At 69.0% G+C, this 57,671-nt stretch carries 47 protein-coding genes (1 of these 47 running past the window's edge); 32 read left to right on the top strand and 15 right to left on the bottom strand.

What is annotated here, in order from left to right:
• The 6 genes from OV208_RS07715 to OV208_RS07740 all read left to right on the top strand — a co-directional run.
• A partial coding sequence (locus tag OV208_RS07715; RefSeq protein WP_267573181.1) for a type I polyketide synthase occupies nt 1-4,861 on the top strand: 4,861 nt, incomplete at its 5' end.
• Nucleotides 4,858-11,310, top strand: coding sequence for a non-ribosomal peptide synthetase (locus OV208_RS07720; RefSeq protein ID WP_267573182.1), 6,453 nt, complete (start codon nt 4,858-4,860; stop codon nt 11,308-11,310). The genes OV208_RS07715 and OV208_RS07720, both read left to right, overlap by 4 nt.
• A gap of 34 nt (nt 11,311-11,344) precedes the next feature.
• A complete protein-coding gene (locus OV208_RS07725) occupies nt 11,345-12,127 on the top strand; it encodes an alpha/beta fold hydrolase (protein WP_267573183.1) in 783 nt (260 codons plus the stop codon).
• The gene (locus OV208_RS07730) at nt 12,127-12,966 is read left to right on the top strand and encodes an alpha/beta fold hydrolase (RefSeq protein WP_267573184.1); all 840 of its coding nucleotides are present in this window, start codon (nt 12,127-12,129) and stop codon (nt 12,964-12,966) included. The genes OV208_RS07725 and OV208_RS07730 overlap by 1 nt, the downstream gene beginning before the upstream one ends.
• A 125-nt stretch (nt 12,967-13,091) precedes the next feature.
• The gene (locus OV208_RS07735) at nt 13,092-13,535 is read left to right on the top strand and encodes a hypothetical protein (protein ID WP_267573185.1); all 444 of its coding nucleotides are present in this window, start codon (nt 13,092-13,094) and stop codon (nt 13,533-13,535) included.
• A gap of 130 nt (nt 13,536-13,665) precedes the next feature.
• On the top strand, nt 13,666-14,748 hold the full coding sequence (locus OV208_RS07740) for a helix-turn-helix transcriptional regulator (RefSeq protein ID WP_267573186.1): 1,083 nt from the start codon (nt 13,666-13,668) through the stop codon (nt 14,746-14,748).
• A 67-nt stretch (nt 14,749-14,815) separates the two neighbouring features.
• Here OV208_RS07740 and OV208_RS07745 read toward each other — a convergent pair whose 3' ends face one another.
• The 3 genes from OV208_RS07745 to OV208_RS07755 all read right to left on the bottom strand — a co-directional run bounded on the left by OV208_RS07745 (nt 14,816) and on the right by OV208_RS07755 (nt 17,105).
• On the bottom strand, nt 14,816-15,427 hold the full coding sequence (locus OV208_RS07745; protein ID WP_267573187.1) for a hypothetical protein: 612 nt from the start codon (nt 15,425-15,427) through the stop codon (nt 14,816-14,818).
• A 107-nt stretch (nt 15,428-15,534) separates the two neighbouring features.
• A complete protein-coding gene (locus OV208_RS07750) occupies nt 15,535-16,224 on the bottom strand; it encodes an iron-containing redox enzyme family protein (RefSeq protein ID WP_267573188.1) in 690 nt (229 codons plus the stop codon).
• An 86-nt stretch (nt 16,225-16,310) separates the two neighbouring features.
• Nucleotides 16,311-17,105, bottom strand: coding sequence for a GNAT family N-acyltransferase (locus tag OV208_RS07755; RefSeq protein WP_267573189.1), 795 nt, complete (start codon nt 17,103-17,105; stop codon nt 16,311-16,313).
• 228 nt (nt 17,106-17,333) lie between these two features.
• On the opposite strand from OV208_RS07755, the gene aspD reads away from it, so the two are divergent.
• From aspD to OV208_RS07795, 8 genes are all read left to right on the top strand, one after another.
• On the top strand, nt 17,334-19,016 hold the full coding sequence (aspD, locus tag OV208_RS07760; RefSeq protein WP_267573190.1) for an aspartate 4-decarboxylase: 1,683 nt from the start codon (nt 17,334-17,336) through the stop codon (nt 19,014-19,016).
• 16 nt (nt 19,017-19,032) lie between these two features.
• Nucleotides 19,033-20,136, top strand: a complete 1,104-nt coding sequence (locus OV208_RS07765) for a type II asparaginase (RefSeq protein ID WP_267573191.1) — start codon at nt 19,033-19,035, stop codon at nt 20,134-20,136.
• Nucleotides 20,137-20,406: 270 nt separating this feature from the next.
• Nucleotides 20,407-21,006 carry a hypothetical protein gene (locus OV208_RS07770; RefSeq protein ID WP_267573192.1) on the top strand — a complete coding sequence of 200 codons (600 nt, stop codon included), beginning with the start codon at nt 20,407-20,409 and terminating at the stop codon, nt 21,004-21,006.
• On the top strand, nt 20,993-21,370 hold the full coding sequence (locus OV208_RS07775; protein WP_267573193.1) for a hypothetical protein: 378 nt from the start codon (nt 20,993-20,995) through the stop codon (nt 21,368-21,370). The genes OV208_RS07770 and OV208_RS07775 overlap by 14 nt, the downstream gene beginning before the upstream one ends.
• A complete protein-coding gene (locus OV208_RS07780; RefSeq protein WP_267573194.1) occupies nt 21,367-22,104 on the top strand; it encodes an ImmA/IrrE family metallo-endopeptidase in 738 nt (245 codons plus the stop codon). The genes OV208_RS07775 and OV208_RS07780 overlap by 4 nt, the downstream gene beginning before the upstream one ends.
• A 2-nt stretch (nt 22,105-22,106) precedes the next feature.
• Nucleotides 22,107-23,294: a hypothetical protein gene (locus OV208_RS07785; RefSeq protein WP_267573195.1), complete on the top strand. Its 1,188-nt coding sequence runs from the start codon at nt 22,107-22,109 to the stop codon at nt 23,292-23,294.
• A gap of 395 nt (nt 23,295-23,689) precedes the next feature.
• A complete protein-coding gene (locus OV208_RS07790) occupies nt 23,690-25,528 on the top strand; it encodes an ATP-binding protein (protein WP_420714990.1) in 1,839 nt (612 codons plus the stop codon).
• A gap of 56 nt (nt 25,529-25,584) precedes the next feature.
• A complete protein-coding gene (locus OV208_RS07795; protein ID WP_267573197.1) occupies nt 25,585-26,952 on the top strand; it encodes a hypothetical protein in 1,368 nt (455 codons plus the stop codon).
• Between the two features lie 10 nt (nt 26,953-26,962).
• Here the strand turns inward: OV208_RS07795 and OV208_RS07800 are convergent, their stop codons facing one another.
• Together OV208_RS07800 and OV208_RS07805 are read right to left on the bottom strand one after the other, a co-directional pair.
• Nucleotides 26,963-27,286, bottom strand: coding sequence for a hypothetical protein (locus OV208_RS07800; RefSeq protein ID WP_267573198.1), 324 nt, complete (start codon nt 27,284-27,286; stop codon nt 26,963-26,965).
• Between the two features lie 135 nt (nt 27,287-27,421).
• Entirely contained in the window at nt 27,422-28,609 is a 1,188-nt protein-coding gene (locus OV208_RS07805) for a cyclic nucleotide-binding domain-containing protein (protein WP_267573199.1), read from the bottom strand.
• A gap of 148 nt (nt 28,610-28,757) precedes the next feature.
• Here OV208_RS07805 and OV208_RS07810 point away from each other — a divergent pair, with 148 nt between their 5' ends.
• The 4 genes from OV208_RS07810 (at nt 28,758) to OV208_RS07825 (ending at nt 33,623) form a co-directional block, all read left to right on the top strand.
• Nucleotides 28,758-29,744 carry a Rieske 2Fe-2S domain-containing protein gene (locus OV208_RS07810; RefSeq protein WP_267573200.1) on the top strand — a complete coding sequence of 329 codons (987 nt, stop codon included), beginning with the start codon at nt 28,758-28,760 and terminating at the stop codon, nt 29,742-29,744.
• Nucleotides 29,731-30,645 carry a fatty acid desaturase family protein gene (locus OV208_RS07815; protein ID WP_267573201.1) on the top strand — a complete coding sequence of 305 codons (915 nt, stop codon included), beginning with the start codon at nt 29,731-29,733 and terminating at the stop codon, nt 30,643-30,645. Before OV208_RS07810 ends, OV208_RS07815 begins: the two co-directional genes overlap by 14 nt.
• Nucleotides 30,638-32,149, top strand: a complete 1,512-nt coding sequence (locus OV208_RS07820; protein WP_267573202.1) for a phosphatase PAP2 family protein — start codon at nt 30,638-30,640, stop codon at nt 32,147-32,149. The genes OV208_RS07815 and OV208_RS07820 overlap by 8 nt, the downstream gene beginning before the upstream one ends.
• 157 nt (nt 32,150-32,306) lie before the next feature.
• On the top strand, nt 32,307-33,623 hold the full coding sequence (locus OV208_RS07825) for a DUF418 domain-containing protein (RefSeq protein WP_267573203.1): 1,317 nt from the start codon (nt 32,307-32,309) through the stop codon (nt 33,621-33,623).
• Nucleotides 33,624-33,638: 15 nt separating this feature from the next.
• Here OV208_RS07825 and OV208_RS07830 read toward each other — a convergent pair whose 3' ends face one another.
• From OV208_RS07830 to OV208_RS07845, 4 genes are all read right to left on the bottom strand, one after another.
• Entirely contained in the window at nt 33,639-34,190 is a 552-nt protein-coding gene (locus OV208_RS07830; RefSeq protein ID WP_267573204.1) for an SgcJ/EcaC family oxidoreductase, read from the bottom strand.
• Nucleotides 34,159-34,839, bottom strand: a complete 681-nt coding sequence (locus OV208_RS07835) for an alcohol dehydrogenase catalytic domain-containing protein (RefSeq protein ID WP_267573205.1) — start codon at nt 34,837-34,839, stop codon at nt 34,159-34,161. The genes OV208_RS07830 and OV208_RS07835 overlap by 32 nt, the downstream gene beginning before the upstream one ends.
• 46 nt (nt 34,840-34,885) lie before the next feature.
• The gene (locus OV208_RS07840; RefSeq protein ID WP_267573206.1) at nt 34,886-35,968 is read right to left on the bottom strand and encodes an alpha/beta hydrolase; all 1,083 of its coding nucleotides are present in this window, start codon (nt 35,966-35,968) and stop codon (nt 34,886-34,888) included.
• Between the two features lie 127 nt (nt 35,969-36,095).
• Entirely contained in the window at nt 36,096-37,328 is a 1,233-nt protein-coding gene (locus OV208_RS07845; RefSeq protein ID WP_267573207.1) for an MFS transporter, read from the bottom strand.
• A 261-nt stretch (nt 37,329-37,589) separates the two neighbouring features.
• Here OV208_RS07845 and OV208_RS07850 point away from each other — a divergent pair, with 261 nt between their 5' ends.
• The gene (locus OV208_RS07850; protein ID WP_267573208.1) at nt 37,590-38,495 is read left to right on the top strand and encodes a LysR family transcriptional regulator; all 906 of its coding nucleotides are present in this window, start codon (nt 37,590-37,592) and stop codon (nt 38,493-38,495) included.
• A gap of 293 nt (nt 38,496-38,788) precedes the next feature.
• A complete protein-coding gene (locus tag OV208_RS07855) occupies nt 38,789-40,027 on the top strand; it encodes a type I restriction enzyme HsdR N-terminal domain-containing protein (protein WP_267573209.1) in 1,239 nt (412 codons plus the stop codon).
• A gap of 70 nt (nt 40,028-40,097) precedes the next feature.
• Here OV208_RS07855 and OV208_RS07860 read toward each other — a convergent pair whose 3' ends face one another.
• Together OV208_RS07860 and coaA are read right to left on the bottom strand one after the other, a co-directional pair.
• The gene (locus OV208_RS07860) at nt 40,098-41,090 is read right to left on the bottom strand and encodes a cysteine synthase A (RefSeq protein ID WP_267573210.1); all 993 of its coding nucleotides are present in this window, start codon (nt 41,088-41,090) and stop codon (nt 40,098-40,100) included.
• A 21-nt stretch (nt 41,091-41,111) separates the two neighbouring features.
• Nucleotides 41,112-42,065 carry a type I pantothenate kinase gene (gene coaA, locus OV208_RS07865; RefSeq protein ID WP_267573211.1) on the bottom strand — a complete coding sequence of 318 codons (954 nt, stop codon included), beginning with the start codon at nt 42,063-42,065 and terminating at the stop codon, nt 41,112-41,114.
• A 142-nt stretch (nt 42,066-42,207) separates the two neighbouring features.
• Here coaA and OV208_RS07870 point away from each other — a divergent pair, with 142 nt between their 5' ends.
• Complete coding sequence (locus tag OV208_RS07870; RefSeq protein ID WP_267573212.1) at nt 42,208-43,497, top strand: OprO/OprP family phosphate-selective porin; 1,290 nt, start codon at nt 42,208-42,210, stop codon at nt 43,495-43,497.
• 207 nt (nt 43,498-43,704) lie between these two features.
• Entirely contained in the window at nt 43,705-44,664 is a 960-nt protein-coding gene (locus OV208_RS07875; RefSeq protein ID WP_267573213.1) for a hypothetical protein, read from the top strand.
• A gap of 3 nt (nt 44,665-44,667) precedes the next feature.
• On the opposite strand, the gene OV208_RS07880 is transcribed toward OV208_RS07875, so the two are convergent.
• Nucleotides 44,668-45,963: an ATP-binding protein gene (locus OV208_RS07880; RefSeq protein ID WP_267573214.1), complete on the bottom strand. Its 1,296-nt coding sequence runs from the start codon at nt 45,961-45,963 to the stop codon at nt 44,668-44,670.
• Entirely contained in the window at nt 45,960-46,661 is a 702-nt protein-coding gene (locus OV208_RS07885) for a glutamine amidotransferase-related protein (RefSeq protein ID WP_267573215.1), read from the bottom strand. The genes OV208_RS07880 and OV208_RS07885 overlap by 4 nt, the downstream gene beginning before the upstream one ends.
• A gap of 228 nt (nt 46,662-46,889) precedes the next feature.
• On the opposite strand from OV208_RS07885, the gene OV208_RS07890 reads away from it, so the two are divergent.
• The 7 genes from OV208_RS07890 (at nt 46,890) to OV208_RS07920 (ending at nt 53,881) form a co-directional block, all read left to right on the top strand.
• On the top strand, nt 46,890-47,972 hold the full coding sequence (locus tag OV208_RS07890; protein WP_267573216.1) for a M35 family metallo-endopeptidase: 1,083 nt from the start codon (nt 46,890-46,892) through the stop codon (nt 47,970-47,972).
• A gap of 91 nt (nt 47,973-48,063) precedes the next feature.
• The gene (locus tag OV208_RS07895; RefSeq protein WP_267573217.1) at nt 48,064-48,666 is read left to right on the top strand and encodes a protease; all 603 of its coding nucleotides are present in this window, start codon (nt 48,064-48,066) and stop codon (nt 48,664-48,666) included.
• 103 nt (nt 48,667-48,769) lie between these two features.
• The gene (locus OV208_RS07900) at nt 48,770-49,876 is read left to right on the top strand and encodes an isopenicillin N synthase family dioxygenase (RefSeq protein WP_267573218.1); all 1,107 of its coding nucleotides are present in this window, start codon (nt 48,770-48,772) and stop codon (nt 49,874-49,876) included.
• Between the two features lie 81 nt (nt 49,877-49,957).
• Complete coding sequence (locus tag OV208_RS07905; protein ID WP_267573219.1) at nt 49,958-51,238, top strand: MFS transporter; 1,281 nt, start codon at nt 49,958-49,960, stop codon at nt 51,236-51,238.
• A 187-nt stretch (nt 51,239-51,425) separates the two neighbouring features.
• Entirely contained in the window at nt 51,426-51,587 is a 162-nt protein-coding gene (locus OV208_RS07910; protein ID WP_267573220.1) for a hypothetical protein, read from the top strand.
• Nucleotides 51,588-51,626: 39 nt separating this feature from the next.
• Nucleotides 51,627-52,190, top strand: coding sequence for a methyltransferase (locus OV208_RS07915; protein ID WP_267573221.1), 564 nt, complete (start codon nt 51,627-51,629; stop codon nt 52,188-52,190).
• A gap of 56 nt (nt 52,191-52,246) precedes the next feature.
• Nucleotides 52,247-53,881, top strand: a complete 1,635-nt coding sequence (locus OV208_RS07920) for a fumarate hydratase (RefSeq protein ID WP_267573222.1) — start codon at nt 52,247-52,249, stop codon at nt 53,879-53,881.
• A gap of 30 nt (nt 53,882-53,911) precedes the next feature.
• On the opposite strand, the gene OV208_RS07925 is transcribed toward OV208_RS07920, so the two are convergent.
• Nucleotides 53,912-55,000 carry a type IV pilus twitching motility protein PilT gene (locus OV208_RS07925; protein WP_267573223.1) on the bottom strand — a complete coding sequence of 363 codons (1,089 nt, stop codon included), beginning with the start codon at nt 54,998-55,000 and terminating at the stop codon, nt 53,912-53,914.
• A 224-nt stretch (nt 55,001-55,224) separates the two neighbouring features.
• Between OV208_RS07925 and OV208_RS07930 the strand changes: the two genes are divergently transcribed.
• Nucleotides 55,225-55,518, top strand: coding sequence for a FruA-associating protein, FapA (locus OV208_RS07930; protein WP_267573224.1), 294 nt, complete (start codon nt 55,225-55,227; stop codon nt 55,516-55,518).
• A gap of 141 nt (nt 55,519-55,659) precedes the next feature.
• On the opposite strand, the gene OV208_RS07935 is transcribed toward OV208_RS07930, so the two are convergent.
• Nucleotides 55,660-56,088 carry a MarR family winged helix-turn-helix transcriptional regulator gene (locus tag OV208_RS07935; protein WP_267573225.1) on the bottom strand — a complete coding sequence of 143 codons (429 nt, stop codon included), beginning with the start codon at nt 56,086-56,088 and terminating at the stop codon, nt 55,660-55,662.
• 153 nt (nt 56,089-56,241) lie between these two features.
• On the opposite strand from OV208_RS07935, the gene OV208_RS07940 reads away from it, so the two are divergent.
• Both OV208_RS07940 and OV208_RS07945 read left to right on the top strand, forming a co-directional pair.
• Complete coding sequence (locus OV208_RS07940) at nt 56,242-57,663, top strand: TolC family protein (protein WP_324291356.1); 1,422 nt, start codon at nt 56,242-56,244, stop codon at nt 57,661-57,663.
• A protein-coding gene (locus OV208_RS07945) for an efflux RND transporter periplasmic adaptor subunit (protein ID WP_267573227.1) crosses the window boundary here: on the top strand, nt 57,651-57,671 show its start. Its footprint extends 1,197 nt past the window's final position; 21 of the gene's 1,218 nt are visible here — the first part of the coding sequence; the start codon lies at nt 57,651-57,653; the stop codon falls past the right edge of the window. Before OV208_RS07940 ends, OV208_RS07945 begins: the two co-directional genes overlap by 13 nt.

Genomic DNA, 57,671 nt, shown 5'->3' on the forward strand with positions numbered 1-57,671 from the left:
GGAGCCGGTGGCCATCATCGGCATGGCGGGCCGCTTCCCGGGCGCTCCCGACGTGGAGACGTTCTGGAAGAACCTCGTCGGCGGGGTGGAATCCGTCACGACCTTCACGCGTGAGCAGGTGGACCCATCCGTGGCCGCCACGGAACGTGACGCGCCCGAGTACGTGCGCGCGCGCGGCATCCTGGAGGGCGTGGAGCTGTTCGACGCGGGCTTCTTCGGCATCATGCCGAAGGAGGCGCAGGTGATGGATCCGCAGCAGCGCCTCTTCCTGGAGACGGCCTGGTCCGCGCTGGAGTCCGCCGGCTGCGTGCCGGAGACGTACCCGGGCCTCATCGGCGTCTTCGCGGGCACGCACAACAACAGCTACCAGCCGCTGCACGTCCAGCCCCGGCAGGACATCGTGGGCCGGGTGGGCGCCTTCCAGGCGATGGTGGCCAACGAGAAGGACTACGTGGCCACGCGCGTCGCGCACAAGCTGGACCTGCGCGGACCCGCCCTGTCACTCAACACCGCGTGCTCCACGTCGCTCGTCGCGGTGGCGCAGGCGTTCTGGGCCTTGCAGACGCACCAGTGCGACGTGGCGCTGGCAGGCGGCGCGGCGGTGACGGTGCCGCAGTTGTCCGGCCACCTGTACCAGGAGGGCGGCATGCTCTCCCAGGACGGGCACTGCCGGCCCTTCGACGCGAGCGCCACCGGAACGCTCTTCAGCGACGGCGTGGGCGCGGTGGTGCTCAAGCGCCTGTCGGACGCGCAGGCGGACGGCGACGTCATCCACGCGGTGCTGCGCGGCGTGGCCGTCAACAACGACGGCGCGGCCAAGATGAGCTTCGCGGCGCCGGGCGTGGAGGGACAGGCCACCGTCATCGCGACAGCGCATGCGAACGCGGGCGTGGATCCTCGCACCATCCGCTACGTGGAGGCGCACGGCACCGCGACGCCGCTGGGTGACCCCATCGAAGTGGAGGCGCTGTCGCAGGCCTTCCGCGCGCACACCGCCGACACCGGCTTCTGCGCCATTGGTTCGGTGAAGAGCAACTTCGGCCACCTCACCGCCGCGGCGGGCGTGGCGGGCCTGCTCAAGACGGTGCTCGCGCTGAAGCACCGCGAGCTGCCTCCGACGCTGCACTTCCAGACGCCCAACCCGAAGATCGACTTCGGCAAGAGCCCCTTCTTCGTCCAGGCGAAGCGCTCCGCGTGGCCCGAAGGCACGGAGCCCCTGCGCGCGGGCGTCAGCTCCTTCGGCGTGGGCGGCACCAACGCGCACGTCGTGGTGGAGGAGGCTCCCGCGAGGCCTGACTCCGGCCCGTCGAAGCCCGTCCAACTGCTCCTGCTGTCCGCGAAGACGCCCGCGGCCGTGACGCAGGCGGCGCAGCGGCTGGCCGCGCACCTCCAGGCGAACCCGGAGCTTCCGCTCGCGGACGTGGCGCACACGCTCTCCACCGGCCGTCGCGCGTTCCCCTTCCGCAAGGCCGTGGTCGCGGGCAGTGCCGAGGAGGCCGTGAAGGCGCTGACAGCGGCCGGGGCAGAGGCCACCGCGCTGGAGTCCACCCCGCCCCTCGCGTTCCTCTTCCCCGGCCAGGGCTCGCAGCACCCGGACATGGCGCACGGGTTGTACCGCCACGCGCCCGCCTTCCGCGCCACGGTGGATGCGTGCGCGGAGGTGCTGAAGCCGCTGCTCGGGCGCGACCTGCGCGAGGTGCTCTTCCCGAAGGACCCGGAGTCCCCCGAAGCCGCCGAGGCGCTGCGCCAGACGTCCTTCGCGCAGGCGGCCCTCTTCACCGTGGAGTACGCGCTCGCGCAGTTGTGGTGGAGCTGGGGCGTGCGGCCGAGCGCGCTCGTGGGTCACAGCGTGGGCGAGTTCGTCGCCGCGTGCCTCGCGGGTGTGTTCACGCTGGAGGACGCGCTGCACCTGGTCGCGAAGCGCGGCCAGCTCATGCAGGCGCAGGCGCCGGGCAGCATGCTGTCGGTGCGCCTGTCCGCCGAAGCGGTGGCGCCCCGGCTGACGGATGGGATGGCCATCGCGTCGGACAACGGGCCGCGCCTGTGCGTCGTCTCCGGTCCCACGGACGCGGTGCTGCGGCTCCAGGCCACGCTGGAAGCGGAAGGCGCGGCCAGCCGGCTGCTCCAGACGTCGCACGCGTTCCACTCGCCGATGATGGACGCCGCGGTGGCGCCCTTCCTCGAAACGGTGAAGGGCATGCGCCTGTCGGAGCCGCGCATCCCCATCGTCTCCACGGCGACGGGCACGTGGCTCACGCCCGCCGAGGCGACGTCCCCCGACTACTGGGCGCGGCACCTGCGCGACACGGTCCGCTTCGCGCCCGCGCTGCGCACGCTCTGGGAGAAGGGCGACCACCTGATGCTGGAGGTGGGCCCGCGCGTGACGCTCGCCACGCTGGCGCGGCAGCAGGCCACCGCCGAACAGCGCGCCCGGGTGTTCACCTCCCTGGGCGAGTCCAGTGGCGACACGGCCGACTGGAGCGCCCTCTTGAATGCCGCGGGCCAGCTCTGGCGCCGGGGCGTTCCCCTGGACCAGGCAGCGTTCCATGCCGACGAGCAGCGCCAGCGCGTCACCCTTCCCACATATCCTTTCCAGCGGCAGCGCCACTGGATCGAACTCGAGCGGGCGCCCGTGCCCGCCCCCACACCCTCCACCGGAGTCGCCGTGAGCACCGCCCCTGCCCCCCGCGCTGAACGTCTCATCCCCACCCTGCGCAACCTGTTCGAGGAGCTCAGCGGCCTGGAGCTCGGCGATGCCGACGCGGGCGCGAGCTTCCTGGAGCTGGGGCTCGACTCGCTGGTGCTCACGCAGGCGGCGCTCGCGGTGCAGAAGCAGTTCGGCGTGAAGGTCACCTTCCGGCAACTCCTGGAAGAGGTGCCGTCGCTGGGCGACCTCGCCGCGTTCCTCGACGGCCGGATGCCCCCGGAGGCCGCGCCCGCCCCTGCTCCCGTGGCCGCCGCGCCGAGCGCCCCCGCGCAGCTCGCCGCGAACATCCTCGCGCAGCAGCAGGTCGCCGCCGCGCCCATCGCCAGCGCCCCCGTGTTCCAGGTCCAGGCGCAGGGTCCGTCCGCGCCCGCTGGCACGCTCCAGGCCGTCATCGAGCAGCAACTGCGCCTGATGACCCAGCAGCTCGCCATCCTGTCCGGCCAGCCCGCTGGCGTGGTCGCGACCGCGCCCGTGCAGCTCCAGTCCGCGCCCGTGCAGGCCCAGCCCGCGCCGGTGGCCGTGGCTCCCGCGGCCCCCGCGCCCGTCGCCGCCCCGGCGGACGATGCCGAAATGAAGGGGCCGGTGAAGTACGACGTGAAGAAGGCCTTCGGCGCCATCGCGCGCATCAGCCTCGCGCCGAAGGACGCGCTCACGCCCCGGCAGCAGACGTTCCTGGAGGACTTCACCCGCCGCTACAACGCGAAGACGCAGGGCTCCAAGCGCGCGGCCCAGGAGAACCGGAGCCAGTTGTCCGACCCGCGCGTGGTGACGGGCTTCCGGCCGCTGCTCAAGGAGCTCATCTACCCGCTGGCCGTGAACCGCTCCAAGGGCTCGCAGCTCTGGGACGTGGACGGCAACCAGTACCTGGACGCGCTCAACGGCTTCGGCTCCGTGATGTTCGGCCACGCGCCGGACTTCATCACCCAGGCGGTGCACAAGCAGGTGGACGACGGCTACGAACTGGGGCCCATGCACCCGCTCGCGGGTGAGGTGGCGAAGCTCGTCTGTGAGTTCACCGGCGCGGACCGCGCGGCCCTCTGCAACACCGGCTCCGAGGCGGTGATGGGGGCGCTGCGCATCGCGCGCACCGTCACCGGCCGCAGCACGGTGGCCATCTTCGCCGGCAGCTACCACGGCATCTTCGACGAGGTGCTGGTGCGCGGCACCAAGAGCCTGCGCACCGTGCCGGCCGCCCCGGGCATCATGGCGGGCGCGGTGCAGGACGTGCTGGTGCTGGACTACGGCACGCCGGAGACGCTCGAAATCCTGCGTCAGCGCGCGGACTCGCTGGCCGCCATCATGGTGGAGCCGGTGCAGAGCCGGCGTCCCGACTTCCAGCCGCGCGAGTTCCTGCACCAGCTGCGCGACCTCACCCAGAAGTCCGGCTCCGTCTACATCTTCGACGAGGTCATCACCGGCTTCCGCATGCACCCGGGCGGCGCCCAGGCGGTGTTCGGCGTGCAGGCGGACGTGGCGACCTACGGCAAGGTCGTGGGCGGCGGGATGCCCATTGGCGTCATCGCGGGCAAGCGCCCCTTCATGGACGCGCTGGACGGCGGCCAGTGGCAGTTCGGCGACGACTCGGTGCCCACGGTGGGCGTGACGTACTTCGCCGGCACCTTCGTGCGCCACCCGCTGGCGCTCGCCGCCGCGAAGGCCGCGCTGGAGCACATGAAGGCCGCGGGCCCGGAGCTGCAGCGCAGCGTGAGCGCGAAGGCGGACAAGCTGGCCAGCACGCTCAACGCGTTCTTCGACGAGGTGGGCGCGCCCCTGCGCATCAAGCACTTCGGGTCGCTGTGGAAGACGTTCGTCACGGCGGACATCTCCCACGGGGACCTGCTGTTCTGCCTGCTGCGTGACAAGGGCATCCACATCTGGGACGGCTTTCCCTGCTTCTTCACCACCGCCCACACGGACGCGGACCTCCAGCGCCTCATCAACGCGTTCCAGGACAGCGTCACGGAGCTGCAGGACGCGGGCTTCCTGCCCGGCACGGCCCGTCAGACGCAGGCCCCCGCGGCCGTGGCCTTTGACGCCAATCAGCCTCCGGTACCCGGCGCGCGCCTGGGACGTGATCCGCAGGGCAACCCCGCCTGGTTCGTCCCGCATCCGTCGCAGCCCGGCAAGTTCGTCAAGTTGAGCGAGACCCGATGAAGACCCCGAATCCCTCCACGCCCGAGACGCAGGACCTTCCCGACGACTTTGATCCGTTCGCCGGGCCTGCCCTTCAGCTCACCGTCCCGTCCACCGAGCCGCAGCGCGAGGTGTGGACCGGCGTGCAGATGGGCCCCGACGCGTCGTGCGCCTTCAACGAGTCCATGTCCCTGCGGCTCCAGGGCCCGCTGAACGTCGAGAGCCTGCGCGCGGCGCTCCAGGACATGGTGGAGCAGCACGAAGCGCTGCGCAGCACCTTCAGCGCGGATGGCCTCACGTTGTGCGTGGCGCGCACCACGCCCGTCATGATGGACGTGGTGGAGCTGGACGCGCTGCCCTCCTCCGAGCGCGAGGCCCGGGTCCGCGAGCTGGTGTCCCACGAGGTGGAGACGCCGCTGCCCCTGGAGGCTGGTCCCCTGCTGCGCCCGAGGCTCGTGCGGCTCGCCGAGGATCAGCACCTGTTGACGCTGACGGCACACCACATCGTGTGCGACGGCTGGTCCATGGCGGTGATGTTGCGCGACCTGGCGACGTTCTACTCGGCGCAGGTGCGTCGGGTGCAGCCGGACATCACCCCCGCGCCCCTGTTCAGCGACTACGCCCTCGCGCAGCAGCAGTTGGCCACGACGGCGGAGTACGCGGAGCACGAGCGCTACTGGCTCCAGAAGTTCTCCGGCACGCTGCCGGTGCTGGAGCTGCCGCTGGACAAGCGTCGGCCGCCTTCGAAGACGTACAGCTCCCGGCGCGAGGACTACGTCCTGGAGCCGGCGCTTATTGAACAGCTCAAGCGCGTGGGCGCGCGCCATGGCGGCAGCTTCTTCACCACGCTGCTGGCGAGCTTCAAGGCGCTCCTGCACCGGCTCACCGGGCTGGAGGACGTGGTGGTCGCCATCCCCGCCGCGGGTCAGTCCGTGGCCGGGCTGAAGAATCTGGTCGGCCACTGCGTGAACGCGCTGCCCCTGCGCAGCAACGTGTCAGGAGAGGCGCCCTTCACGCAGGTGCTCAAGCAACTGCGCACCACGATGCTCGATGCCTACGAGCACCAGGAGTACACGTTCGGCACGCTGCTCAAGCAGCTCGCGCTGCCGAGAGACCCGAGCCGCCTGCCGCTGGTCAACGTGCTGTTCAACGTGGATCAGGCCGTCACGGGTGAGCAGCTCTCGTTCCAGGGCCTCACCTGCACCCTGGCGAGCAACCCGCGCCACTTCGAGAACTTCGACCTCTTCATCAACGCGGCCGAGGCCCACGGCCGCGTGGTGCTGGAGTGCCAGTACAACACCGACCTCTTCGAGGGCTCCACGGTTCGCCGCTGGATGTCATGTTACGAAGAATTGCTGCGGGGCGTGATCGCCGACGCGGAGACCCCGGTCGCGCGCCTGCCGCTGCTGCCGGAAGCGGAGAAGCAGCGCGTGCTGGTGGACTGGAACGCCACCACCCAGCCCTTCAACCGCGAAGCCTTCGTCCACACCCTCGTCGCCGCACAGGCCGAGGCCACCCCCGACGCCGTCGCCCTGCGCTCCGGCGCCGTGACGCTCACCTACCGACAGCTCGTCCAGCGCGGCCATCAGGTGGCGCACGCGCTCAAGCAGGCCGGTGTCACGCCCGGAAGCCTCGTCGGGCTCTTCACCGAGCGCGGCCCGGACATGGTCGTCGGCCTGCTGGGCATCCTCCAGGCCGGTGCCGGCTACGTCCCGCTGGATCCGGGCTTCCCGCCCGAGCGCCTCTCCTTCATGGTCGAGGATGCGAAGCTCTCCACCATCCTCACGCAGCAGTCGTTGGTGGCGGCCCTGCCCTCCACCACCGTGAAGCCGCTCCTGCTGGAGGACACGGCCTCGCAGCCCGAGTCCGTGCCCCCGTCACCCTCCGTCTCTCCGGAGGAAGTGGCGTACGTCATCTACACGTCGGGTTCGACGGGCAAGCCCAAGGGCGTGCGCGTGCCCCACCGCGCGGTGGTGAACTTCCTCGCCACCATGCAGGAAGCCCCGGGCCTCACCGCCCAGGACGTCCTGCTCGCTGTCACCACGCTCTCCTTCGACATCGCCGTCCTGGAGCTCTTCCTCCCGCTCACCACCGGAGCCCAGGTCGTCCTCGCCTCGCGTGAGACCGCTTCCGACGGCGCGCTCCTCAAGGCCGCGCTGGAGTCGCAAGGCGTCACCGTCATGCAGGCCACGCCCTCCACCTGGCGTCTGCTGCTGGAGGCCGGCTGGCAGCCCCGCCCGGGCTTCAAGGCCCTCTGCGGCGGCGAGGCCCTGCCCCGCGAACTCGCCGAGGCCCTCCTCGCCCGCGTCGGCAGCCTCTGGAACATGTACGGCCCCACCGAGACCACCGTCTGGTCCACCACCTGGCGCGTGCAGCCTCCCCTCTCCTCCATCCGCATCGGCCGCCCCATCGCCAACACCCAGCTCTACCTCCTCGACGCCCACCTGGCCCCCGTGCCCGTCGGCGTCGCAGGTGAGCTCTACATCGGCGGCGATGGCGTCACCCTGGGCTACCTCCACCGTCCAGAATTGACGCAGGAGCGCTTCCTGCCCAACCCCTTCCGCCAGGGCGAGCGCATGTACCGCACCGGCGACCTCGCTCGCTGGCTCGCCGACGGCACCGTCGAGTACCTGGGACGCAATGACTCGCAGGTGAAGCTGCGCGGCTTCCGCATCGAGCTGGGCGAAGTCGAAGCGGCGCTCGCTTCGCACCCCTCCCTCGCCCAGGCCGTCGCCCTCGTGCGCGAGGACCGGCCCGGCGACCGTCGCCTCGTCGCCTACCTCATCGCGCGGCCCGGCCAGACGACGCCTCCGGGCGAGGCCCTCCGCGCGCACCTCAAGCAGGGGCTGCCGGAGTACATGGTGCCGCAGCACTTCGTGGCGCTGCCCGCGCTGCCGCTCACGCCGAACGGCAAGGTGGACCGCAAGGCGCTGCCGTCGCCGCAGGTGGGCATCCACGAGGACGCGTACGTCGCGCCCCGCGATGAGACGGAGCAGAAGCTGGCGGACATCTTCGCCGACGTGCTGGGCCTGCGTCGGGTGAGCGTCACGGCCGACTTCTTCCGGCTGGGCGGACACTCCCTGCTGGCCTCGCAGGCCCTCACGCGCGCGAGCCGCGCCCTGGACGTCAGCCTCACGCTGCGCCGGATGTTCGAAGCGCCCACCGTGGAGAAGCTGGCCCGGCTGGTGCGCGGTGACGACGGGGCCACGAGCCCCGCGCAGCGCATCACGCCGCGCGCGGGCACGGCGCCCGCACCGCTGTCACTGATGCAGCAGCGGCTGTGGTTCCTGGAGCAACTCAATCAGGGCACCGCCGTCTACAACCTGCCCGCGGCGTTCCGCATCCACGGGGAGCTGGACGTGGGCGCGCTGCGCGGCAGCTTCGACAGGTTGCTTGCGCGTCACTCCGCCCTGCGCACCTTCGTCCGCTGGGATGAAGGCACGCCGGTGCAGCACATCGCGCCGTCGCTGACGGTGGAGCTGGAGCCGGTGGACCTGGAGCCGGTGCCCGCGAACCTGCGCGAGGAGGACCTGCTGCGCCGCCTCCAGGCGCTGGCGGACGAGTCCATCCCCATCACCGCGCCGCCGCTGTTCCGGCTCACCCTGTTCCGCATGGGGGCCCACGAGCACGTCCTCTTCTTCATGCCCCATCACCTCATCTGGGATGGGTGGTCGTTCGACGTGTTCCTGCGCGACCTGGACGTGTTCTACGCCGCGCTCACGTTGGGCAAGGAGCCCAAGCTCCCCGCCCTGCCCATCCAGTACGCGGACTTCACCGAGTGGCACCGCAACTGGCTCCAGGGTGAGGAGCTGGAGCGCCAGGCCCTCTACTGGCGGCAGAAGCTCTCCGGGAACCTGCCTGCGCTGGAGCTGCCCACCGACAAGCCGCGCCCCGCGCAGATGAGCCTCAAGGGCGGCACCGAGCCCTTCGTCCTCACCGGGGCGGAAGTCGGCGCGCTCACGAAGCTGGGGCGCGATTCGAACGCCACGCTGTACATGGTGCTGCTCACGGCCTTCAAGACGCTGCTGCACCGCTACTCGGGGCAGGAGGACCTGGTGGTGGGCACGCCCATCCGGGGCCGCTCGCATCCCGAGGTGGAGGACCTGCTCGGCTTCTTCGTCAACACGCTCGTGCTGCGCACGCAGATGGGACCGGAGCTGACGTTCCGGCAGTTGCTGGACCGCGTCCGCACCACGTGCATGGAGGCCTTCGGCCACCAGGACATGCCCATCGAGCTGCTGCTCCAGCAGTTGGGGGTGCAGCGCGACCTGAGCCGCACGCCGCTGTTCCAGACGTTCTTCACCTTCCAGGACGTGCGCAACCGGGGCAACACCCTGGGAGGCCTCACCTACGGCCAGGTGCACGTGCACGCGCACGCGACGCCGCTGGACCTGAGCTTCTGGGTAAAGGAGACGGCCCACGGCATCGTCGGCGGCATGGACTACAACACCGACCTGTTCGAGCGGGACACCGTCGTCCGCATGCTCGAGCAGATCCGCACGCTGCTGCGCGCCGCGGTGTCGGACGCGGAGGTGCCCGTCGCGCGCCTGCCGCTCTTGCCGGAAGCGGAGAAGCAGCGCGTGCTGGTGGACTGGAACGCCACCACCCAGCCCTTCAACCGCGAAGCCTTCGTCCACACCCTCGTCGCCGCCCAGGCCGAGGCCACCCCCGACGCCGTCGCCCTGCGCTCCGGCACAGTGACGCTCACCTACCGTCAGCTCATCCAGCGCGGCCATCAGGTGGCGCACGCGCTCAAGCAGGCCGGTGTCACGCCCGGCAGCCTCGTCGGTCTCTTCACCGAGCGCGGCCCGGACATGGTCGTCGGCCTGCTGGGCATCCTCCAGGCCGGTGCCGGCTACGTCCCGTTGGATCCAGGCTTCCCGCCCGAGCGCCTCTCCTTCATGGTCGAGGACGCGCAGCTCTCGCTCGTCCTTACCCAGCGCGCGCTCCAGGGCACCCTGCCCTCCACCACCGCGAAGTCGCTCTTCGTCGAGGACACGACCTCGCAGGCGGACACGGCTCCCGAGCCGCTCTCCGTCTCGCCGGAGGAAGTGGCGTACGTCATCTACACGTCGGGTTCGACGGGCAAGCCCAAGGGCGTGCGCGTCCCGCACCGCGCGGTGGTGAACTTCCTCGCCACCATGCAGGAGGCCCCGGGCCTCACTGCCCAGGACGTGCTGCTCGCCGTCACCACGCTCTCCTTCGACATCGCCGTCCTGGAACTCTTCCTCCCGCTCACCACGGGTGCCCAGGTCGTCCTCGCCTCGCGCGAGACGGCGGCGGATGGCCCCCTGTTGAAGGCCGCGCTGGAGTCGCAAGGCGTCACCGTCATGCAGGCCACGCCCTCCACCTGGCGTCTGCTGCTGGAGGCCGGCTGGCAGCCCCGCCCGGGCTTCAAGGCCCTCTGCGGCGGCGAGGCCCTGCCCCGCGAACTGGCCGAGGCCCTCCTCGCCCGCGTCGGCAGCCTCTGGAACATGTACGGCCCCACCGAGACCACCGTCTGGTCCACCACCTGGCGCGTGCAGCCTCCCCTCTCCTCCATCCGCATCGGCCGCCCCATCGCCAACACCCAGCTCTACCTCCTCGACGCCCACCTGGCCCCCGTGCCCGTTGGCGTCGCAGGTGAGCTTTACATCGGCGGCGATGGCGTCACCCTGGGCTACCTCCACCGCCCGGAGCTGACGCAGGAGCGCTTCCTGCCCAACCCCTTCCGCCAGGGCGAGCGCATGTACCGCACCGGCGACCTCGCTCGCTGGCTCGCGGATGGCACCGTCGAGTACCTGGGACGCAATGACTCGCAGGTGAAGCTGCGCGGCTTCCGCATCGAGTTGGGCGAAGTCGAAGCGGCGCTCGCTTCGCACCCCTCCCTCGCCCAGGCCGTCGCCCTCGTGCGCGAGGACCGGCCCGGCGACCGCCGCCTCGTCGCGTACCTCGTGTCGAAGCCGGGACAGGCGTACACGGACACGGAGCTGCGCAAGCACCTGCGCTCGCAGCTTCCGCAGTACATGGTCCCGCAGCACTTCGTGGAGCTGGAGGCGCTGCCCCTCACGCCCAACGGCAAGGTGGACCGCAAGGCCCTGCCGCCTCCGGCTGGCGCCGCGCGTCCCGCCGAGGACGCGTTCGTCGCGCCCCGCACGGAGATGGAGAAGCACCTGGCCCGCATCTGGCGGGAGGTGCTCGGCATCGCGCAGGTGGGCGTGCACGACAACTTCTTCAACATCGGCGGGCACTCGCTGCTGTCGTTCCAGGTGGTGATGCGCGTGCAGAAGGAGCTGGGACAGGCCCTGCACCCGCGCACCCTGCTGCTCAACACGCTGGAGCAGGTGGCGTCGCAGTTCACGCCCGTGGCCCCGGCGGCCACCGCGACGCAGCAGCCGGCCACCCCGACAAAGATTGCCACCCCGGAGACTTCTGTTCCCCTGGCGCAACGCTTGTTCAATAAGCTGAAGGGAAAGATTCCGGGACGCTAGGACCGAGCGACCCTTCGAGGAGAATGGTCCCATCGTGACGCCCTGCTTCTTCGGCAGCTCCGAAAGACAGCTGTTCGGCATGCACCACCCCGCCCAGGGCGCTGAACGCGCCACCGGGGTGGTGCTCTGCTATCCCGCCGCCCAGGAATACATGCTGACGCACTGGGCCTTCCGGAAGCTGGCCGGAATGCTCGCGCGGGAAGGCTTCCACGTCTTCCGCTTCGACTACTACGGCACGGGAGACTCCGCCGGAGAGGTCCACGAGGGCCGCGTGGCCTCCTGGGTCCAGGACATCCGGCTGGCCGTCGCCGAGTTGCAGGACATGACGGGCGTGCAGCGCGTGGCGCTCGTGGGCATGCGGCTGGGCGCGGCGCTCGCCGTGCGCGCCGCGGCGGAGGGCCTGTCCACCGCGGGGCTCGTGCTCTGGGAGCCGCTGGTGGAGGGGGCCGCCTACCTGAAGGAGCTGGAGCTGCTCCAGACCCGACGGGCCACCCGCACCCTGTTCCCCCAGGTGGACAGTCCGCTGGAGGTGCGCGAGGAGCTGCTCGGCTTCGCCTTCCCCCGGCCCCTGCGCGAGGACATCCTCGCGCTGGACCTGGCCGCGATGCCCGCGTGGCCCTCGACGCGCACGCACCTGGTGGCCTCCGGCACCAAGCCGGAGTACCAGCGCCTCCAGCAGCACCTGGAGGCGACAGGGCTTCCCTTCCAGAACCACGTCGTGCGGGAAGAAGGTGGCGCGGGAGGCGGGCAGGAGTCCGCGCTCCTGTCCAACCGAATCCTGCAGACCATCACCTCGCTCCTGAAGGAGGCCGCGTGATGCGCGAACGCATCTGTACCTTCGGCCCCGAGCAGAGCCTCATGGGCGTGCTGACGGAGCCGGATCCGGCGAAGGTGCTCCCGGGAGCACCCGCGGTGGTGCTCTCCAATGTGGGCCTGAACCACCACGTGGGGCCCTACCGACTGTGGGTGGAGCTGGCGCGGCTGCTGGCGGCGCGCGGCTTCACCACGCTGAGATTCGACCTGTCCGGCCTGGGCGACAGCCGCCCGCGTCGCGAAGGCGGACCCGACGAGTTCGCGCGGGCCCGCGAGGAGACGCGCGCCGCGCTCGACTACCTGGAGCAGAAGAAGGGCCAGCGCGACTTCGCGCTCATCGGCCTGTGCTCCGGCGTGGACAGCGTGCATTCCGTGGCGGTGCAGGATCCGCGCGTGGTGGGCGCGGCCTTCATCGACGGCTACACGTACCGCACGGTGGGCTACCACCTGCGCTTCCAGCTGCGCTACCTGAGCCCCCGTCGCTGGACCCGCTTCCTGCGCAAGCGAAAGCTGCCCTCCCAGCTGCGTGAAGCCGGCGAAGCGGACGAGGTCTACACGCGCGAGTACCCGGAGCAGACGCGGCTGACGGAGGACTACGCGAAGCTGCTGGAGCGGGGCGTGAACCTCTGCTTCGTGTTCTCCGGCGGCATGGGGCTCTCCTTCAACTACGAGCGCCAGTTCTACGAGATGTTCTCGCCGCTGAAGCTGGAGCACCGCGTCACCTACGCCTTCTACCCGCGCGCCGACCACCTCTTCTCCGTGCCCGAGGACCGCGCGGAGTTGCTGCGCAAGCTCACCGCGTGGGCCGTGGGCATCGTGCCGCCGAAGGCGCTGGCGGGCTGAAGGCTGCCTGCCCGCCCTGCCAGCGGGAATCCGACCCCGGGGCGGGTGCGCGTCAAGCGCTTGTTTCCCACCCGACGGTCGCCACCTTGGGAGAACCAACCCGTTCTTCCCAAGGAGCGACACCGATGAAGCTCCCCCTGATGGCAGCACTGGCCACCTTCGCCGTCTCCGGACAGGCGTTCGCGCAGAGCCACACCGACCACGAAACCCCACCGTTGGAGCAGCCGAGCACCGACGCACCCCAGGACAGCGCGGAGCGCTGGGACCGGGCCACGGGAGGCTCGGGCAGTTCGGGCGTCCTCCAGCCGGATGACGACGGCGCGGACAGCGTCGCGGATCCGGACCGCATCGACGAGGGTGTGGGCGGCTCCGGCACGCCGGAGCAGGGCAGCAACACCACGGGCGAAGGGTCCACGCTGCAGCCGAGCGTCCCGAACACCGGCACCCCGGGCAACAAGGGCGCGCAGATGGAAGTGACGCCGCCAGCCTGGGACAAGAACAAGCAGATGGGCAGCTCCGCCAGCCCCACCACGGGCACGCCGCCCGCCCAGGGCAGCGCGGGCAACTGACCCCACGCGCACATCAATGACAAGCATGGACGGGCCTTCCAGACAGGGGGCCCGTCCATACCCCTTGCGGGTTACAGACCCGAAGCCCTCCCCACCGCTATGCCATTGCCTGTACCGGCTGGGAGGCCCGATGAACCTCAACGCGCGCGAGCAGGCGCTCATCTCCGAGTTGACCCAGGCGCTCTCCAGCTCCCTGGACCTGACGGAGGTCCTGACGCGAGCGCAGGGCACCATCACGCAGCTGCTGCCCTCCGACTACGCGGCGCTGTGCGTGTCTCGGCCGGAGCGACCCGGCGACTACGAGTGGCTGGGCCTGGGAGCGCCTGGAGTGCTTTTCGCGCACTACCCGGAGCTGGCGGCGGTGGACTTCGTGCGCGAGTCGGTGGTGAAGCAGCCCAACGTGGCGCTCCGGGATTCGGACATGCTGTCGCGCCGGGAGTTGAAGCGAAGCCTCTTGTACCTGCGTTGCCGGGAGCTGGGGCTGCCGCTGGAGCACGTGATGGCGGTGCTGCTGGACTTGCGGCAGGACTGGCACGGAGGCTTCACGCTGTACCGGGAGCACGCCCAGCCCTTCTCCGCGCGCGAGCAGGCGCTGCTGAACTGGCTGACGCCCTACCTGGTGAACACCGTGCGCAACTGCCGCCTGTTCGGCAGCGAGGCGATGCGCGGCGACCTGCTGGACGCGCTCTTCCGCCACCAGGGCGCCGAGTGCGTCGTGTTGGATCCGCCAGAGCGTGAGCGACTGAGGACGCCGGGCGCGACGGAGATCCTGAAGCGCTGGTATCCGGAGCTGAAGGTCCATGACGCCCAGCTCCCCTCCGACTTGAGGGAGCACCTGCGAAAGCTGAGGGCCCCGGGGACGGAGCGCAAGCTGGGCGTGGACACGTGGGTGCGCTCAGGGCAGCAGCGCGACCTGAAGGTGACGTTCGTGGAGCTGCCTGAACAGCGCGGCATCCGCCCCTGGGCGCTGGTGTTCCAGGAGTGTTCCCGGGCCATTCCCATGCCGGAGCAGTGGCGTCAGATGATCTCCAAGCGCGAGGCGGACGTCGTCGAGGGCGTGCTCAGCAACTGGGCCAACGAGACCATCGCCCACGAGCTGGGACTGAAGCTCAACACGGTGAAGACCCACCTGCGGAACATCTTCCCCAAGCTGGGCATGGAGAGCCGCACGGACCTGCTCTACCACGCGGCCTGGAGGCAGAAGCCGGGGTGAGTCACGGACAGAAGAAGGGGCCCGGAGGCGGTTTCCCCCGGGCCCCTTTGCTGCGAGTGACAACGCGTTACGGTTGCTTCCGCACGCTGAGGGTGATGGACGTCATTCCCCCCGAAGGCTGGAGCGTGACACGGCCCGCGGTGAAGTCCTCCTCCCTGAACTGATACAGGAGGACACCGGTGATGGTGTCGTTGACGCTGACATCACTGTCCCAGACGCGGAAGGCCCAGGGCTCCGCGAGCAGGCGACCGGCGGTCGCGGTGCACCCGCCCGAAGTCCACGCGGGCGTATAGCTCTCCACTGCTGGTGTGACGGAGGCCACCGTCGCCCCCGGGCATTGCATCTCCACGAAGACATCCGGCGCGGAGCCATCCGCATCCCAGGCCGTGCCATTGTTGCTGGCCGTGATTTGAGCGGACGTGGGCTGGACGAACCAGACAGCCGCCGGGTCCGCACCACACGTCTGCTCCGTCTTGCAGACCTGGGCCGCGTTGCACGCCTTGCACGTGGCCCCGGCCTTGCCACACGCGGATGCGGTGTTCCCCGTCTGGCAGGTGTTGTTGAAACAGCAGCCCGTGCAATTCGCCGCCGAACACGTCACCGGGGGAGTGTTGTCCTCCCCCGGGTCGTCTCCGCCGCCGCAACCCGCCAGGAACAGTCCCGCGACCACTGCCAACATCCGATGAATCTTCATGCCTGTGTGACGCCCCCAAGAGGTCGGTGTTCGGGGCGCAGGATGTCCAGACGGGCGTTGACTGTCTTTACCTCTCCCGGGGGATGGCGCTTTCAGGGCTCCCGGAAGAAGCTCGGAAACAGGGCGCGCGTGGTGCGGGCCGACAGGAGCAGCGCGGCCTGCTCCTCCGGGGACTCGAGCTGGCCCAGCACCGCCTCCAGTTCCGCCACGTGGTCCCCGTCCGCGTTGCCGTGGCCGCGCAGGAAGGTGACCGCCTTGTGGATGTTCGGGATGCCGCTGTCCGCGATGAGCCGGTCCACCGACGCCGGGGCGCGCTCCACGGAGAGGTATTCCAGCACGTAGGCCGTGCCCAGGAACGCCGTGGGCACGCCCGACAGCGTGGTGAAGCGGTTCCACTCCACGTAGGCCCGCACCGCGGAGCAGACCGGCGCGCGCTCCACCCGCTCCGGCATCCACCCCAGGTTCTTCAGGTCCGCCAGCAGCCACTTCTCATGGCCATTCTCCTCCCCGGCCTTCTGGATCAGCAGGTCCGCGAGCGCGGTGTGCTGGCCTTCCTTCTTCATGCGCTCGCCCGAGTCCTTGAGGAACCCCGTGCTCCAGCGCACGTACTGGTACGTCTGGATGAGGTAATGGGCGTAGTCGTCCTGGCGGATGCGGCCCTCGAAGAGGCGCCGGGCGCCGGGCTTCGCATCCAGCTCCCGCACGAGCATCCGCGCCTCATTCCGCAGGGAAGCCATCCAGTCCGTCTTCGTCGTCTGCTCCTGCTTGGGCTGCTTGCACATACACGTCTCCTGCTCCGGGCCCCGAGAGGGTCCGGCGTGGTGGTTGAAGGGGTGAAGGGAAAGAAAGGGAGCGATCCAGCCCGGCGTCAGGCGGCGTCAGCGTCCAGCGTGTCGAAGAGGCGCAGCGTGCCCTGGGGAATCTCGTCCAGCGCGGCGACGAGCGGCACCGTGAAGCGGTGGAACGCCGTGTCGTAGTGGGGAGGTCCAATGAAGCGCGCGCCCATCTTGTCCGCGAAGAGCGACAGCACGGGCGGCATCTTCAGGTCGTCCAGTTCGCCCTGCCGCGCGCGCTCCAACTGCGTCGGGCCCAGGCGCATCGCCACCGGCGGGTACGGCGGCGTGGGAAATTCGAGGGTCCGCACCCGGAATCGCTCACTCACCCAACCCCGGCGCGCGGCGGCCCGGTAGATGAGGCTGGCCTCCTCGGCGCTGTCGGTCTCCATGTTCGCGGCGGCGATCCAATGGGTGACGCCCCGGCGGAGGCTCTCGCGGTAGAGGCACGCCTGGAGGTGCAGCACTGAGCGTTTGCGCCACTTCTGGCGAGCGCAGTAGCGCGTCGTCTCCGCGAACACGCGCCCCGGCGCGGCGAGCTCCGACAGGTCCAGCTTCCGCTCGATGTCGAGCCCCATCAGGCTGCCCGCCGAGGACGCCACCTCCGCATTGGGCAGGAGCAACCGCGCGGTCGCCACCGCCTCCTGGTCCGAATAGACGACGACGTGCGCGGTGGTCGGCAACGTGTCGAAGCAGTTGGCCTCACGCGGCGCCTGCGGCTTCTTGTCGCCCAGCATCCGCATCTCCACCCCGAACACTTCCCAGCGGACACGGAGCGCGTCATCCAACTCGCGCTGTGTATCCGCGACACGGCAATTCCAAGAGCTCATGGAGGGTCTCGACTCCGGCGGACTGTCTGTCCGACCTTGCCCCTTCCTTCGTCGCCGCCAGCCCGAGTGCGCTCGCCGGTCGTGTTTTTTCACCCCGCCAGGCCCACCCGCCGCGTTCGGCGCACCACCCAAGGCAACGCCTGCTGGTACCGCTCCCCCTCCCCTCCAGGCGCATGGCCTGCGTCCCGGGGGCGGGTCACCGTTGGATGGACACGGAAGGATGGCGACATGACCGAGGACACGTCCCAGGACACCCTGTCGGCGGGAGAGCAGGAATCCCCCTCCGACAGCGAGCTGCGCAGGCTCAGTCCCTTCGAGCTGAAGGACGAGCTCATCCAGGTCGCCGACGAGGCGGTGAAGACGCGCGCGGCGGTGATGCTCAACGCCGGGCGGGGCAACCCCAACTGGATCGCCACCACGCCCCGCGAGGCCTTCTTCCTGCTGGGCCAGTTCGCGCTCGCGGAGAGCCGGCGCGCATGGGACGAGCCCGGCGTGGGGCTCGCGGGCATGCCCCGCTCCCCGGGCATCGCGCGCCGCCTGCACGACTTCTTGAACGCGAGCGACGATGACGCGGGCGTGCAACTGCTGCGCGACGCGTTGGAGTACGGCGAGTCCATGCTTGGCTTCAACCCGGACCGCTTCGTCTGGGAGCTCACCGACGCGGCCATCGGGGACAACTACCCGGTGCCCGACCGGATGCTCGTGCATGCCGAGCGCATCGTGCACGAATACCTGGCGCGGGAGCTGTTCGCGGGCCGTCCGCCCCCCGGGCACTTCGACCTCTTCGCCGTCGAAGGTGGCACCGCCGCGATGACGTACATCTTCCGCTCGCTGATGGTGAACGGCCTGCTCCAGAAAGGAGACACCATCGCCCTGGGCGCGCCCATCTTCACGCCGTACCTGGAGATCCCCCGCCTGGAGGAGTTCTCCCTCCACACGGTGGACATCCAGCAGAGCGCCCACACGAAGGACGGCGTCCACACGTGGCAGTACCCGGACTCGGAGCTGCGCAAGCTGGAGGACCCGCGCATCAAGGCCTTCTTCGTCGTCAATCCCTCCAACCCGGGCGCGGTGGCCATCCAGCAGGAATCCGTCGACCGGCTGGTGGAGCTGGTGCGCACGCGCCGGCCGGACCTGCTCATCCTCACCGACGACGTCTATGGCACCTTCGTCAACGGCTTCCGCTCCATCGCGGCGGACCTGCCGCGCAACACGCTGCTCGTCTACTCCTACTCCAAGCACTTCGGCTGCACGGGCTGGCGGCTGGGCGTCGTGGCGCTGCACCAGGACAACATCCTCGACGAGGCGCTCGCGCGGCAGCCCCCGGCGCAGCGGGCGCTGATGGAGGAGCGGTATGGCTCCATCACGTTGAACCCGGGCAAGCTGAAGTTCATCGACCGGCTGGTGGCGGACAGCCGCGCGGTGGCGCTGAACCACACCGCGGGCCTGTCCCTGCCCCAGCAGCTCCAGATGACGCTGTTCTCGCTGTTCTCATTGCTGGACAAGGACAACGTCTACAAGAAGCGCTGTCAGCGCATCTGCCAGGACCGGCTCAAGGCGCTGTTCGACGGGATGGGCATCCCCCTGTGGGACGACCCGCTGCGCACGGCCTACTACCAGACGCTCGACCTGGAGGCATGGTGCCGGGAGCACATCGGCGAGGACTTCGTCCGCTTCGTCGAAGAGCACCACGACCCGCTGGACATCGTCTTCACCCTGGCGCGGCGCCACGGCGTGGTGCTGCTCAATGGCAGCGGCTTCGAGGGCCCGCCCTGGTCGGCCCGCGTGTCCCTGGCGAACCTGGACGATGACGCCTACCCGCGCATCGGGCAGGACCTCCGGGACGTGGTGCGCCGGGCCATCGACGAGTGGACGCAAGCCGGAGGCGTGCCGCCCCCGGACCTGCACTGAGCAGGAAGGAATGACCATGAAGATGCGACGCCAATCCCTCGCCTGCACGCTCGCGGCCATCCTGGCGCTCCTGCTTCCCACCCTGCCCTCGGCGCAGCCCGCAGCGAAGGCCCCGACGGCGCAGGGCCCGAAGGCGAAGGTGCGCATCGTCGCCACCGGAGGAACCATCGCGGGAGCGCAGGGGGATTCAGGTTCGTATGGCTACAAGTCCGGTGCCTTCAAGGTGGAGGACCTCATCCAGGGGGTGCCCCACCTGGACACGCTCGCCAGGCTGAGTGGTGAGCAGGTCGTGAACATTGGCAGCCAGGACATGAACGACACGGTGTGGCTGAAGCTGGCGGCGCGGGTCAACGCGCTGCTCGCGTCACCAGACGTGGACGGCATCGTGGTGACGCACGGCACGGACACGCTGGAGGAGACGGCGTACTTCCTGGACCTGGTGGTGAAGAGCGACAAGCCGGTGGTGCTGGTGGGCTCGATGCGTCCGGCCACGGCGATCAGCGCGGACGGGCCGGCGAACCTCTACAACGGCGTGGCGGTGGCGGCGTCCCCGGAGGCCCGGGGCCGGGGCGTGCTGGTGGTCATCAACGACGAAATCCACGCGGCCCGGAACGTCACCAAGATGAACACCACCAACGTGGAGACGTTCCACAGTCCGAACCGGGGGCCCGCGGGGCTGGTCAACACGGGGGCCATCACCTGGATGGACCCGGTGGACAAGAAGCACACCAAGGCCACGGAGTTCTCCGTGAAGGGCCTCAAGACGCTGCCGCGCGTGGACATCCTCTATGCGCACGCGAACATGAGCCCGGACCTCATCGAAGCGGCCGTGGACAATGGCGCGCAGGGGCTGGTCATCGCGGGCGTGGGGGACGGGAACATGACGCAGGCGTCCATCGACACGTTGGAGAAGGTCCAGCGGGAGCACGGCGTGGCGGTGGTGCGCAGCTCGCGCGTGCCCACCGGGCTGGTGCTGCGGGACAATGAAATCAACGACGACCAGAAGGGCTTCGTCGCCTCGGGTGAATTCAACCCACCCAAGTCCCGCGTGTTGTTGCAGCTGGCGCTGACGAAGACCTGCAGGCCTGAGCGTATCCAGCGGATGTTCGACGAATACTGAGACATCGCGTTCCAGCGATACCGGTGAATCCAGGGACCCTGGCCTCCACGAGGAGGCCAGGGTCTTTGTCGATCCAGGGGATCGCCACGGACCCATTGTCCCGCGAGGCACTACCCCCTCCGGGGTAGAGACACCGATCCTCCTCTTCGCCAACCTCCCGGCTCGGGCCCAGACGCTCCGCCGTCGAACTCTACAGGGCTGTAGCGAAAGTCCAGACGGGCCGTAGCCAAACCTGAAAGCGGGCGTGCGCATGCCAGTGGGATGTGGGGGATGAGTTACCCATCGAGAGAAGAGGAGCGGGCGCTTCACGACCGGGTGCTGAATCGGATGCCGGTCGCCAACAAGGAGGTCTTCGACCTCTTCGTTCCATTCATGTTGAAGACGCTCTCCCTGGAGATGCGCTGCGACCAGGAAGAAGCCAGGGAGTGTACGTTCAGGGCGATCTCCGACTACCTGGACCAGCCCGAGAGCTACGACCGGGACCAGTCGCTGTTGCGCAGCTTCCTGACGCTCGCGGCCCGGAGGAACGTGTTGGATTCACGTCGTTCCGAACAGAAGCGGATCGTGCGCGAACAAAAATTCGCGGACGTCGTCGAACTTCGGACGAGGCCTCCGAATGAAGTGATGGAGACCGCCGTGGAAACCGCCCTGGCCCTGAAACGACTCGAGCGCCGCAACATGAAGCCCAGCGACCTGGGGTTGCTCGAACTCGTCCTCCAGGGAGAAAGCTCCACCCTGGCGCTGGCCCGGCCCCTGGGTCTGGAGGGATTGCCCGCGCCCGAGCGCATGCGGGTGGTGAAGCAGAATCGCGACCGCGTCCTCAGGCAACTGAGACGCCTCGGAGAGGAGGACTCCCATGACGAATCCTGATTGGCTGGAAGCCGCGGCCGAACACAGTGCGCGGGTGCCGGGGATGCTGGGCTCCGTGTTCGCGTGGTTCCGGGACCTGGAAGAGATCTCCGTCGAAGCACTCGCCAACAAACTGGATTGCACCGTGGAAACACTCCACTGGGTGTCCCTGTGCCGCAAGCCCGAGGGCGCGGCGTTCTCCGAACACGTCAACCAGATCGCGGAGCACTTCGGCGTCGACGCCTTCGAACTGACCGGGCTCCTGCGCGACATGGAGGTCGCCGCGGGGCTGCGCGCCCAGCAGGACAGCCCCGTGGAGCCGGAGGAGCGTGGCGTGCTCATGGCCGCGCGCGACCGGCCTCGCACTCCGGAGAACAAGCCATGAGCGAGCGCTGGCTGAAGGACGCCCTCCTGTTGGCGAAGCTTCCCCAGCCAGACGTCTTTCCCCGTTCCATCGCCTCCGACGCGCAGAAGCGCATGACAGTCCGCTTCGTCGCCATGGAGGAGATGACCCTCCACGCCGTCCGCAAACACCTTGCCCGGCGTGGGTGGAAGTCCATGCCGCCGGAGGAAGGCGACGACCGGGACATGCATGGCTGCATCGTGGCCTTCTGCGGAATGGCCTACCTCTTCTACTCGCTGAAGGACTCCGAGGAGGAGCAGCGCTTCACGTCGGCGCATGAGCTGGCGCACTTCGTCCTCGACCACCTGTCCCTGCGGGAGAAGGCCCTGCGCTATTTTGGAGCCAGCATCCTCCCGGTCCTCGACAACCAACGGCTCCCGACGAAGGAGGAGCTGCTGACCTCCGCGTTGGAGGGTATCCCGACGAAGACCCAGTTCCACCTGATGGAACGGGATGACGCAGGCGACATCGACACCGGGGACGTCTTCCGCGCCGAACAACGCGCGGATCGCCTGGCCTTTGAATGGCTTGCTCCCGCGTCCGTCGCATCAGGGACCCTGAAAGGCATTCCCCGGGATGAACACGGGAAGCGCCTCCAGCGGTCCTTCGGCCTGCCCCCTCGGAAGGCCGAAGCCTACGCGCGACTCTTGCGACAGCGGGAGGACGCTCCGCGCTTTTCCCTGAGCACAGTCCTGGGTGAAAGGAACCCGAGGTAACCATGGCGGGACGAGATCCACCGGACGACAACGACCTCGCGGGGGACAGAGACTACCTCGCGTCCTTCGGGGAGACCCTGGCCCAGACGCTCAACCTGGAACGCTGGGCGAACGGGTTGGACCTGGAAGACATCATGCGCGTCTTCCGGGAGCAGATTGGCGGCTCCATGCGCAAGGAGGACGTGCTTCGCGCCACCGTGCGCCAGGAATTGCTGCCCCTGCTGAAGACCGGTCCGCAGGCCCCCAAGGGCGCTGGCGTCTATCACGCCACGGAGGAGCAACTGAAGGCCGTCCACGAGGGCCACCTCTTCCGGGGCAACGTGGAGGCGGTGAATGGACGCGCGGTCTCGCATGACACGCTGGCCCTGGGCATCACCCAGCTGGGCATCGCCGCGGTGGGCTACGGCGGTTCGTCCGGGACGTTCTCCCAGCGGCTGTTCCGCAAGGAGGTCACGTTCCAGATGGATGACCCCTTCAAACAGGCGCGTGAGTACATCGAGCGGCGGGAGACCCGCTCACGCCAGGCCCCCCGGAACAAGGACAGCCTTTCGCGGCTGGCCACCCGTGGCATCCGCACCTACGCGGAGCGGGCCATCCTGGTGGAGCGGCTCCAGGCGGAGTGGCGCATGGGCCTGGGAAATCCGCTCGCCTACGAGCTGATCACCGGCTCCGGCTACCGGGGGCTGCTGGATGCATCCCTGGAGATGCTCGGGAACCTCATCGACCGACAGCAGAAGTTCGTCTTCGTCACGGACAAGCTCGAGCACCGGGGGTTCCTCACGCTGGGGCATTCGCTGGACACGGGCGAGTACGCCATCCTCGAAACGCTGGAAGCGTACGGCGAGGAGATCCTGGACGGCTGGCGCTACGACGACGAGGGCTTCCGGAAGGCGCGGGCGTTCGTTGACAGATATTGCCCCCAGGTCGTCATGGGGCTGTACCGCGCGTCGAACAACTCCCCGCCGCGTCTGTTCTACGCGCACCAGGAGCACGTTCATTTCGCGGTGCGCGTGGCCATGGCGGACAGCATCCTCCGTCCGGAGCAGGGCTTCCCCATGCTGTTGGATGTCGCCGCGATGACCTGCCACAGCGTCTTCGGGGAGGACGGCTTCCAGGGGCTGGTCCAGGACGCCTACGCCCAGGCGGATCCCAGCCTTCAATACCTGAATGTACGCAAGATGCGTCGCTAGTCTCGACGAGGGGGAACACATCCATGTCTGACCACGGAAGAGGCCCTGGAAGCCGGGCTCCCATCCCGCCGCTCAATGGCAACGCACACCCGGGCCCCGTCAGGAACGGGCAGGCGATGCACCCCATGAATGGGAACACGCACCCGTCCTTCACGGGCCCCGACCCCCGGGCGCCCACCGGGAACCGGCCTCAGTCACAGCCCTCCTCCCCACCGATGGCGCCCAACGAGGTGAGACAAGGCCGGGCGCCCCAAGCGCCTCCCGGGAACCCGCCCCCTGGGAATCCGCCGCCCGCGGGTCGCCCTTCGGGGGGTCGAAGCATCGTTCAGGAGACGCCTCCGGAAGTCCTCCACGCGCTCGCCCATGCGCAGAAGGAAGCCCAGGAGGCAGCGAAGGTGGACCCGGAGCTGGCCTTCGCGGTGGGCTTCACCCACTTCGACACGGCGGGCAGCGAGGACAACCTCATCTCGGTGCTGTCGACGAAGGAGGACCTGCCCCGACTGGCCTCCCAGACGCTGGTGCGCGTGAAGTCGCGCGAGGACAAGCGTTCCTACCTGGGGGTCGTCGTGAGCGGTCCCTTCGCGGAGCCGAACGCCGTGCCGGCGAACTCCTCCATGGCCATTGGCGTGGTCACCCATGGCAAGAAGCTGACCTACACGTTCGACTACCACGGACGTGCCGAGGTGGAGCTGTTGGGAGAAGAGGTCGGCGGAGTCCTGCACCCTCCCCGCTTCCGGCCCCGTCCCCAGAGCCCCGTCTTCATCCTGGATGAGGAAGAGAGCGCGCGAGTCCTGGGCGTGGGAGGGCCGCTGAGCCTCGGCATGGTGGTGGGTTACGAGGGAATGGAGGCCCGGCTCAATCCGCGCGACAAGTCCATCCTGCCCCGGCACACCGGCATCATCGGGACGACGGGCGGCGGCAAGTCCACCACCGTCGCCACGCTCATCCACCGGGCGCAGCTCGCGGGCATCGCCACCATCGTGTTCGACGTGGAGGGCGAGTACACGCACATCAACAAGCCCACGGATCAACCGGCGATGCTGGAGGCCCTCAAGCGACGCCGCCAGCGGCCGGAGGGCGTGAAGGACCTGCACATCCACCACCTGCTCGGACGTGCGACGCGCAACCGGGAGCACCGCCCCCTGCACCGCTTCTCCCTGAACTTCTCCAGCCTGTCGCCCTATGCGCTGGCGGAGATCCTGGACATGTCGGATGCGCAGCAGGAGCGCTTCCTCAAGGCGTACGACGTCACCAAGCTGCTGCTGGAGGACTTCGGCGTCTTCCCGACCAACGAACACGAGCGGCGAGAGGTCATGGAGGTGGATGAGCTGTCCACCGGCTACCCCCGCATGACCATCCAGCACGTGCTGGACGTCGTGAGCGCGTATCTCTACAGCCTGAGCGACGACGGCAAGGCCGAGGCCCGCAGCTCCCGTCCCAAGGCGAGCTCCCGCAAGAAGGCCCCCGTCCAGGACGACCTGAATCTGGGAGAAGAGCCCGAGGAGGAGCCCACGCCCCTCCCCTCCAGCCTCCAACTGTTCAGCGAGTTCAAGAGCAGCCCCGGACGGGTCATGGCCCGGGTGATGGCCGCGAGCAGTCGCAATGAAATCAGCTGGAAGGCCCTGGCCAGCAAGCTGCACCGGCTGCGCCGGCTCAACATCTTCGACATGGGGTCCAGCGAGAGCGTGAAGTACGACGCGATGCTCGCGCCCGGACGCGTGTCCGTCATCGACCTGTCGGACACCGATTCTCCGCAGATCAACAACCTGGTCATCGCGGACATCCTGCGCGGTCTCCAGGAGCGGCAGGAGCAGTCCTACGAGAAGGCCAACCGCGAAGGCGGTGAGGTCACCCCGGTGCTCATCATCATCGAGGAGGCCCACGAGTTCCTGTCCGCCAGCCGCATCACGCAGATGCCCGTGCTGTTCGAACAGGTGGCGCGCATCGCGAAGCGGGGCCGCAAGCGGTGGCTGGGGCTCGTCTTCGTCACCCAGCTCCCCCAGCACCTGCCCAACGAAGTGCTGGGCCTGCTCAACAACTTCATCATCCACAAGATCACCGACGGCGCCGTCATCAACCGGATGCAGAAGACCGTGGGCAGCATCGATGAGAGCCTGTGGAACCGCGTCTCCCGGCTCGCTCCGGGACAGGCGCTGGTGTCCTTCAGCAACTTCACCCGCCCGCTGATGGTGGCCGTGGACCCGGCGCCCGTGAAGCGGCTGCTCGTCGAGTAGACGTCACGCAGAGTCCAGGGACGGTGGAGGGTGGGAGCGATATAGAGCCCCTCGCCATGCTCCTGCCCACCCTCCTCGCCTCCGCCATCGTCGCCCAGGCTCCCGCCTCCCCTGCCTTGCGCGCGGCGGAGACCCTGGGCCTGGGACCCGTCCTGGATGCCGTCGTGCACCAGGGCGTGACGTACGTCGCGCTCGGACGCGGTGGCATCGCCGTGCTCAAGCTCGACGGCGCCGCGCCCCAACTCGTGCGGCGCGTCGAGGAGGGGCGGCGCTTCGTGCGGCTCGTCATCGTCAACCAGTCACTCCTCGCCATCGAGCAGCGAGAAGAGGCCCACGCCTTCTCCCTCGCCACACCTGAACAGCCCCGGCCCGACTCGCTGGCGTCCGCGCTGGGCTCGGCGCGCGACCTCACCGTCGTCACCGAAGCGCCTCCCACCCACGCGCCTCCTCCAACGCCGACCACGACAGCCCAACGGCTGACCATCACCGCCGTGAAGGATGGCGACGTGACGCTCTCCGGCGGCGACACGGCCGGCGTGCGCGAAGGCAGCCGCGTCCGGGTCCGCACCCAGGATGCCCGCGAAGTGGTGCTGGAGGTCGTCGAGTCCCGCGAGGACTCCGCCCGCGCGCGGCTGGGCCGAGGAGAGAGCGTGCGCGTGGGGGACAGCGCCGTCGTCACCGATGCGCCCGCGACGGCGCGACTCTTCTTCCCCGAACCCGGCGTGCCGCGCCTGCGCTACGGCTTCCACGCTCGGCCCTTCCTCGCGCTGGACGCGACCACCCGGCTGGGACGCTCCGCGCGCGCGGGCGGTCTGCTGCTGGACGCGTTCGTCGCGTGGCGGCCGGGAGACAGCCCCGTGGTGCTGAGCGCCCAGTTGGAGCCCGTGGGCTTCGGTCTGGGCACCGGCCTGCGCCACACCCCGGGCGCCGCCTACGTCGCCGTGGCCTACTCCACCGACTTCCTCGAAGTGGGCATCGGCGCGGGCGCGCTGTTCGGCCAGAAGTCGTGCTACCCCGAATACGAATACGACCCCGAAACGGGCCAGCCGACTGAAGGCAAGAACGTCTGCGACTCCAACGCGGGCCCGTCCATCCAGCAGGTGCTGCGACTGGGGGCGCTCGACGGGTTCCACGTCGCGTGGAGCTCATCCATCCTCTCGCGCGACAACCAGTTCCGCTTCGGCTCGGGCCGGGGCGAAGTCCAGGTGCCCCTCACCCCCAGCCTGTCCCTCTTCGGCGCGGGGGGTGGCGCGGCCAGCGGCTGGAACTTCGGAGAGGTCGGCGTGCGCAGCTTCCTCAAGGGCAACGGTGGCGCCGGCACCACCGTGCTCTCCGCGAGCCTGGGCGTTGTCTCGCTCTCGGATGGAACCGGGAACGCGCTCACGGGCCCGTCCGTCGCGATTGGCATCGAGCGCCGGCCCTGACGCCCCCGCGTCAGTGACCGGAAGCCATCGACGCGGAGAACTCCTCCGGCACCATCGAGCCGGAGATGGGGAAGTCCCTGGGCGCCCGGTTCCACGCCTTCTTGCCTGACAGGCGACCGGGCCCACGCGGGATGCGGCGCAGCCCCATGAAGGCCAGCGACAGGATTCCCAACCCGATGGCCCCCGAGGCCACGTGGGCGAGGAGTCCCATCCGCCTGTGCTTCGAACCGCTGATGCCCAGGAGCGGCAGCGCGGCGGTGGGCGCGGAGGCCAGGACCAACCACATACGCCAGTTCGCGCGAGCCTGGGTCTTCAGTACGGTGATCGAAGCCATGGGGCGTCCTTCCGAGCAGGAGTGTCCTCCTGGAGGATGGGGGCGACCGGCTGACCGTGACAGCCCCCTCCTCGTGCTCGCCTGCCTACACCTGGGCCCAGGGAAGCAGGCACGCCCTTGCCGTTCGGGCTGCCCTCAGCCGCTCAGCGCCCGCACGCGCGCCGCGAGGCTCTGCGTGAAGAGCCGGTAGATGTGCAGCGACGCCGTGTCATGCGTGGCGAGGAAGTGCTGGAAGCTCTCGCGGGTGATGCGCAGCGCGCGCACGGCCGTCTTCGCCCGCACGTTCGCGGACACCGGACCGTCCTGCACGAGCGAAATCTCCCCCAGGTGCGAGCCCGGCCCCAGCGTGTTGAGCAGCCGCGCGTTGGCTTCGTTGCCGCTGAAGACATCCACCGACCCCTCCAGCAACACCAGCAGTCCGGTGCCGGGAGCGCCCTTCTCCAGCAGCACCGTGCCCGGCGTCGCCGTCACCGGCCGCGCCAGCCGGTACAGGTCCTTCATGTCCTCCAGCGGCAGCTCCCCGAAGATGGGAATGGCCTTGAGGAAGCGATAGCCGCTGGCCTCCGGCACGGACGCGCCCGCGGCCAGTCGCGCCAGGAGCGCCTCCGCCTCCACGTCCAGCCCCATGCGCCGCAAGAGCCGCGCCTTCTCCGTGACGAGCACCGGATCCACGCGCAGCAGTTCGGAGCTGCTCAGCGCATCCGCCAGCACCGCGAGCGCCCGGTGCGTGAAGCCTCCCGCGTCCAGCGCCTTGCAGGTGCGCAGCACCGCTTCGACGTAGCGAGGGTCTTCCGCCAGCACGCCGCCCAGCGCCTCGGCCTCCGCGTGCGCCTGGCCCAGCTTCTGGTAGAGGTCCGCGGCCTCGAAGTGGCGGCCCAGACGGACCAGGCAGTGCGCCATGGACTCGGTGGCGCCCAGGCCCCGGTACACCTCCAGCGCGCGCTCCAGCGCCCCACCCCGCTCGAAGGCCGCCGCGGCGCGCTCCACCTCGCCCGCGCGCAGGTACGCCTCCGCCGCCGCCACGTGCTGCCCACCTTGCGCGTACAGGTCCGCCACCTTCACGTCATCGCCGCTGCCGTCGAGCAGCCGCGCCGCGCCCGTGAAGTCGCGCGCCCTGCGCAGCACGTCCACCAGCCAGTGGCGCTCCTTCGCCGTCCCCTGCGAGGCCTCCTTGCGCAGACGCTCGCGCTGCGCGGCTCCCAGTTCCTCGTAGAGCTGCGCCGCGCGCTCCGGCTCTCCCTGCGCCGCCAGGGTCTGCACCACCTGGAGGGTGCCGCCTCGCAACGCGCTGCTCCGTCCGCTGCCCGCCGTTTCGCCTGCCATGTCGCCTTCCCTTCCCGGATCCGCGCCGCGTCGGACGTCGTCCCCGGTTCCGCCAGCGTCCTGACAAAACAGGAACCCGCGCGTAAAGCTACCACTCCACCCATCCCCCGTGGCCCTGGGGACACCGGGTCCGCTAGGGTCCATGACCATGGCTGTTCCTGTGCCGGCCGGGGGGGATGCGGCGCGCCTCCCCGGGCCCGTGCGTCCCCGCGCCTGGTACCTCGTGGGTCCTTCCGCATCGCTGCGGCGGGGGCAGGCGAGGGGCGTCCAGTTGGGCGGGCGCGAGCTGGTGGTCTTCCGGAGCGAGACGGGACAGGTGCACGCGCTGGAGGCGCACTGTCCCCACCTGGGGGCCCACCTGAAGCACGGCACCGTCCAGGGCGAGCTGTTGCGCTGTCCCCTGCACCACTGGAGCTTCGACGGGGCGGGCCGTTGCCGCGCCGCGCCGGGTCGGGGTGACGTGTCCCACCTGCCGGGTCCCCAGGCCTTCCCGGTGGAGGAGCGCTTTGGAGGGGTGCTGGTCTTCAACGGTCCCACGGCGCTCTTCCCGCCCCCGGACGTGGGCGGCCCGGAGCACGTCTGGCACGTGGGCCCGCCGGTGACGGTGCGCTGCCCCTGGCTGCCGCTGGTGGCGAATTCGTTCGATCTGGAACACCTGCGCACGGTGCACCACCGCGAACTGTGGGACGTGCCCACGCTGGACACGCCGGATCCGTTCACGCTGCGGCTGCGCTACACGTCGCGGGTCATCGGCACCGGAGCGAGCGACCGACTGATGAAGGCGCTGTCGGGCAATCGCATCCGCGTGACGCTCACGCTGCACGGGGGCACGTTGATGTCGGTGCAGAGCGACCTGGGCCGGGCGCGCGGGATGTTGCTGGCGGGCCTGACTCCGGTACCGGAGGGGGTGTCGGTGCAGCTCGCCGTCGCCGCGAAAAGGGGACGGATTCCGGGCGCGGCGGCCCTGGCGCTCAAGGTGTCCCGGTGGCTGTACACGTCATTCCTGCGCAGGGATTTGTCCGTGCTGGACGGGATGCGCTTCAACGTCGCCACGGCGACCGCGGATCCGGTGATGCGCCAGTTGATCGACTTCGCCATCGGGCTGCCCGAGGACCCGGCCGATGCGCACCGCTGACGTCCCGCCCATCCCGGCCGCGCTCAACGCGCTCCTGCTCGTCGCCGCGATGGGGGCGGGGACCCTGTGCCTGTGGACGGCGTCGCACGCGGAGGCGCTGGCGGTGCGGCTGGTGGCGGCTGCGGTGTTCTCCTACGTGAACAACACGGTGTTCTCGCTGTTGCATGAAGCGACGCACGGGGTGCTGCACCCGTCGAGGCGCGTGAACAACGGGCTCGGGAGATTGGCGGCGACGTTCTTCCCGACGTCGTTCACATTGCAGCGGGCCTTCCACCTGACGCACCACCGCCACAACCGCACCGACCGCGAGCAGTTCGACTACCTGCGGCCGGGCGACCACCGCTGGCTCAAGCGTGCGCAGTGGTACGCCATCCTCACCGGCATCTACTGGGTGTTCGTGCCGGTGGGGGCGCTGGTGTTCGCGCTGGCGCCAGGGTTGTTGAAGCGGCTGCGCGGCCCCGGCACGCGCTACGGAGAGCAGACCGGCGCGGACGCATATCTGGGACGACTGGAAGAGGCACCGGGCGCCCTCATCCGCGCCGAGGTGCTGGGGATGGTGGCCGTGCAGGCGGGGCTGGCGTACGCGTTGGAGCTGACGCCGGCCGGATGGGCGCTGTGCTACGCGGCGTTCGCGGTGAACTGGAGTTCGCTCCAGTACGCGGACCATGCGTGGTCGCCGCTGGACGTGCGCGAAGGTGCCTGGGACCTGCGGGTCGCCGCGCCGTTGCGCTGGGTGTTCCTCAACTACCACTACCACCGAGCACACCACGTACATCCACAGGTACCGTGGCTCTACCTGGGTCGCTACGTGGATGAGAGCGTCCCGCGTCCGGGGTTCCTGCGCATCTGGCTTCAGATGTGGCGGGGACCGCGCCCACTCCCGGAGAAGCGCCATGAGTGACTCCACGGCGCTCTTCGGCTGGCCGGCGTCCGGAGAGCTGAAGCGCACGGGCGCGCTCACGTTCGGCTTCGCGCTGTTCTTCCTGGTGGTCTACGGGGGCGCGAGCTGGGTGACGGGCTTCTATCCTGGCGGCCTGCGGGTGGACCTGCCCATCGAGCAGCACATCCCCTTCATCCCCGGATGGGCCGCCGTCTACGTGAGCATGGACGTGCTGCTGTTGCTGTCCCTGTTCATCTTCCGGACGTGGCGACAGATGCTCCCCTTCGCGCTGGCGCTGTGCGCGCAGACGGTCGTGGGCGCGCTCTGCTTCCTGGTCCTTCCAGTCGAGGTCGCGTGGCCCCCGCGCGCCGTCAGTGGCGGGTGGATGCAGGTCTTCCAGCTCGCGGACACGATGAACCTGGAGCGCAACTACCTGCCCTCGCTCCACGTCGCCTTCGCCTGCACGGCGGCGCTGGCCTACCGCGAGCGATCCGGGCCGGTGGCCCGCGCGGTGTTCGCGCTGTGGGCCCTGGCCATCGCGGCGTCCACGCTGCTCATCCATGAGCACCATCTGGTGGACGTGCTCGCGGGAGCACTGCTGGCGTGGGGCACGTGGCGCGTCGTGGCCCCTCGGGTTCGGGAAGAGAGGTTCCTCGAAGCCGTGCGAGTGGAAGCCCTCTGCGCGAGGGAGCTGTACCGCTTCGCGCGAAGGCATCCGCGTTACGGTCTCATCGCGCTGGCGCTGTATCAGCAGTCGGTGGGGCGCTGGCGCAAGGCACGCAGGGCCCGGGCGGGCTTCTGCTTCCTCCAGTTGGTGGATGACGTGCTGGACGGAGACCGGCCTGTCGAAGGCGAGCCGCTGGATCACATCGACGCGCTCATCGTTCGGCTGGAGACCGGCGCGCCCCACGTCCCGGGAGCATCGTCCGAGTTCCACGACACCGCGACGACGCTGGGGCGGGTCCTTCTCGCGGAACTGACCGACGACCGGGCGCGCGAGCAGGTGCTCGAACTGGTGCGCACGATGCGCAAGGACCGCGAGCGGGTGCGGGACGGACGCTGGTGGGACGCGGCGACGCTCCAGGCACACCTTGCGAACACCTTCCGCCTGTCGGTGGAGCTGATGCTGCATGTCGCGGATGCGAGGGTGCACTCGAACGAAGCCCCTTCCCTGCTCGCGGCGCTGGGCTGGTGTTCCGTGATGCGCGACCTGCGTGAGGACCTGGCCCAGGGGCTCTTCAACGTGCCCGCGGACGTCGCCGCGGAGGTGCGGGCCGGGGGGCACGATCCGGCGGACATGGACGCACTGCTCGCCTCCGAAGCGGGTCGGACCTGGGCGCTCGCCGAGTATCAGCGGGCCCGGGCGCTGCTCGATCGGTCCGCGCTGGAGCTGGCCGCCCTGGAGGGCAGGCCCGGAGCATCGCTGCTTCGCCTCTTCCACCGCTCGGTGGAGTCCTTCTGGGCGAAGAAGCTGCCTCGGAGGATGCCCTTCCTGCGCCAGTCCTCCGTGCTCGGGACCTCTTGAATCCAGTTCATTGAGCCCGCCTGCTCGATGGCGCCAGTCACCGGCGGCTCACACCCGGCATCGTTGGGACACAGGTGAATCCACCCGGGGTGCGGTTCCGAGGGACGGACGAGCGCACGCGTTGACGCGAGGAAGCGGCGGGCATCTGCTGCATGCCATGTCCGACTCCGTTCCAAGCGCGCCAGCTCTCGGTGCCAACGCCCGCCCGGTGGACAGCTCCGAGCGGGTGCTCCTGCTGGACGTGCTGCGGGGCTTCGCGCTGTGCGGCGTCTTCGTCTCCAACAGCTTCGCCTGGTTCAGCGGATTCGTGCTCCTGCCACGCGAGCAATCCCAGGCGCTGACGTCACCTCCGTTAGAGGCCGTCGTCACCGCGCTCTACCACTTCTTCGTGAACCAGAAGTTCGTCACCCTCTTCGCCTTCCTCTTCGGGCTGGGCTTCGCCATCCAGCTCCAGCGCGCCGAGTCCCGGGGCGCCTCCGTCGTCCCGCTGTACTCGCGGCGGTTGCTGGTGTTGCTGGGCATCGGAGTCACGCACCTCGTGGGGCTCTGGCTGGGCGACGTGCTCTCCAGCTACGCGGTGGTGGGCTTCGCGCTGCTGCTCTTCCGCCAGCGCTCGGACCGGACAGTGCTCACGTGGGTGGGCGTGCTGATGTTGGTGGTGCCGGTGTTGGTGCCCGTGCTCCAGCACTACGTCCCCATCCTGTTGCAAGGCGCGGAGGCAGCGGCCCAGGCAGCGAAGGCCCGTGAGGGTTTGGATACCCGGATGAAGGCCCAGCTCCTGGAGGGGCTCTCCAGCGGCTCCTTCTGGACGACGCAGGAAGCGAACGCGCGCTTTCTCACGCACATGCTGCCGCAGACCAAGCGGGTCGTATGGATGGGCGTCATCCTGGGCCGCTTCCTGCTGGGGCTGCTGGCGGGACGGCTCCTGTTGCTTCAGGACGTGGAGCGATACCGCGCCTGGTACCGCAAGATGATCCTCTGGGGCCTGGTGTTCGGAGTGCTGGGCAACGGCACATGGCTGGTCGTGCAGCGCCTGCGGGTGGCGGGGATGTTGGATCCGGAGAAGGACCTCTGGATGTACGCCCTGCCCGCCATCCTGGAGCTGGGCTTCCTGGGGCTGGCTTCGGTGTACATGGCCGCCTTCGCCCTGCTCTTCCAGCGCGAGCGGTGGAAGCGGGTGATGCAGGTCCTGGCCCCGGTGGGCCGCATGGCGCTCACCAACTACCTGCTGCAATCCGTGGTGAGCCTCTGCCTGTATGACGGCTGGGGGCTGGGCCTCATGGGCCGGATGCCGCCGTCACGAAGCGTGGCGCTCGCGCTGGCCGTCTTCGCCCTTCAGATTCCGCTGAGCCACGCGTGGCTGGCGCGCTTCCGCTTCGGCCCGGCCGAATGGTTGTGGCGCTCGCTCACCTACGGCCGGGCACAGCCCCTGCGACTGGGGTCCAAGAAAGTCCCAGCGCAGGTGGCGAGCTGAAGCTCAAGACGCCGCTCAGGCCGTCGCGGGACGCCGACCCCGGCGGCCCAGGAAGAACCCCACCGCGAGGGCGGCGACGGCGACAAGGGCTCCGAATCCCATCGCGGCGTTCTTCACCTTCGTGAGCAGGGGGTTGTCGAACACGTTGGTGGAGTAGTGGAACGCGGCGATGAGCCAGCGGTCGCCCTCCTTCACCAGCGTGCAGGTCCACCGGCCATTGATGACGATGTCGCTGCCATCGCTCAGTTCGTAGTGGTCCAGCGACGAGCCATAAGCGACGCCCGCGTTGCCATACAGCCGGGTGAGCGAGTCCACATCGAACTTCGCCGTCACCTTCTTCACGACGCTGTTCGGACCGCCCAGCATCTGAGCGTAGTAGGCGCGGATGGAGTCCTTGCCCACGCGAACATCGTTGTTCATCGTGGAGAATACGACGTCCGGGTGCAGGTGCGACAGCAGCCGCTCCAGATCCTGCTTGTTGAGCGCGTCCTCCATGTCCTGCTTGATGGCGCGCAGCGCCTGATGCGTCGCCTCATCACCGGAGGCCACCACCGCTGGAGCCGCCACTGGCTCCTGGGCCCCCGCCACCACGGGCACCACGACGAACAGCAACACCAAGAGACCCAGCCGAGTGCGCACCATCGAAGCTCCGTGAAGGAAGAGGCCGCGCAGCATAGTCGACCGGACGCATTCGAGGCGCAAAGTCAGGATGAGGATTGCTGGCGGGCCCGGCTTCAGCGGCGACAGCGGCGAACCAGCCCGTGCCGAGCACGTCGGACGCGGCAAGCAGCGACGGGATCAGCTCCGGGTCGGGATGCGCGGGCGTGGCCACGAGAGCCCCGTCGGCGTAGGGGATGCGGGCCTTCTCGGCCTGGGTGCCGATCGTCTGCGAGACGAACTCGCCGTGCACGCAGCGGGACTGGTACCCGGACTGGCAGATCTCGCAAGTGTTGTCTGAGATCACGAACGACCCGACGACGAAGTCGCCGACCTTGAGGGTCGTCACCTCGTCGCCGATCTCCTCGACGATGCCGACGTACTCATGGCCCATCGGCGTGTGGTTGACGCGCTCGACGCCACGGTAGGGCCACAGGTCCGACCCGCAGATGCAGGTTGCCGTGAGCCGGATGATCGCGTCGGTCGGCTTGAGGATTTTCGGATCCTCGCGCTCCTCGACGCGAACGTCGCCGGGGGCTGCCATCACAATTCCACGCATGGGCGTCTTCTCCTTGTTTCGTGTGCTTTTCCTGACGACGCTTGGGTCACTTCAGGTTGCTCCGGAAGAACGTGGTCAACTTGTCAAAGGGAATGAGGTTGACCCGATCGTAGAGGTCCACGTGACCAGCACCAGGCACGATGACCAGTTCCTTGGGGTCACCGGCAAGCCGGTAGGCCTCGTCGCTGAACTCCCTGGAATGAGCGTTCTCGCCCGCGATGAAGAGCATTGGCCGAGGAGAGATCGTCTCGATGTCCGTGAACGGGTAGAAGTTCATGAACCTGGTGTTGCTGCTGAGCGTCGGATGCGTCGTGGTGTTCGGGTGATGACCCCGCGCAGTGCGGTAGAAGTCGTAGAACTCGCGATCAATCGAAGTTGACTTGTCATCCAGCTCTTCGGGCGTCCCGCTCGTATATCGGGTTTCACCACCCGCGAACTCCACATCGCGCTGTAGCGCGGCCTCCTCGATGAGCTTCTTTCTCTGCTCGAGGGTCACCGAATGCCTGAGCCCGTTGCGGTTGGCAGCGCCCATGTCGTACATGCTGACTGTCGCGATGACCTTGATGCGCGGATCAATTTTGGCCGCACTGATGACGAAGCTCCCGCTGCCGCAGATTCCGATGGCGCCAATCCGCTCCCTGTCGACAAACGGCTGGGTGCGCAGGAAGTCCACTGCGGCGCTGAAGTCCTCGGAATAGATGCCCGGCGCGACAGCATTGCGGGGTTGGCCGTCACTCTCACCCCAAAAAGACAGGTCCAGGGACAGGGTGACGAATCCCTGCTCCGCCATCTTCGTGGCGTAAAGGTTCGCGCTCTGCTCTTTGACGGCACCCATGGGATGTCCGACGACGATCGCCGGAGTCTTCGCGCCGCGATCCAGGCCCTTGGGAACGAACAGGTTCCCTACGACATTCATCTTGTATTGGTTCTTGAAGACGACCTTCTGAACGGTGACTTTGGCGCTCGTGTAGAAGTTGTCCGCGCCGTTGGACGTGTCCCCAGACGCGAGGCCCGGCGTTGGACGCGCCACCAATGCCGAGGGCGATGCGCAGGCCACCAGCCCGGAGAATGAACTGAGCAGGAGTGCACCGAGCAAGGAACGTCGGTGGGTCGCGAGGGGCAGTTTCATTTCTTCATCCTTGTGGGTGTGAGGTTCGGCAGCGTCCAAGTGGTACCGCCCGGCTCCGCCGGAGACTACGCGTCGAACGTGAACGGGCCGTTCAGCGCTCGTTGACGGTGGGCCTTCACGCCTTCCTTCAGACGGCGCTCGCCGGCGATGCCTCGCGGATCTTGGCATCGCCAACGCGGGCATTTCTCGACGCCCGGATGGCCAGGAGGGCCGCGCCCCCGAGCAGTGCGGCGCTCACCGCGAACGTGCTCTGGTAGCCGCTGCGGTCGAACACCAGCCCTCCGAGCGAGGCGCCAACCGTGATGGCGAGCTGGATGGCGGCGACCATGAGGCCACCGCCAGCCTCCGCGTCGCGTGGCAGCGTGCGGCTGAGCCACGTCCACCACGCGACCGGCGACGCCGTGCCAATGAGCCCCCACCCCGCGAGGAGGACGGCCGTTGCCGCGAGGGAGCGGCCGAAGACGACGAGCGCGACCGCGAGGACGGCCATCGCCACCGGCGCGGCGATGAGCACCGCGGACAGCCGCCTGGCCACGAGGAACCCGATGAGATACGTGCCCAGGAGCCCCGCGGTGCCCATCCCCAACAGGACCAGCGAGAGGGTGGACACTCCGACCCGCGTGACCGTCTCCAGGAAGGGACGCAGGTATGTGAAGAGGGCGAACTGGCCCATGAAGAAGAGCGTGACCGCCAAGATGCCCCACAGCGCCTTGGGGCGTCGAAGGAGGGCGAACGTGCTCGGAGGCGGCGCGGCGCGCTCCGTGGGCATCGGGGGCAAGGTGAAGAACTGCCACACGAGGGTGATGGCCGCGAGAGGAACGACTGCGAAGAACGCACCACGCCACCCGATGTACTGGCCCAGGAAGCTGCCGAGCGGCGCCGCGATGGTGGTCGCCAGCGCGTTGCCACCGTTCAGCAGGGCGAGCGCACGCGGCACGTCACCCTCGGGGACCAGCCGCATGACGGTGGCCGCCGACAACGACCAGAAGCCGCCGATGACGATGCCAATGAGCGCACGGCCCAGCATGAGCACGGTGAAGCTCGGCGCCAGGGCGGTCACGAGTCCCGAAGCCAGCATCACGCCAGTGAGGCCGAGGAGCAGCTTCCGGCGGTCGACGGACCTGGCTGCGGACGCGATGAAGAGGCTCGTCAGCACGGCGAAGAGGCCGGACACGGCGATCGCCTGGCCGGCGCGGCCTTCGCTCTGGTGGAGGTCCGACGCGATGGGCGTCAGGAGGCTCACCGGCATGAACTCGGACGCGACGAGCGTCGAGACGCACAGGGTGAGCGCGAACACGGCGCTCCATGACGCGGAGCGCGGGGCCGGCGCCACGGGCGCACCGGCGAGTTGAATGGACATGATTCTCTCTCAGGGTATGGGGCGCGCTCGAAGGCCTCGACGTCTGTGTCGGGCCGTCTTCAGCGACACCATGTCGATGACGCGGTGGTGGCGAACGTCCTGGTCAAGGACTATGCGGCGCACCCTCCGGGGACTAGACGCGAAGAGCGAACAGGCTGTTAAGCAGGAGTTGATGGTGTCCCGGCGCTCTGCCGAAAGTGGCCATGCTCGCTCGCAAGGTCGTCACGGCACGCACACCGGCACTTCAGGGGAACCCCTGCAATGAAGACAGTCCTCTTCCAGCAGCTCCACGTGTTCCTTGCCGTCGCGCGTCTCCAGAGCTTCCGTGGCGCGGCGCGCGAGCTCGGCGTCTCCACGGCAGCCGTGAGCCAGTCGGTGCGGCAGTTGGAGGAGCATCTGCGCATGGTCCTGCTCAACCGCACCTCGCGCAGCGTGGCCCTGACGGACGCGGGGCGGAGGCTAGTGGAGGAGGCCGGTCCGGGCCTTGCCCAAGCCGCTGCCGCCCTCCACGGGGCCTCGGCCCAGCCCGGGGAGGCCGTCGGACGGCTGAAGCTGTCCGTGCCACGAGCGGCGGTGCCCCTCCTCATCGCGCCCGTGCTGCCAGCATTCCGGGTGCGATACCCCCGCGTGGAGGTGGACGTCGTCGTCGAGCAGCGCCTCGTCGACATCGTCGCGGACGGCTACGACGCCGGCGTGCGCCTGAGCGAGACCATTGAGCGCGACATGGTGCACGTGCGCCTGACCGACGCCTTCCGCTTCGTGGTGGTGGGAACACCGGCCTACCTTGAGAAGCACGGCCTCCCAGAGCGCCCCGAGGACCTGCTCCAGCACGAATGCATCGTCCTGCGCTCACAGACGACCGGGACTCCCTATGCCTGGGAGCTGGAGCGCGGAAGCAAGACATGGCGCGTCCCGGTGCATGGCGGTGTCGCCACCAACGACGAGATGGCCGGCGTGGAACTCGCCGCCAGGGGCGTGGGGCTGGCTTACGCCCTGGAGCCAGTCGTCCAGGAGCATCTGCAGTCCGGACGACTCGTGCGGGTGCTGGAGGACTACGCGCCCACCGTGCCTGGCTTCTTCCTCTACTACCCCAGCCGCGCACAGCGCTCGCAGCCCTTGCGCCTCTTCATTGAGGCAGCCAAGGAGCTGGCCGGCAGGACGAATTGACGCGCTCGCAGTCTTGCCACGACGTGACCAGCGCGTCGCGGATGGCCCGGCGCTCACCCTCTCGACCTCCTCCAACGAAAGCCCGGCGTGTTGCCCTCCAGCAGGGAGCAGGACTCGCTGGACCGGGTCCTCCCGCGTCATGAGACCTCCTCGCCCCAGGCACCCATCGCAGCATCAGGATCACTCCGAGGTGGTATGGACAAGGGTGATCGAAAGTACTGTAGTACTGAAAGTTGCCAGACTTTTCGCAGTACTGGCCCGACTCAAGTTCGACGGAATGCAGGGGGAATACCGTGGACGCGAATCAATTGCTGGAGCTGGTCAAGCGCTATCAGGAATCCAAGGCCTTCATCACCAATGAGGAGACCGCCAAGCTCGCGCTGGTGGTTCCATTCATCCGATTGCTTGGCTACGACCCCGGTTTTCCGCGTGAGGTCCGCCTGGAGTACGCGGCTGACTTCGTCCAGGGTGACGGGAAGAAGCTCCCGGACCGTATGGACTTCGCCATCTTTGACCAGAGCGGCGCGAAGCCTCTCATCGTCATCGAGACCAAACCCCTGGGCACGGACCTCAAGTCGCGCGCCCAGCAACTGGCGCGCTACCTCTCCCAGCTCCCGGAGCTCCATTTCGGCATCATCACGGATGGGTGCCACTATCTCTTCTTCGGAGATCTGGAAAACCCCAACGTGATGGACCCGGAGCCCTTCTTCACGTTCTCCCTGGAGGACACGAAGTCTGACTGGGCGAAGGTCGCGAAGTTCCTGTCCAAGTTCAGCCGTGAGTCGTTCAACGCGACGACGTTGATCACCGACGCGGAGAACAGCCGATATCGCCAGAGCATGATCGACAAGCTCTCCGCCGTATTGAAGGCACCCGGCGAGAACGAAGGCTTCCTCAAGTGGCTCACCGAAGACATCTACAAGGGCAAGCGAACGACCGCGGTAATGGAGCGCCTCGGTGAAGTCGCGAAGGAGGCCATCGAGCCCACCCTTCTGCGGGTGATGGGCGATGACTTCCTCAACAAGCTGAAGGAGCGCATCCAGCGGCTGAACGAAGGCACGGAGCCTTCGGTTGCCTCGGAAGGCCCCAACGTCGTGAAGGTGGACAGCGCCAGACCGTTCGACACGGAACCGCGCACCCCGGGCGACGAGAAGGCGCGAGCCACAATCGATACCACCGAAGAGGAGATGGCCTTCTTCAGCGTCGTCCGGGATATCTGCGGCAAGAATGGCCACTCGGCGGAGGACATCCTCTACCGAGACACCTCGAGTTACTTCAACGTGTCCTTCAAGAAGCCCACGAAGTGGTTCGTGAGGTTCTTCGGCAATGGCAAACGCAAGAGCATTGTCACCTGGGTGCCCGTTGAAGAGGCCAGGACCCTTGCGACGGGGTTCGAGGTCGAGGCAGCACCCGCGGCCTTCGGCCTGAGCCGGGTCTACATCGAGACGATTCCGCAGATCTGGGCGCTCAAGACCCTGATTGCACGGAGCCTGGAGCTGTCCCTCACGGTCAAGGATGAGGCCAGCCCGTAACCCGCGGAGCCCAAGGCACCACTCGAGGTTGTCTCCAGTCTGTAGACGACAACCTCGACGCCCCGGAACCTCAACCCACCGGCAGCGGCTTCACCGTGAGCTGCTTGGACGCCAGGAACTCCGGGTTGAACACCTTCGACGCGTACCGGCTGCCGTGGTCACACAGGAACGTAACGATGCGCAGCCCCTGCCCCGCGTGCTGCCGGGCCACCTCCCAGGCGGCGCGCACGTTGATGGCCGCGGAGGTGCCCACCACCAGCGCGTCCTCGCGCGCCAGGTGGTACAGCATCTCCAGCATGTCCTGGTCCTCCAGGCGCATCGCCTCATCCACGCGCGCCTGCCGGAAGTTCTCCGTCAGCCGCATGATGCCAATGCCTTCCGTGATGGAGTTCCCCGTCGTCTCCAGCTTCCCCGTGCGCACCTGGCTGTAGAGCCCCGACCCCGGCGGATCCACCAGCACCACGCGCAGCGCCGGGTTCTTCTCCTTCAGGTAGCGGCTCGTCCCAGACAGCGTCCCGCCGCTGCCCACCGACGCCACCAGCACATCCACCTTCCCCTCCGCCTGCTCCCAGATCTCCGGGCCCGTCGTCTCGTAATGGTAGTCGCCGTTCGCCGTGTTCTCGAACTGGTTCATCCACGCCCAGCCGTGCTCCTCCGCCAGCACGCGCGCCTGATGGAAGAAGTGGGACGGGTTGGAGAACGCCACCGCCGGCACGCGCCGCACCTCCACGCCCATCGCCTCCAGCAACTCGTATTTCTCCCGCGCCTGGTTGTCCGGCATCGTCACCACCACGCGGTAGCCCCGCTCGCGCCCTAACAACCCCAGACCAATGCCGGTGTTGCCCGCGGTGCCTTCCACAATCGTGCCTCCGGGCTTCAACTGTCCGGACGCCTCCGCGCGCTGGATCATCCCCTTCGCGGCCCGGTCCTTGATGCTGCCGCCGGGATTCATGAACTCCGCCTTGGCGACGATGTCACAACCCGTCTGCCTGCTGAGTGAACCAATGCGCAACAGCGGCGTGTTGCCCACCGCGTCCCAGAGCGAACCCAATCGTGGAGCCATGTCTGTGTTTCCCATTGCCGCCTACAGCTTGCGCATGCGCACGCGGCGGACCTTGTGGTCGTTGCCCTTCACCAGGATGAGCCGCGCGCGCGAACGCGTGGGGGCGATATTCTGTGCCAGGTTCGGCCCGTTGATCTCCGCCCACACCGACGCCGCCCGCGCCACCGCCTGTTCCCGCGTCAGCTCCGTGAAGCGCCGGAAGAAGGAGCGCTCGTCGTGGAACGCCGTCTCCCACAAGTGCAGGAAGCGCTCCACGTACCAGTGCCGGATGTCCGTCTCCGGCGCGTCCACGTAGATGGAGAAGTCGAAGAAGTCCGACAGGAACGTCTGCGGCAACTGCCCCCCTTCCACCAGGCCCGTCTGCAGGACGTTGAGCCCTTCCAGGATGAGGATGTCCGGCTGACGGATGGTCCGCGCCTCCTCCGGGACGATGTCGTAGACGAGGTGCGAATACACCGGCGCCGTCACCTCCTCCTTCCCCGCCTTCAGCTCCGCGAGGAAGCGCACCAGCCCGCGTCGATCGTAGCTCTCCGGGAAACCCTTGCGGTTCATGATGCCCCGCTCGGTCAGCACCCGGTTGGGGAACAGGAACCCATCCGTGGTCACCAGCTCCACGCGCGGATGATCCGGCCAGCGCGCCAGCAACGCCTGAAGGATGCGCGCCGTGGTGCTCTTGCCCACCGCCACGCTGCCCGCGATGGCGATGATGAAGGGCACCTTGCGCCCCGAATATCCCAGGAACGCCTGCTGCGCCGCCCACAGCGACTGCGCCGACGCCACCTGCAGGTGCAAGAGGCGCGACAGCGGCAGATAGACATCCACCACCTCGTCGATGTCCAGCCGATCGCCCAGGCCCCGCAGCTTCTCCACCTCCTCCGCCGTCAACGTCATGGGCGTGGAAGCCCGCAACTCCCGCCACGCGTCGCGGTCGAGGTCGACGTACATGGATGCGGCGCGGGGCTTGGTCGCGGACATGCTCCCCAGCATGAACCAGACCTGCATGGATCCGGCAAGTGAACGTGACAACAGGAGCACCCGGAGTGCTTGACAGCACGGCCCGCCCCTCGCAACGTCCGCCGCCGCCCCCTGGGCGCGCCCCCCTGCCCGAGGTCCTCGCGTGTCCGTTGTCCCCGGCTCCACCCTCCTTGTCGTCACCGGCCTGCTGCTCGCCGCCCCCTGTGTCAGCGCCCAGCCCGCGCCCCCCGAACCCTCCCCGGCACCGGAGGCCCCGCGCATCCAGCTGTCGGAAGAGGGCTTCTCCCTGTCCTCGGCGGACAAGGCCTTCGTGGTGAAGTTTCGCGGGCAGCTCCAGGCGGACGGGCGCTTCTTCTTTGATGATCCGGAGCACACCGGCACCAACACCTTCGTCATGCGGCGTGTGCGCCCCATGCTGGAAGGGACGTTCTTCGGCTTCGTCGACTTCCGCTTCATGCCGGACTTCGGAAGCATGCAGCCGCTCGTGCAGGACGCGTGGATCGACTTCCACCCGAGCGACAAGCTCCGCCTGCGCGCCGGCAAGTTCAAGACGCCCTTCGGACTGGAGCTGCTCCAGGCCGCGGTCAACACGCCCTTCATCGAACGCTCGCTCACGGTGGACCTGGTCCCCATCCGCGACGTGGGCCTGGAGCTGCACGGAGACGTGCTCGGCGGACGGGTGCAGTACTCGATCGCGGCGCTCAACGGCGAGGCGGACGGCGTGAGCTCCGACCTCAACACCGACGACAGCTTCGACCTGGCCGCGCGGCTCTTCGTCCAACCCTTCAAGCCGGGCGGCCCCTCCCTGCTCAAGGGCCTGGGCGTGGGCTTCGCGGTGACGCGGGGCCAGCAGTTCGGCACGTCCTCCAACTCCGGCGTGTCCGTCCTTCGCAGCACCGGCCAGGAGATCATCTTCAGCTACCTGAGCGGCACGGCCGCCGGCACCACCGTCACGGCGCACGGCGAACACCTGCGCTTCGCGCCCCAGGGGTACTTCTACAAGGGCCCGCTGGGACTGCTCGCGGAGTACGTGAGCTCCACGCAAGAGGTGCAGCTGGGGGACGCGCGCGCACGGCTGCGCCACCATGCGTGGCAGGCCCTGGCGTCGTGGGTGGTGTTCGGCGGGGACGCCGCGTACGACGGCGTCAAGCCGACCACGCCCTTTGATCCGGAGACGGGCCAGGGCGGCGCGCTGGAGGTGGCGGTGCGCTACCACGCGCTGGACCTGGACGACGACGCCTTCCCCCTCTTCGCGAATCCCACGCAGTCGGTGAGCGCGGCGAAGGGCTTCGGCGTGGGCGCCAACTGGTACTTCAACAAGCGCGTGCGCTTCGGCGCCAACTTCCACCGCACGAACTACGAGGGCGGCGCACCCACCGGCGACCGCGCCCCGGAGAACGTCCTGCTGACCCGGTTCCAGGTCGCCTTCTAGGTTCGCCGCGCCTTCGCGCTGACGCTCGGCGTCACGCGGGCTTCGACCTGCTGCGTCTTGAAGCCCGCACACAACCTGGATGACGCTCGCGTCCGCCGTGACGTGCAGCCCTTCGCCCAGGGGCCCCCGCCACGGGCCCCCCCGCCGAGAGGACGCATGCCCGCGAACGTGTTCCCGCAGCGCCCGCCGTCTGTCCGGATGCGCTCCATGTCGAAGTGGCTTCCCCGCGCCGCGATGGTGGCCCTGCTGGGCCTGACCGCGCCCGCGACCGCGCAGCAACCCGAGCCCCCCATTACGGAGAACGTGCCGCCCCCGGTGCTGCTGCCGCCGATGCCGGAGCGCCGCGTCTACTTCACCACCCTCAACGTGTTCCGCTACAACCCGCTGGGGCTCGAATCGCAGAACAGGCTCGTCTACCAGAAGCGGCTCTTCGATAGCCCGTCCTTGCTCTTGCGCGACACGTACGCGAGCGCCGCCGCGGGCCTCAAGCTGAGCCCGGCGTTCTTCAAGGTGGGGCCCATCGTGGAGCTCCAGCCCGTGGCGGTGTTCAACCTCCGCGCCGGCTACGAGTACGTGCAGTTCTTCGGCACCTTCGGCAGCGTCCAGTCGTACCCGGACTCGTTCCAGAACTACGACGACGACGTGCGCGACGTGACGAACGACCAGGCCTACGGCACCTCCGGCCACCACTTCTTCCTGGAGCCCACGCTCCAGGCGAAGGTGAAGTCGGTGGCGCTGCGCACGAAGATGGCCTTCGAGTACTGGAACGTGGACCTGCGCGACGGCGGTCCGCGCGGCACCTTCTACGACCCGACGCTGGACACACTGGTGCCCGGCAAGGGCTGGGTGCTCGCCAACGACACGGACGTCATCTGGATGAACGGCCGCTGGACGCTGGGCGCACGCTTCTCCGCGGTGTGGCCGAGCTACGATGATGACGCCAACGCCGTGGAGCCGCTGCCCGGCCGCACCCTGCCCACGAACAGCCACATGCGCGTGGGCCCCATCGTCGCGTATGCCTTCGACACCCGCCCGGGCGGCTTCATGAACAAGCCCACCGCGCTGCTCATCGCCGGCTGGTACCTCACGCACGAGAACCGCACCAGCGCCATGCCCTACCTGCTGGCCGGCTTCTCCTTCAGCACCGAGCTGCTCGCCGGCCGCTGAGTCTCACCCGAAACCCTGGGCGCGCAGCACCGCGCCCAGGGGCAGGGCCTTCTCGCGCCAGGCGTCGAACAGGCGCGACGCCACCTCGGGCGACGGCTGCGTCCAGCGCCAGGCTCCGCGCCCCGCGCCTCCTTCGCACCGGATCAACGACGTGCGGAGGTCTTCCGCGTCGCGGAAGGACAGGTGCTCGAACAGCAGGGGGTTCTGGCTGGTGAGGAACGCCTGACGTTCGCCCACGTCCTTCACGCACGCCTCCACCAGCTCTGGAGGCAGTCCGGCCGGCAGCTCGTCCGCGATGACGAACGCGTCGTGGACATCCAGGTAGTACAGGAAGGACAACAGCCGCCGCTGGCCGTATCCCAACTGCTCCTGGGACACCGGCGTGCCGTCCGGGCGCACGAACGCGAAGCGGAAGCCGCTGAAGCCCAGCCGTCCGCCCTGGGACAGGGGCGTCGTCTCCGTCACGTCCACCGTGAGCGTGCCCGACGCGAACCCCGCCAGCGTCACGAAGCGCGCGAGGAAGCTTCGCGGCAGCGTTTCGTGGCGGAACATCAGCGTCGGGGGCAGCGGCTCGTGCTCCACCTGCTCGCGCAGCCACCCGGGCATCCACGTGGGCAGGGCCATGAGCCCCAGCGGAAACAGGTCCTCGCCCCGCCGCTCCATCGCGTAGCGGATGGCGCCGATGCGCTCGAACATCCCCAGCGCTTCGTCGAAGCGCGGCGGCGCCAGCAGGAACGTGCGGCGCAGGAGCTCCTTCAGCCGGTCCTTCACGCCGCGCTCCAGGTACTGCGCGGCCATGAAGAGCAGCGTCCATACGGAGCGGTCCAACACCGACCAGTGCATGCGCTTGGCGAAGCCCGCCGCGCCATCCACCTCGCATGCGAAGCCGGTGGCGCTCGCGCGCATCACCAGCCGCACGTCCTCCGCCGCGTCCCAGCGCACCGTCGCCACGATGGAGGGCATCAGCCCGTGCGCGAGCCCCGAGGGCGGCAGGGCCAGCGCCGCCCCCGGCCCCGCATCCGAGCCCGTGCCCGTCGTGGCGGGCAGCGCGGTGGGAGGTTCGTTGCGCACCGCCACGTCCACCGTCAGCGCGTCGAAGCGCAGCGAGTAGTCCAGCGAGAACGGCTCGCGCAAGAGCCCGGAGAAGTCCGAGCACACCACCGTGGACACCAGCTCCAGGAGCGTGGTGCGACCACTGCCCATCCCCCCCACCACCACGTTGAGCGCGGGCCCGAACGTCAGCAGCGTGTCCGGCGCGAGTTCGCGGTAGTGATGGACGTGCAGACAGGTCAGCTTCATGGCGCGCGCAGCCCCTTCGCCAGCTCATGCGCCAGCCGCTGCAACAGCTGCGTGTTCTCCGCCTCCGCTGACTTCAGCCTGGGCAGCTGCGACTTCAACTCCTCCAGGTCCTTGCCGCGCGTGACGAGGTCCTCCGCGCACAGCTCCAGCCAGCGCCCCAGCTCCTTCGCCGTCAGCTCCAGGTGGAACTGGAAGCCGTAGGACTTCCCCAGCCGGAACGCCTGCTGCGTGTAGCGGTCCGTGGACGCCAGCAACGTCGCCCCCGGCACCGGCGTGTATGTGTCCCCATGCCAGTGGGCCACCGCCGTGCGCGCCTTCGCGCCCGCCACCACCGGGTCCTTCAGCGCGTCCTGCGTCCAGCGCACCGGGCCCACCCCCACCTCGAAGCCATTCTTGCCCGGCGACACCTGGGCGCCCGCCGCCGCCGCCAACAGCTGCGCGCCCAGACAGACACCCACGCACGCGCGGTCATTCGCCAGCCGCTCTCCCAGCAACGCCAGCTCATCGTTCAGGAAGGGATGGGCGTCCGCCTCGTACACGCCCATGGGTCCGCCCATCACCACCACCAGCGGTGCGTCCACGTCCTCGCGCCGCACCGTCCGGAACCTTCGCACCAGGGTGAAACCCGCCGCCTCCAGCACGGGCCCCAGGAGCCCCGGACCCTCGTGCTCCTCATGTTCGAACACCACCGCGCGCATCGTCCGACACCTCGTTCCTTCGGCCGCGAACCAACGCCCCTTGCCGCATGAAGCCTAACGCCCCACGCCACCCCGGGCCGCACCGCGGCGAGAAACGGAATAGTGGGGAGGTGTTTATTTCACAGTATTTCGTGCCATCATCACCGGGCCCGTCTTCCCCTATAAGTGTGAGGACCCGGGCATTCCCCCTGGTGTTCGCTGCGTCGTTTTTCCGAAAGGAAGTTCCTCGTGAGCAAGAGCCTTCGTGGTTTCAAGTGGCTGGTGGGCACTGCGGTTGGCGTTTCCCTGCTGGGTGCCTGCGGCGCTCCGGTTGAGGGTGAGACCTCGCAGCCCGAGGCCACCGAGCAGGTCCAGGGCGCGCTGACGGCGACGGTGTCCGTCGCCAAGGCCTCCATGGCGGCGAGCGACACGGTGACGGTGCAGGTGACGCTGACCAACACCTCCTCCACGCCGGTCAGCATCCAGAAGTGGGAAGCGCCGGGCGAGGGCCTCACGGAGGGTCGCCTGTCCGTGCTGCGCGATGGCGAGTCCGTGGCCTACACCGGCGCGCACTACAAGCGCGTGCTGGGCCGCCCCGAGGACATCATCACCATCGCCCCCGGCCAGAGCATCTCCGGCCCGGTGGTGGTCTCCGACGCGTATGACCTGTCCCAGACGGGCACCTACGCCATCCGCTACGAGCTGGAGGCGCGCTCGAGCGTGACGGCGCTGTCCTCCAACGAGGTCAGCCTCTTCATCGAAGGCCGTCGCAACAGCCGCGACGGGGTGGAGGCGATGGGCCAGGTGACGGGTGAGAGCCTGGCGTACTCCGGCGCGTGCACCGCGTCCGAGCAGACCTCCATCTCCACCGCGTTCAACAGCGCGAAGACCTACTCCACCAACTCCCTCACGTACCTGAACGGGACGCCGTCCGCGACCACGCGCTTCACCACGTGGTTCGGCACGTACTCCACCACCAACTGGAGCACCATCAAGACGCACTTCAGCAAGATCAAGACCGCGTTCGACTCCGCAGCCGTCGTGGTGGACTGCAGCTGCAACGAGAGCGGCACGTACGCCTACGTGTACTCGAACGCGCCGTACAAGATCTACGTGTGCGGCGCCTTCTGGAGCGCGCCCAACACGGGCACGGACTCGCGCGCCGGCACGCTGGTCCACGAGATGAGCCACTTCACCGTCGTGGCCGGCACGGGTGACAACGCCTACGGCCAGACCGCGGCCAAGGCCCTGGCGAAGTCCAACCCCACGAAGGCGCGCGCCAACGCGGACAGCCACGAATACTTCACGGAGAACACCCCGTCGCTGCCGTAAGGTGACGCAGGTCCGTTGACCGGGGGACGCGGGCGGCATGCCTCGCGTCCCCTTCTTTTTTCACGAGCACAAGGAGCGTCACGTGATGGGGATGGGACGAAAGAACCTCGCATGGCTCGCGGTGCTGTCCGCCGCCGGAATCACCGCCTGTACGCCGAAGTCCGCGGAGTCGCCCGCGCAGCAGCAGGCCCCCGCCGTCGCCGCCCCCACGCCCGCGCCCCCCCCGCCCGCCCCGGAGCCCGCCGCCGTGACGACCCCGAACCTGGAGTGCACCCTGAGCGCCCCCGCGACGGCCCGCGTGGGCGAGAGCGTGGAGGTCCTGTTCAAGCTCACCAACCGCTCCGCGCAGCCCGTCTGGGTCCTCAAGTGGCAGACGCCGCTGGAGGGCATCCTGGGCACCGTGTTCCAGGTCACCCGCGATGGGGCGGAGGTGGAGTACCAGGGCCCCATGGTGAAGCGCGCCGCCCCGTCCGCCTCCAGCTACGAAACCATCGCCCCGGGCGCGACGGCGGAGAACCGCGTGGAGGTGACGCAGGCCTATGACTTCAAGAAGCCGGGTACCTACCGCATCACCTTCCGCGACGAGCTGATGGACGTCGCCACCCGCCAGGAGGACGTGCCCCGCCCGGGCGGCGACTACAAGTCCACCCCGGTGAAGTGCGCCCCGGTGGATGTGACGCTCACCGCGCGCTGACGGCCTGCTCCCGGATTTCCCGGGAAACGGGTGTCCTCCTTCAAGCGGGCAGGCATTGTCCCCCTCCTCAGGCGGGCCCGGGCGCGATACACCTGGGCCCACCATGGCGGACACCTCCTCGATCCACATCCCGACGGTCGACCTCGCGGACCTCGCGTCGGGTGAACCGGCTCGCCTCGAGCGCGCCGCGGCGGCACTGCGCGAGGCCTTCGGCGTCTTCGGCCTCGTGTTCGTGAAGAACCACGGCGTGGACGCGCCGGCGCTGGAGCGCTTCTACGACGCGTTCTCCGCGTTCGTCGCCCTCCCCGAAGCCGTGAAGCGCCCCCTGGGCCGCGCGGACCTCTGGTACCAGCGCGGGTGGACGCCTCCGAACACGGAGGTCGCCGTCGCCGGCAACGGGCAGCCGGACTTCAAGGAGTGCTACTTCGCGGCGCCCACGCCCAACGACGCGCAGTCCGCGCTGGAGTTCCCGGAGCTGTACCCGGAGAACATCTGGCCCGACTCCGCGCCGCCGTACTTCCAGGACGGCCTGCTCACCATGGGCCGTGCGCTGCACGAGGCCGGGCTCAAGCTGCTGCGCGGCTCCGCCCTGGCGCTGAACCTGCCGGAGGCCACCTTCACGGACTTCTGCGACCGCGCGCCCCACGTCACGCGCGCCCTCCAGTACCTGCCCCTGGGCCCGTCGCAGGTGAACACCGGCATCCTCTGGGGCGAGGAGCACACCGACTTCAACCTGCTCACGCTGCTGCCCGGCGGCCGGTTCCTGAACCCGGATGGCCGCCCCGCGCCCAAGCCGGATGACCAGAGCGGCCTGTACCTGCGCACGCGCGCGACGCCGGATGCGCCGCAGGGCCAGATGGTGCGCGGCACCGCGCCCGCGGGCTGCATCGTGGCGCAGGTGGGCCAGCAGTTGGAGATCCTCACCGGCGGCACGTTCCTCGCCACGCCGCACGTCATCACCGCGCCGGGCGTGCCGGGGTGGCAGCGTCAGTCCGCCGCGCACTTCATGCACGTGCACACCAGCACGGTGCTCTTCCCGCTGCCGGGCTTCCGCACGCCGGAGGCGGTGGGCAACTACGCGCCGCCGGTGCTCGCGGGCACGTACGACATCAAGACGCTGGTGGACATCGGCCTGGCGCCACCCGCCGCGCTCGACAAGCTGGGCTACCGCCACTACGACCGGCTCAACCGGATGCGCGCCACCTCGTAGGCACGGAGGGGCTCCAGGCGGGAGTCGCCACGCCTTGTGGCTGGCGGAGCTGGACGGGCTGCGTTACAGCGCGACTCCAGCATGGCCAACGCGCTCAGCACGTCCGTCTTCCGTCACCGCGACTTCCGGCTGTATCAAATCGCCCGGCTGTGCGCGGTGCTCGCGGTGCAGATTGAATCGGTGGCCATCGGCTGGCAGGTGTACGAACTCACCGGCAGCGCGCTCGCGCTGGGCTACACGGGCCTGGCGCAGTTCGTCCCCTTCCTCGCGTTCAGCCTCCTGGGCGGGCAGGTGGCGGACCGCTTCGACCGCCGCCGCATCCTGGCCATCTGCCAGGGCGTGATGCTGGTGTGCAGCCTGCTGCTCTTGTCCTTCACGCTGGGCCACGTCACCGACGTGCGGTTCGTCTACGGCGTGCTGGTGCTGTTCGGCACCGCGAGGGCCTTCTACGCGCCCGCGGGCTCCGCGCTCACGCCGTACCTGGTGCCGCCCGAGGAGCTGACGCGCGCGGTGGCGGTGAACTCCACCACGTGGCAGGTGGCCACCATCGCGGGCCCCGCCGTGGGCGGACTGCTCTACGGGTGGCTGGGCGGCAAGGGCGTCTACATCGCGTCCGCGTCGCTGTGCGCGCTCACGGTGGGGTGGATCCTCTCGCTCAAGGTCCGCACGGGTAGCGCGTCGCGCGAGCCCATCTCGTTCGCCACGCTCGTCGCGGGCCTCCGGTTCGTGCGCCAGAAACGGCTGCTCCTGGGCAGCCTCACGCTGGACCTCTTCGCCGTGCTGCTGGGCGGCGCGGTGGCGCTGCTGCCCATCTACGCGCGCGACGTGCTGCACACGGGGCCCTGGGGCCTGGGCCTGTTGCGCAGCGCTCCGGCCGCGGGCGCAGCGGTGGTGGCGGTGTTGCTGGCGTTCCGTCCGCTGGGCGGCCATGCGGGGTGGAAGATGTTCGGCGCGGTGGCGGTGTTCGGCACGGCCACGCTGGTGTTCGGCCTGAGCACGTCGCTGCCCCTGTCGCTCGTGGCGCTCGCCATCGGTGGGGCGGCGGACATGGTGAGCGTGGTGGTGCGCCACACGCTGGAGCTGGTCTCCACGCCGGACGACATGCGCGGCCGCGTGGGCGCGGTGAACATGATGTGCATCGGCGCATCCAACGAGCTGGGCGAGTTCCGCGCGGGTTCGCTCGCGGAAGCGCTGGGCGCCGTGCACGCCGTGGTGATTGGCGCCGTGGGCACCCTCGTCGTCGTGGGCCTCTGGGCGTGGCTGTTCCCCGAGCTGCGCAACGTGGACCGGCTGGAGTCCGCCGCGCACCGGCCGACGCCCGAGCCCGAGCCCGCGCCCGCCGACTCCGCGCCCTCCGTGTAGCGGCCCGCGCCCGCGCGTGAACCCCTTGGCCCTCCGAACATTGAACGCCGCGTGAGGGCGCTGTTGCCTGGGGGGCAACGCCTGGGGCCACCGGTGTAGCGCGAAGGGACACAACCGGGTGCGCCCGACCCCCCACGTCCCGAGTGCGCCATGGGGACGGCATGGTCCGTGCTTTGTGGCAGGCCCCATGGGGTACTACTGGAACGTGATGGCACTCTCCGTGGGTGTGGTCTTCTGCTTCGTGTTGGGCCGGGCCCTGTTCGAGAGCGTTGAGCCGGCCCCCGCCGTCGCGCGGGTGAAGCCCTCGCCCGCGCGCCATGCGGACGCGGGCCACCTCCCTCGCAAGTAGGGCCCCGCTCGCGGCGGCATTTGCGATGATGCGTGCCCGGTGAGCGCGACGGGCACCCTCCTCTTCCTGCTGCTCTGGGCGGTGCTCCTCGCGGGGGCGCTGTCCATCGTCGTGTCCACGCTGCGCACCGGCGCGCCGCCCATGCCCAGCCCGCCCCGGGTGCGGCGGGCCCTGCTCGCGATGCTTCCGCGCGACCTCACGGGCACCGTGCTGGAGCTGGGCGCGGGCTGGGGGGACCTGGCCTTCCCCCTGGCCGACCATTGCCCCCAGGCCCGCGTCGTCGCCTACGAGCGATCCTGGCTGCCCTTCCTCTTCATGTGCCTGCGCCAGCGGTTCTTCCCGCGCGCGAACCTCAACCTGTGCCGCCAGGACTTCTTCCGTGCGTCCTTCCAGGACGCAGGCTGCGTCCTCTGCTACCTGTCGCGAGGCCACATGACGCGCCTGGCGCCCCGCTTCGCGGCCGAGCTGCCCGAGGGCGCCCTCATCCTCAGCCACACATTCTCGCTCCGGGGGTGGACGCCCGCGCGCACCGTGCGGCTGGACGACCTGTACCGCACCCCGGTGTACCTCTACGTGGTGCCACCCCGGGAACAGGCCCGGTAGAGTCCCCCGCCGGGCCCGCCCCTTCGTTCCACCCTTGCCGTGAGAGATGCGACGCGATGAGTGACTTCCAGTTCCAGGACATGCTGCCGCTCGGCAAGGACGAGACGCCCTACCGGCTGCTCACGAAGGAGCACGTCTCCGTGCTGGAAGCCGGCGGCCGGTCCTTCCTCCAGGTCGCGCCGGAGGCCCTCACGCTGCTCACCCGCGAGGCCATGCGGGACATCTCGCACCTGCTGCGCCCCGGGCACCTCCAGCAGTTGGCGAACATCCTCCAGGACCCGGAGGCGTCGAACAACGACCGCTTCGTGGCGCTGGAGCTGCTCAAGAACGCGAACATCGCCGCGGGCGGCGTGCTGCCCTCCTGCCAGGACACCGGCACCGCCATCGTGATGGGCAAGAAGGGCCAGTACGTCCTCACTGAAGGAGGCGACGAGGCGGCCATCTCCCGGGGCGTGTTCGACACGTACCTCACGTCGAACCTGCGCTACTCGCAGATGGCGCCGCTGGACATGTACCGGGAGGTCAACACGGGCAACAACCTGCCCGCGCAAATCGAGCTCTACGCCACCGACGGCGACGCCTACAAGTTCCTCTTCATGGCCAAGGGCGGCGGCTCCGCGAACAAGAGCTACCTGTTCCAGGAGACCAAGGCGGTCCTCAATCCTCAGAGCCTGCTGGCGTTCCTGGAGACGAAGATCCGCTCGCTGGGCACCGCCGCGTGCCCGCCGTACCACCTGGCCATCGTGGTGGGCGGCACGTCCGCGGAGTTCGCGCTGAAGACGGCCAAGTACGCCTCCGCGCGCTACCTGGACTCGCTGCCCACCGAAGGCAACGCCCTGGGCCGCGGCTTCCGCGACGTGGCGCTGGAGCAGGAGGTGCTCAAGCTCACCCAGCGCACCGGCATCGGCGCGCAGTTCGGCGGCAAGTACTTCTGCCACGACGTGCGCATCATCCGCCTGCCCCGCCATGGCGCGTCCTGCCCGGTGGCCATCGCCGTCTCCTGCTCCGCGGACCGTCAGGCGCTGGGCAAGATTACCCGCGACGGCATCTTCCTGGAGGCCCTGGAGACGGATCCGGCGAAGTACCTGCCGGAGGCGAAGGACACGGACCTGTCCGACGACGTGGTGAAGCTGGACCTCAACCGCCCCATGAGCGACCTGCGCGCGGAGCTGTCGCGCTACCCCATCAAGACGCGCCTGTCCCTGTCAGGCTCGCTGGTGGTGGCGCGCGACATCGCGCACGCGAAGCTCAAGGAGCGGTTGGACAAGGGCGAGGGCATGCCCCAGTACATGAAGGACCACATGGTCTACTACGCGGGCCCGGCGAAGACGCCGGAGGGCTACGCGTCCGGCTCCTTCGGCCCCACCACCGCGGGCCGCATGGACGCGTACGTGGATCAATTCCAGGCGGAGGGCGGCAGCTTCGTGATGCTCGCCAAGGGCAACCGCTCCCCGGCCGTCACCGAGGCGTGCAAGAAGCACGGCGGCTTCTACCTGGGCTCCATCGGCGGCCCGGCGGCCCGGCTCGCCAAGGACTGCATCACCAAGGTGGAGGTGCTGGAGTACGAGGAGCTGGGCATGGAGGCCGTGTGGAAGATCGACGTGGTCGACTTCCCGGCCTTCATCGTCGTGGACGACAAGGGCAACGACTTCTTCGCGAACATCAACAAGCCGTCCGCGAAGAAGGCCTGACGCGCCGGAGTCCCTTCCGGCGCGCGGGGTTCAGTCGAACTCGAGCGCGCGCTGGAAGTCGGCGGGGTTGGAGGCCGCGCTCTGCGCTGTCTCCAGCGTGATGTCCCCGGCCCGATACAACTGCGTCAGGTGCTGGTCGAAGGACTGCATGCCGAACATGTCGCGGCCCTTCTCGATGACGTCCTTCAGCTCGCTGGCGCGGTCGTCGCGGATGTACTGCTCCACCGTCTTCGTCTGCACCATGATCTCCAGCGCCACCGTGCGGCCCTTGCCGGTGGCGCGCGGCAGCAGGCGCTGGGAGATGGTCGCCTTGAGGCAGTCCGCCAGGCGCATGCGCACCATGGTCTGCTCTTCGGCCGGGAACACCGACACCAGGCGGTTGATGGTGCGCGACGCGTCCGTGGTGTGCACCGTGGACAGCACCAGGTGGCCCGTCTCCGACGCCTTCAGCGCGATGTCGATGGTCTCCGTGTCGCGCATCTCACCCACCAGGATGACGTCCGGGTCCTGACGCAGCGCCGCGCGCAACGCGATGGCGAAGTTCGCCGTGTCCGGTCCAATCTCCCGCTGGGAGATGGAGGACTTCACGTTCTTGTAGATGAACTCGATGGGGTCCTCGATGGTGAGGATGTGCAGGCTCTCCGTGTGGTTGATGTGGTTGATCATCGACGCCAGCGTGGAGCTCTTGCCGGACCCCGTCGCCCCCGTCACCAGCACCAGCCCGCGCTCGTTGCCGGCGATCGTCTTCAGCACCTGCGGCAGGCCCATGCCGTCGATGCTGGGAATCTCGTCCGGGATGATGCGCAGGATGCAGGCGAGCGAGCCGCGCTGCCGGTAGATGTTCACGCGGAAACGCGCCACCCCCGGAAGGCTGTAGGACGAGTCGCACTCCTGCACGCTGTCCACCTGCGCCTTCATCAGCGGATCATTCATCACGTGCAGGGCCACCTGCTTGGTGTGATCCGCTTGCAGCTTTTCCATCTTCAACGGCCGCAGCACACCATTCACCCGGTAGATGGGGGGATCCCCCGGCCGGAAATGGATGTCCGAAGCCCCGTTCTGGACGCCGACGGTGAGCAGCTTGTTCAGGGTGTTCAGATCCAGGGTGATGCCTCGCACGTCACGGAGAGAGCGGAGGATTCTAGAAGAAGGCGCTCGATTCTCTCCAGGATTGCAGTGTGGGAAGCATTGTCCCAACCCTACTGTATTGACTCTCCCCGCAAAACCGGGAAGGCGAGTACCCCAGGGGATGGTGGAACTGTCCTCGACTGCTCACCAGTGGCCTTCGAGCCTGCCCAGGTGGCCCGGATGCCCTGCCTGGAGGCCATGGCGAACATCCGGGCATGAACGCACGAACCGAGCAGGCCGCTGGATACGAGGAGCTGTCTTCCGCTGACTTCGCCGCCCTGGAGGTGTGGGATCCCACGCTGGTGGTCATCACGCCGCGCATGGCGGCCCGGCTGTGGTTGCAGACGAGCCTGCGGCTGACGCGGGCCCAGAAGGAACTGCACGACGCCATCTTCGCCAACGACGGCACCGACGAAGCGTTGGATCGCTTCGCCAGCGCCCGCGCGGAGCTGGACTCGGCGGAGGCGTGGGCCCTGCACGTGTCCCGCAACATCCCCCGTCATCGCTAGTGGCAGCTCCCCCCTCAACCCCACCTTCAACCCTTCCCCCCCGGAAGTGACGCATGGGTGGCGGCGGGACGGCCGCGGGCGGGAGCCCGTTTCCGTCCCGTCGTCACCCGTCGTCGTTTCGGGGCAGGCGTGAAGCGGGAGCTACTCGTCCTTGCGCGCGGTGGCGCACGGGTTGTTGCCCGGGGGCGGGGACGCGAGCCGCAGGAGCAGGCCGCCCTGGAGTTTCTCCAGGAGGCGTGACAGCTCCTCGAACTCTCCGGGCGACAACTGGGCCCGGGCCTCTTCGTCCAGCCACTCCGTGGCGCGCTCCAGGGCCTGGAACTCCCTGCGGCCCGCGTCGGTCGCCTCCAGGCGCACGCAGCGGCGGTTCTCCCCCGCGCGGCGCTCCACCAGCCCATCCTCCTCCAGGCGATCCACCAGCCGGCTCACGGCGGGCGCGTCGATGAGCAGCCGCTCCGCGATGACCGCCTGGCTGTGGATGTCCAGCACGAGAATGTATTTCAGCACGAGCAGTTGCATCAGCGGCCGGTCCGTTTGCTCTCCCACCTTCTGGCTGAGGAGTCGGACCACGGCGCGTCGCGTTGATGCCACTTGCTCAGCGAGGGTCATGGGCGTAAGAGATCATTGCATTCGACAACGGTTGTCAATTACATCTTGACCGCGCGCAGGGGCCGGAAGGTGTGTTTGCCACACGCCCACCGGAAAGTCCTGCCGCTCCAGAGTATGGCCACCCCCAGCGCCCTTCTTGTCCTCCTCCTCGCCGCCGCCCCCCAAGCGCAGCCTTCCGCGCCCCCGGCCGAGTCGACCCCTCCCACCGCGCCGGTCCCCTTCCAGCCGAAGGTGGAAGACCCGATGCTCACCCCCGTCCCGCCCGCTCCCGAGCAGGTGAAGACGTGGGACGAAGCGCTCACGCTGGTGCGACAGCGCTCCACGGACCTGCGCAACGCCGAGGCGGGCGTGGAGCGGGCCCAGGGCCGGTGGCGCCAGTCGCTGTCGCAGCTCCTGCCCAATGCGCGGGCCTCGGCGGGCGTGGGGTTCGATGTGCTCCATCCGGACACCCCCTCCGCCCCTGGCGGCGGCGTGGTGGGTGGAGGCAACAGCGGAACGGGCGGAGTCACCGGCGGCAAGGTCCCCAGTGCGCCCCTGGGCACACTCTCCGTGTCGCTCACCCAGTCCGTGGTGGATGTGGGTGCATGGCGGGGACTGTCGTCCGCGAGGGCGTCGGAGCTGTCTTCGGTGGCCAGCCTGAAGGACACGCAGCGCCGGCTCACCCAGGGGTTGGCGCAGGTGCTGGTGGCCACGGTGGCCGCCGAGCGCGCCGCGGAGATCAACCGGGTGGGCCTGCGTCAGGCGCTGGAGCGCTACGCCCTCACCCAGCGCTCATTCGAATTGGGCGCGGGCACGCAGTTGGACGTGGTGCGGGTGGGACAGGACGTGGCGCTGGCGCGGCAGTCGCTGGTGGCCGGTGACGAACAACTGCGCCGCACGCGCGAGTCGCTGGGCCTGTCCCTGGGCACCGACCACGGCGTGGGCGTCAACCCGGACTTCAACCTGGACGGGTTGGTGGAGCAGACGCGCCGGGACTGCTCGCCCCTGCAGGACCTGGGCAACCGTGCCGACCTGCGGGCCGCGAAGGCGAACGTGGACGCGGCGAGGGACAGCCGGCGGCAGGCGTCCGCGGGCTATCTGCCCACCCTGGGCGTGAGCAGCACCCTGCTGGGCCTCACCACCGATCCCGGCTTCGGCCGCTTCGCCCTGTGGAATGTGTCCGCGGTGCTGTCCGTCCCCCTCTGGGAGGGCGGCCTTCGCGGCGGCCTCGTGCGCGAGCGCGCGGGCGTGGAGGAGCAGGCCGCCATGCAGTTGGAGGCCACCCGCCGCGGCGTGAACGTGGAGGTTTCTCGCGCCCGGCGTGGAGTGGAAGTGTCCGAGGCGCTGTTGAAGACCGCGACCGAGTCCGTCGACCTGGCGGACCGGACCGACCGGCTCACCCGGCGGGCCTTCGAGGTGGGACGCGGTGGCAGTTTGGAGCTGGTGCAGAGCGGAGCCGCACTCCGTCAGGCCCAGCTCGCTTTGGTTTTGAGGGAATTCGAGCTCGTCCAGGCCCGCCTGAACGCGTTCCTCACGGAGGCCCGGTGCGACTGGTGACGAAGGTG

Origin of the sequence: Corallococcus sp. bb12-1 (genome assembly GCF_026626765.1) — a bacterium.
GTDB classification, from domain to species: domain Bacteria; phylum Myxococcota; class Myxococcia; order Myxococcales; family Myxococcaceae; genus Corallococcus; species Corallococcus terminator.

What these genes read in the sequence shown, in the direction of transcription:
- OV208_RS07810 (WP_267573200.1), top strand. Translation starts at nt 28,758, where the DNA reads ATGGCTGTTCCTGTGCCGGCCGGGGGGGATGCGGCGCGCCTCCCCGGG.
- OV208_RS07805 (WP_267573199.1), bottom strand. Translation starts at nt 28,609, where the DNA reads ATGGCAGGCGAAACGGCGGGCAGCGGACGGAGCAGCGCGTTGCGAGGC.
- OV208_RS07885 (WP_267573215.1), bottom strand. Translation starts at nt 46,661, where the DNA reads ATGCGCGCGGTGGTGTTCGAACATGAGGAGCACGAGGGTCCGGGGCTC.
- OV208_RS07740 (WP_267573186.1), top strand. Translation starts at nt 13,666, where the DNA reads ATGAACCTCAACGCGCGCGAGCAGGCGCTCATCTCCGAGTTGACCCAG.
- OV208_RS07750 (WP_267573188.1), bottom strand. Translation starts at nt 16,224, where the DNA reads ATGTGCAAGCAGCCCAAGCAGGAGCAGACGACGAAGACGGACTGGATG.
- OV208_RS07795 (WP_267573197.1), top strand. Translation starts at nt 25,585, where the DNA reads ATGCTCCTGCCCACCCTCCTCGCCTCCGCCATCGTCGCCCAGGCTCCC.
- coaA (WP_267573211.1), bottom strand. Translation starts at nt 42,065, where the DNA reads ATGTCCGCGACCAAGCCCCGCGCCGCATCCATGTACGTCGACCTCGAC.
- OV208_RS07930 (WP_267573224.1), top strand. Translation starts at nt 55,225, where the DNA reads ATGAACGCACGAACCGAGCAGGCCGCTGGATACGAGGAGCTGTCTTCC.
- OV208_RS07905 (WP_267573219.1), top strand. Translation starts at nt 49,958, where the DNA reads ATGGCCAACGCGCTCAGCACGTCCGTCTTCCGTCACCGCGACTTCCGG.
- OV208_RS07920 (WP_267573222.1), top strand. Translation starts at nt 52,247, where the DNA reads ATGAGTGACTTCCAGTTCCAGGACATGCTGCCGCTCGGCAAGGACGAG.
- OV208_RS07765 (WP_267573191.1), top strand. Translation starts at nt 19,033, where the DNA reads ATGAAGATGCGACGCCAATCCCTCGCCTGCACGCTCGCGGCCATCCTG.
- OV208_RS07770 (WP_267573192.1), top strand. Translation starts at nt 20,407, where the DNA reads ATGAGTTACCCATCGAGAGAAGAGGAGCGGGCGCTTCACGACCGGGTG.
- OV208_RS07735 (WP_267573185.1), top strand. Translation starts at nt 13,092, where the DNA reads ATGAAGCTCCCCCTGATGGCAGCACTGGCCACCTTCGCCGTCTCCGGA.
- OV208_RS07800 (WP_267573198.1), bottom strand. Translation starts at nt 27,286, where the DNA reads ATGGCTTCGATCACCGTACTGAAGACCCAGGCTCGCGCGAACTGGCGT.
- OV208_RS07840 (WP_267573206.1), bottom strand. Translation starts at nt 35,968, where the DNA reads ATGAAACTGCCCCTCGCGACCCACCGACGTTCCTTGCTCGGTGCACTC.
- OV208_RS07720 (WP_267573182.1), top strand. Translation starts at nt 4,858, where the DNA reads ATGAAGACCCCGAATCCCTCCACGCCCGAGACGCAGGACCTTCCCGAC.
- OV208_RS07730 (WP_267573184.1), top strand. Translation starts at nt 12,127, where the DNA reads ATGCGCGAACGCATCTGTACCTTCGGCCCCGAGCAGAGCCTCATGGGC.
- OV208_RS07745 (WP_267573187.1), bottom strand. Translation starts at nt 15,427, where the DNA reads ATGTTGGCAGTGGTCGCGGGACTGTTCCTGGCGGGTTGCGGCGGCGGA.
- OV208_RS07875 (WP_267573213.1), top strand. Translation starts at nt 43,705, where the DNA reads ATGTCGAAGTGGCTTCCCCGCGCCGCGATGGTGGCCCTGCTGGGCCTG.
- OV208_RS07850 (WP_267573208.1), top strand. Translation starts at nt 37,590, where the DNA reads ATGAAGACAGTCCTCTTCCAGCAGCTCCACGTGTTCCTTGCCGTCGCG.
- OV208_RS07820 (WP_267573202.1), top strand. Translation starts at nt 30,638, where the DNA reads ATGAGTGACTCCACGGCGCTCTTCGGCTGGCCGGCGTCCGGAGAGCTG.
- OV208_RS07775 (WP_267573193.1), top strand. Translation starts at nt 20,993, where the DNA reads ATGACGAATCCTGATTGGCTGGAAGCCGCGGCCGAACACAGTGCGCGG.
- OV208_RS07910 (WP_267573220.1), top strand. Translation starts at nt 51,426, where the DNA reads ATGGGGTACTACTGGAACGTGATGGCACTCTCCGTGGGTGTGGTCTTC.
- OV208_RS07755 (WP_267573189.1), bottom strand. Translation starts at nt 17,105, where the DNA reads ATGAGCTCTTGGAATTGCCGTGTCGCGGATACACAGCGCGAGTTGGAT.
- OV208_RS07940 (WP_324291356.1), top strand. Translation starts at nt 56,242, where the DNA reads ATGGCCACCCCCAGCGCCCTTCTTGTCCTCCTCCTCGCCGCCGCCCCC.
- OV208_RS07900 (WP_267573218.1), top strand. Translation starts at nt 48,770, where the DNA reads ATGGCGGACACCTCCTCGATCCACATCCCGACGGTCGACCTCGCGGAC.
- OV208_RS07815 (WP_267573201.1), top strand. Translation starts at nt 29,731, where the DNA reads ATGCGCACCGCTGACGTCCCGCCCATCCCGGCCGCGCTCAACGCGCTC.
- OV208_RS07860 (WP_267573210.1), bottom strand. Translation starts at nt 41,090, where the DNA reads ATGGCTCCACGATTGGGTTCGCTCTGGGACGCGGTGGGCAACACGCCG.
- OV208_RS07845 (WP_267573207.1), bottom strand. Translation starts at nt 37,328, where the DNA reads ATGTCCATTCAACTCGCCGGTGCGCCCGTGGCGCCGGCCCCGCGCTCC.
- OV208_RS07895 (WP_267573217.1), top strand. Translation starts at nt 48,064, where the DNA reads ATGGGACGAAAGAACCTCGCATGGCTCGCGGTGCTGTCCGCCGCCGGA.
- OV208_RS07780 (WP_267573194.1), top strand. Translation starts at nt 21,367, where the DNA reads ATGAGCGAGCGCTGGCTGAAGGACGCCCTCCTGTTGGCGAAGCTTCCC.
- aspD (WP_267573190.1), top strand. Translation starts at nt 17,334, where the DNA reads ATGACCGAGGACACGTCCCAGGACACCCTGTCGGCGGGAGAGCAGGAA.
- OV208_RS07785 (WP_267573195.1), top strand. Translation starts at nt 22,107, where the DNA reads ATGGCGGGACGAGATCCACCGGACGACAACGACCTCGCGGGGGACAGA.
- OV208_RS07825 (WP_267573203.1), top strand. Translation starts at nt 32,307, where the DNA reads ATGTCCGACTCCGTTCCAAGCGCGCCAGCTCTCGGTGCCAACGCCCGC.
- OV208_RS07835 (WP_267573205.1), bottom strand. Translation starts at nt 34,839, where the DNA reads ATGCGTGGAATTGTGATGGCAGCCCCCGGCGACGTTCGCGTCGAGGAG.
- OV208_RS07880 (WP_267573214.1), bottom strand. Translation starts at nt 45,963, where the DNA reads ATGAAGCTGACCTGTCTGCACGTCCATCACTACCGCGAACTCGCGCCG.